General features: G+C 56.6%; 46 protein-coding genes and 1 tRNA gene (2 of these 47 cut by a window edge). 28 read left to right on the forward strand and 19 right to left on the reverse strand.

Annotated features, from left to right (window positions below; all coding sequences use genetic code 11):
- On the forward strand, window positions 1-2,304 hold the 3' portion of the coding sequence (locus tag P4G45_RS10025; RefSeq protein ID WP_348266342.1) for an ATP-dependent Clp protease ATP-binding subunit. Its footprint begins 168 nt before the window's first position; only the last 2,304 of its 2,472 coding nucleotides appear in the window; its start codon lies beyond the left edge, outside the window; it ends in the stop codon at window positions 2,302-2,304.
- A 134-nt stretch (window positions 2,305-2,438) separates the two neighbouring features.
- Here the strand turns inward: P4G45_RS10025 and hpnE are convergent, their stop codons facing one another.
- From hpnE to P4G45_RS10045, 4 genes are read right to left on the reverse strand one after another with little or no spacing between them, the layout of a single operon-like run.
- Window positions 2,439-3,839, reverse strand: a complete 1,401-nt coding sequence (hpnE, locus tag P4G45_RS10030; RefSeq protein ID WP_348266343.1) for a hydroxysqualene dehydroxylase HpnE — start codon at window positions 3,837-3,839, stop codon at window positions 2,439-2,441.
- On the reverse strand, window positions 3,836-4,741 hold the full coding sequence (locus tag P4G45_RS10035; protein ID WP_348266344.1) for a phytoene/squalene synthase family protein: 906 nt from the start codon (window positions 4,739-4,741) through the stop codon (window positions 3,836-3,838). Before P4G45_RS10035 ends, hpnE begins: the two co-directional genes overlap by 4 nt.
- The gene (gene hpnC / locus P4G45_RS10040) at window positions 4,738-5,670 is read right to left on the reverse strand and encodes a squalene synthase HpnC (RefSeq protein ID WP_348266345.1); all 933 of its coding nucleotides are present in this window, start codon (window positions 5,668-5,670) and stop codon (window positions 4,738-4,740) included. Before hpnC ends, P4G45_RS10035 begins: the two co-directional genes overlap by 4 nt.
- A gap of 5 nt (window positions 5,671-5,675) precedes the next feature.
- The gene (locus P4G45_RS10045) at window positions 5,676-6,731 is read right to left on the reverse strand and encodes an alcohol dehydrogenase catalytic domain-containing protein (RefSeq protein ID WP_348269245.1); all 1,056 of its coding nucleotides are present in this window, start codon (window positions 6,729-6,731) and stop codon (window positions 5,676-5,678) included.
- A 135-nt stretch (window positions 6,732-6,866) separates the two neighbouring features.
- On the opposite strand from P4G45_RS10045, the gene P4G45_RS10050 reads away from it, so the two are divergent.
- Together P4G45_RS10050 and P4G45_RS10055 are read left to right on the forward strand one after the other, a co-directional pair.
- The gene (locus tag P4G45_RS10050) at window positions 6,867-7,646 is read left to right on the forward strand and encodes an ABC transporter permease (RefSeq protein WP_348266346.1); all 780 of its coding nucleotides are present in this window, start codon (window positions 6,867-6,869) and stop codon (window positions 7,644-7,646) included.
- Between the two features lie 9 nt (window positions 7,647-7,655).
- Window positions 7,656-8,501: an ATP-binding cassette domain-containing protein gene (locus P4G45_RS10055; RefSeq protein WP_348266347.1), complete on the forward strand. Its 846-nt coding sequence runs from the start codon at window positions 7,656-7,658 to the stop codon at window positions 8,499-8,501.
- A 5-nt stretch (window positions 8,502-8,506) separates the two neighbouring features.
- Here the strand turns inward: P4G45_RS10055 and P4G45_RS10060 are convergent, their stop codons facing one another.
- Window positions 8,507-9,199, reverse strand: a complete 693-nt coding sequence (locus P4G45_RS10060) for a flavin reductase family protein (protein WP_348266348.1) — start codon at window positions 9,197-9,199, stop codon at window positions 8,507-8,509.
- Between the two features lie 46 nt (window positions 9,200-9,245).
- On the reverse strand, window positions 9,246-9,650 hold the full coding sequence (locus tag P4G45_RS10065; RefSeq protein ID WP_348266349.1) for a septum formation initiator family protein: 405 nt from the start codon (window positions 9,648-9,650) through the stop codon (window positions 9,246-9,248).
- Between the two features lie 490 nt (window positions 9,651-10,140).
- On the opposite strand from P4G45_RS10065, the gene P4G45_RS10070 reads away from it, so the two are divergent.
- The 6 genes from P4G45_RS10070 (at window position 10,141) to P4G45_RS10095 (ending at window position 17,986) form a co-directional block, all read left to right on the forward strand.
- The gene (locus tag P4G45_RS10070; protein ID WP_348266350.1) at window positions 10,141-10,737 is read left to right on the forward strand and encodes a biotin transporter BioY; all 597 of its coding nucleotides are present in this window, start codon (window positions 10,141-10,143) and stop codon (window positions 10,735-10,737) included.
- Window positions 10,738-10,826: 89 nt separating this feature from the next.
- Window positions 10,827-11,681, forward strand: a complete 855-nt coding sequence (locus tag P4G45_RS10075) for an MqnA/MqnD/SBP family protein (protein WP_348266351.1) — start codon at window positions 10,827-10,829, stop codon at window positions 11,679-11,681.
- A 126-nt stretch (window positions 11,682-11,807) separates the two neighbouring features.
- A tRNA-Lys gene (locus P4G45_RS10080) sits at window positions 11,808-11,883 on the forward strand.
- Between the two features lie 489 nt (window positions 11,884-12,372).
- Window positions 12,373-13,701, forward strand: coding sequence for a TolC family protein (locus P4G45_RS10085; RefSeq protein WP_348266352.1), 1,329 nt, complete (start codon window positions 12,373-12,375; stop codon window positions 13,699-13,701).
- Window positions 13,698-14,882: an efflux RND transporter periplasmic adaptor subunit gene (locus tag P4G45_RS10090; protein WP_348266353.1), complete on the forward strand. Its 1,185-nt coding sequence runs from the start codon at window positions 13,698-13,700 to the stop codon at window positions 14,880-14,882. Before P4G45_RS10085 ends, P4G45_RS10090 begins: the two co-directional genes overlap by 4 nt.
- Window positions 14,883-14,896: 14 nt before the next feature.
- Window positions 14,897-17,986 carry a CusA/CzcA family heavy metal efflux RND transporter gene (locus P4G45_RS10095; protein ID WP_348266354.1) on the forward strand — a complete coding sequence of 1,030 codons (3,090 nt, stop codon included), beginning with the start codon at window positions 14,897-14,899 and terminating at the stop codon, window positions 17,984-17,986.
- A gap of 143 nt (window positions 17,987-18,129) precedes the next feature.
- Here the strand turns inward: P4G45_RS10095 and P4G45_RS10100 are convergent, their stop codons facing one another.
- From P4G45_RS10100 to P4G45_RS10120, 5 genes are all read right to left on the reverse strand, one after another.
- Window positions 18,130-18,612, reverse strand: coding sequence for a hypothetical protein (locus P4G45_RS10100; protein ID WP_348266355.1), 483 nt, complete (start codon window positions 18,610-18,612; stop codon window positions 18,130-18,132).
- Window positions 18,613-18,885: 273 nt separating this feature from the next.
- Entirely contained in the window at window positions 18,886-20,475 is a 1,590-nt protein-coding gene (locus P4G45_RS10105) for a UbiD family decarboxylase (protein ID WP_348266356.1), read from the reverse strand.
- Window positions 20,476-20,769: 294 nt separating this feature from the next.
- Window positions 20,770-21,798, reverse strand: a complete 1,029-nt coding sequence (locus P4G45_RS10110) for a VTT domain-containing protein (RefSeq protein WP_348266357.1) — start codon at window positions 21,796-21,798, stop codon at window positions 20,770-20,772.
- Between the two features lie 120 nt (window positions 21,799-21,918).
- A complete protein-coding gene (locus P4G45_RS10115) occupies window positions 21,919-23,235 on the reverse strand; it encodes an HlyD family secretion protein (RefSeq protein ID WP_348266358.1) in 1,317 nt (438 codons plus the stop codon).
- Window position 23,236: 1 nt separating this feature from the next.
- Entirely contained in the window at window positions 23,237-24,766 is a 1,530-nt protein-coding gene (locus tag P4G45_RS10120; protein WP_348266359.1) for a TolC family protein, read from the reverse strand.
- A 246-nt stretch (window positions 24,767-25,012) separates the two neighbouring features.
- Here P4G45_RS10120 and xylB point away from each other — a divergent pair, with 246 nt between their 5' ends.
- The gene (gene xylB / locus P4G45_RS10125; RefSeq protein WP_348266360.1) at window positions 25,013-26,482 is read left to right on the forward strand and encodes a xylulokinase; all 1,470 of its coding nucleotides are present in this window, start codon (window positions 25,013-25,015) and stop codon (window positions 26,480-26,482) included.
- On the opposite strand, the gene P4G45_RS10130 is transcribed toward xylB, so the two are convergent.
- Window positions 26,479-28,203 (reverse strand): tetratricopeptide repeat protein, encoded by a 1,725-nt coding sequence (locus tag P4G45_RS10130; RefSeq protein ID WP_348266361.1) that lies wholly within the window; start codon window positions 28,201-28,203, stop codon window positions 26,479-26,481. The two genes, xylB and P4G45_RS10130, sit on opposite strands and share 4 nt — an antisense overlap.
- A 271-nt stretch (window positions 28,204-28,474) precedes the next feature.
- On the opposite strand from P4G45_RS10130, the gene P4G45_RS10135 reads away from it, so the two are divergent.
- On the forward strand, window positions 28,475-29,548 hold the full coding sequence (locus P4G45_RS10135; RefSeq protein WP_348266362.1) for an oxidoreductase: 1,074 nt from the start codon (window positions 28,475-28,477) through the stop codon (window positions 29,546-29,548).
- 67 nt (window positions 29,549-29,615) lie between these two features.
- Here P4G45_RS10135 and P4G45_RS10140 read toward each other — a convergent pair whose 3' ends face one another.
- Window positions 29,616-30,311, reverse strand: coding sequence for an L-ribulose-5-phosphate 4-epimerase (locus P4G45_RS10140; RefSeq protein WP_348266363.1), 696 nt, complete (start codon window positions 30,309-30,311; stop codon window positions 29,616-29,618).
- A 98-nt stretch (window positions 30,312-30,409) separates the two neighbouring features.
- On the opposite strand from P4G45_RS10140, the gene argJ reads away from it, so the two are divergent.
- The 4 genes from argJ (at window position 30,410) to P4G45_RS10160 (ending at window position 37,405) form a co-directional block, all read left to right on the forward strand.
- Window positions 30,410-31,648, forward strand: coding sequence for a bifunctional glutamate N-acetyltransferase/amino-acid acetyltransferase ArgJ (argJ, locus tag P4G45_RS10145; protein WP_348266364.1), 1,239 nt, complete (start codon window positions 30,410-30,412; stop codon window positions 31,646-31,648).
- A gap of 171 nt (window positions 31,649-31,819) precedes the next feature.
- Window positions 31,820-34,486 carry a pyruvate dehydrogenase (acetyl-transferring), homodimeric type gene (gene aceE / locus P4G45_RS10150; protein WP_348266365.1) on the forward strand — a complete coding sequence of 889 codons (2,667 nt, stop codon included), beginning with the start codon at window positions 31,820-31,822 and terminating at the stop codon, window positions 34,484-34,486.
- Between the two features lie 90 nt (window positions 34,487-34,576).
- Window positions 34,577-35,449: a thiamine pyrophosphate-dependent enzyme gene (locus P4G45_RS10155; protein ID WP_348266366.1), complete on the forward strand. Its 873-nt coding sequence runs from the start codon at window positions 34,577-34,579 to the stop codon at window positions 35,447-35,449.
- A gap of 189 nt (window positions 35,450-35,638) precedes the next feature.
- Window positions 35,639-37,405: a capsule assembly Wzi family protein gene (locus P4G45_RS10160; RefSeq protein WP_348266367.1), complete on the forward strand. Its 1,767-nt coding sequence runs from the start codon at window positions 35,639-35,641 to the stop codon at window positions 37,403-37,405.
- Window positions 37,406-37,463: 58 nt separating this feature from the next.
- On the opposite strand, the gene P4G45_RS10165 is transcribed toward P4G45_RS10160, so the two are convergent.
- On the reverse strand, window positions 37,464-38,411 hold the full coding sequence (locus P4G45_RS10165) for a UDP-glucuronic acid decarboxylase family protein (RefSeq protein WP_348266368.1): 948 nt from the start codon (window positions 38,409-38,411) through the stop codon (window positions 37,464-37,466).
- A 68-nt stretch (window positions 38,412-38,479) separates the two neighbouring features.
- Window positions 38,480-39,892: a UDP-glucose/GDP-mannose dehydrogenase family protein gene (locus tag P4G45_RS10170; protein ID WP_348269246.1), complete on the reverse strand. Its 1,413-nt coding sequence runs from the start codon at window positions 39,890-39,892 to the stop codon at window positions 38,480-38,482.
- Window positions 39,893-40,020: 128 nt separating this feature from the next.
- Between P4G45_RS10170 and P4G45_RS10175 the strand changes: the two genes are divergently transcribed.
- The 5 genes from P4G45_RS10175 (at window position 40,021) to P4G45_RS10195 (ending at window position 46,462) form a co-directional block, all read left to right on the forward strand.
- A complete protein-coding gene (locus tag P4G45_RS10175; RefSeq protein WP_348266369.1) occupies window positions 40,021-42,282 on the forward strand; it encodes a polysaccharide biosynthesis tyrosine autokinase in 2,262 nt (753 codons plus the stop codon).
- Window positions 42,279-43,313 (forward strand): polysaccharide biosynthesis/export family protein, encoded by a 1,035-nt coding sequence (locus tag P4G45_RS10180; protein ID WP_348266370.1) that lies wholly within the window; start codon window positions 42,279-42,281, stop codon window positions 43,311-43,313. Before P4G45_RS10175 ends, P4G45_RS10180 begins: the two co-directional genes overlap by 4 nt.
- A gap of 4 nt (window positions 43,314-43,317) precedes the next feature.
- Entirely contained in the window at window positions 43,318-44,622 is a 1,305-nt protein-coding gene (locus P4G45_RS10185) for a glycosyltransferase family 4 protein (protein WP_348266371.1), read from the forward strand.
- 70 nt (window positions 44,623-44,692) lie between these two features.
- Window positions 44,693-45,850, forward strand: coding sequence for a glycosyltransferase (locus P4G45_RS10190; RefSeq protein ID WP_348266372.1), 1,158 nt, complete (start codon window positions 44,693-44,695; stop codon window positions 45,848-45,850).
- A 15-nt stretch (window positions 45,851-45,865) separates the two neighbouring features.
- On the forward strand, window positions 45,866-46,462 hold the full coding sequence (locus P4G45_RS10195; RefSeq protein WP_348266373.1) for a putative colanic acid biosynthesis acetyltransferase: 597 nt from the start codon (window positions 45,866-45,868) through the stop codon (window positions 46,460-46,462).
- 108 nt (window positions 46,463-46,570) lie between these two features.
- On the opposite strand, the gene P4G45_RS10200 is transcribed toward P4G45_RS10195, so the two are convergent.
- Window positions 46,571-46,954: a response regulator gene (locus P4G45_RS10200; RefSeq protein ID WP_348266374.1), complete on the reverse strand. Its 384-nt coding sequence runs from the start codon at window positions 46,952-46,954 to the stop codon at window positions 46,571-46,573.
- 164 nt (window positions 46,955-47,118) lie between these two features.
- Here P4G45_RS10200 and P4G45_RS10205 point away from each other — a divergent pair, with 164 nt between their 5' ends.
- The 3 genes from P4G45_RS10205 to P4G45_RS10215 all read left to right on the forward strand — a co-directional run bounded on the left by P4G45_RS10205 (window position 47,119) and on the right by P4G45_RS10215 (window position 51,590).
- On the forward strand, window positions 47,119-48,465 hold the full coding sequence (locus P4G45_RS10205; protein WP_348266375.1) for a nitrate/sulfonate/bicarbonate ABC transporter ATP-binding protein: 1,347 nt from the start codon (window positions 47,119-47,121) through the stop codon (window positions 48,463-48,465).
- Window positions 48,462-50,252: an ABC transporter permease subunit gene (locus P4G45_RS10210; RefSeq protein WP_348266376.1), complete on the forward strand. Its 1,791-nt coding sequence runs from the start codon at window positions 48,462-48,464 to the stop codon at window positions 50,250-50,252. The genes P4G45_RS10205 and P4G45_RS10210 overlap by 4 nt, the downstream gene beginning before the upstream one ends.
- Before the next feature lie 276 nt (window positions 50,253-50,528).
- Entirely contained in the window at window positions 50,529-51,590 is a 1,062-nt protein-coding gene (locus P4G45_RS10215) for an acyltransferase (RefSeq protein WP_348269247.1), read from the forward strand.
- A 79-nt stretch (window positions 51,591-51,669) separates the two neighbouring features.
- Here P4G45_RS10215 and P4G45_RS10220 read toward each other — a convergent pair whose 3' ends face one another.
- Complete coding sequence (locus tag P4G45_RS10220; protein ID WP_348266377.1) at window positions 51,670-52,152, reverse strand: AI-2E family transporter; 483 nt, start codon at window positions 52,150-52,152, stop codon at window positions 51,670-51,672.
- Between the two features lie 65 nt (window positions 52,153-52,217).
- On the opposite strand from P4G45_RS10220, the gene P4G45_RS10225 reads away from it, so the two are divergent.
- The 3 genes from P4G45_RS10225 to P4G45_RS10235 are packed head-to-tail and all read left to right on the forward strand — an operon-like array spanning window position 52,218 to window position 55,193.
- Window positions 52,218-53,621, forward strand: coding sequence for an alpha-amylase domain-containing protein (locus tag P4G45_RS10225; RefSeq protein ID WP_348266378.1), 1,404 nt, complete (start codon window positions 52,218-52,220; stop codon window positions 53,619-53,621).
- A gap of 38 nt (window positions 53,622-53,659) precedes the next feature.
- Window positions 53,660-54,358 (forward strand): phosphoribosylformylglycinamidine synthase subunit PurQ, encoded by a 699-nt coding sequence (gene purQ / locus P4G45_RS10230; protein ID WP_348266379.1) that lies wholly within the window; start codon window positions 53,660-53,662, stop codon window positions 54,356-54,358.
- Window positions 54,359-54,395: 37 nt separating this feature from the next.
- Complete coding sequence (locus tag P4G45_RS10235) at window positions 54,396-55,193, forward strand: CpsB/CapC family capsule biosynthesis tyrosine phosphatase (RefSeq protein WP_348266380.1); 798 nt, start codon at window positions 54,396-54,398, stop codon at window positions 55,191-55,193.
- 35 nt (window positions 55,194-55,228) lie between these two features.
- Here the strand turns inward: P4G45_RS10235 and P4G45_RS10240 are convergent, their stop codons facing one another.
- Together P4G45_RS10240 and P4G45_RS10245 are read right to left on the reverse strand one after the other, a co-directional pair.
- Entirely contained in the window at window positions 55,229-55,966 is a 738-nt protein-coding gene (locus P4G45_RS10240) for an SDR family oxidoreductase (protein WP_348266381.1), read from the reverse strand.
- 3 nt (window positions 55,967-55,969) lie between these two features.
- A complete protein-coding gene (locus P4G45_RS10245; RefSeq protein WP_348266382.1) occupies window positions 55,970-56,491 on the reverse strand; it encodes a hypothetical protein in 522 nt (173 codons plus the stop codon).
- A gap of 301 nt (window positions 56,492-56,792) precedes the next feature.
- Between P4G45_RS10245 and groES the strand changes: the two genes are divergently transcribed.
- Both groES and groL read left to right on the forward strand, forming a co-directional pair.
- Window positions 56,793-57,092 carry a co-chaperone GroES gene (gene groES, locus P4G45_RS10250; RefSeq protein ID WP_348266383.1) on the forward strand — a complete coding sequence of 100 codons (300 nt, stop codon included), beginning with the start codon at window positions 56,793-56,795 and terminating at the stop codon, window positions 57,090-57,092.
- Between the two features lie 103 nt (window positions 57,093-57,195).
- On the forward strand, window positions 57,196-57,671 hold the beginning of the coding sequence (gene groL, locus P4G45_RS10255; RefSeq protein ID WP_348266384.1) for a chaperonin GroEL. Its footprint extends 1,195 nt past the window's final position; the window shows 476 of its 1,671 coding nt (coding positions 1-476); the start codon lies at window positions 57,196-57,198; the stop codon falls past the right edge of the window.

Consider the following 57,671-nt stretch of genomic DNA (forward strand, 5'->3'; position numbering starts at 1 on the left):
TCAATACGCAAGCAGATTGAAGGTCATACGACGATTCGGGAGAAGGTTTCGACCTCCGTCGATCTGCCCTTGTCGAACGAGTGCAAGCGAGTGCTTGCCTATGCGGCTGAAGAAGCCGAGCGGCTTTCGCACAAGCATATCGGGACCGAACATCTGCTGCTGGGGTTGCTGCGCGAGGAGAAGTGCTTTGCGGCCGAAATTCTTACGGAGCGCGGGTTAAGGTTGCCGGCCATCCGCGAGGAGTTGCAGCGGACGACGCAGGAGAAGGCGCCCGCCTCGCAAGGCACAGGCAAGACCCAGCGCGGTGAGCAGAGTATGCTGGCCGAGTTTTCGCGCGACCTGACGCAAAGCGCCATGGATCAACAACTCGATCCTCTGGTTGGGCGTGATGCAGAAGTGGATCGCGTCATCCAGATCCTTTGCCGCCGGACGAAGAACAATCCCGTTCTGATCGGAGAGCCCGGCGTTGGCAAGACCGCTATTGTGGAAGGGCTGGCACAGAAGATCGCCGATGGCGAAGTTCCCAGCTTTTTGGCGGACAAGCGTGTGTTGGCGCTTGATCTTTCCCTGATTGTTGCAGGCACAAAATATCGCGGTCAGTTTGAAGAGCGGCTGAAGACGATCATGAAGGAGTTGATGGAGAACCAGAACTCCATCGTGTTCATCGACGAGCTGCATACACTTGTTGGCGCGGGCTCGGCGGAGGGCTCGCTCGATGCGGCAAACATTCTGAAGCCTGCGTTGAGCCGCGGCGAGATTCAGTGCATCGGCGCGACGACTCCGGCTGAGTATCGCAAGTCGATTGAGAAGGACAGATCTCTGGAACGGCGTTTCCAGGCAGTGAAGGTTCCTCCTCCGAACGAGGAAGATGCCATCAAGATCATCATGGGCATCAAGGACAAGTATGAGAAGTTTCATGCTGTCAGCTATACCGATGACGCGATCACCTTCTCCGTTTCGCACTCAAGCCGCTATATTCCGGATCGCTTCCTGCCGGACAAAGCGATCGACCTGATCGACGAGGCCGGTGCGCGGGTGAAGCTGCGACAGACTTCCCTTCCCGAAGAGTTGACCGAGGTTCAAAAGCGGATCAAGTTCATCGTGCATCGCATGGAAAACGCGATTGCAAATCATGAGTTCGAGAAGGCTCGGTTCTATTCGGACGAAGAGCGCAAAGAGCGGGAGAACCTTCGGGCACTGCGTGACAAATACCATCTGGATGATTCCTCGGCGGGCATTGTGACGCGTGAAGATATCGAGGATGTTGTCAGCCGCTGGACCGGCGTTCCCATTACTTCGCTCAAAGAAGAGGAGACGCAACGGCTGTTGCGTGTCGAAGAAGAGCTGCATAAGCGCGTGATCTCGCAGGACAAGGCGATCTCTGCGCTGGCTCGCGCGATTCGGCGGTCTCGAGCTGGCCTCAAAAATCCGGCGCGTCCGATTGGAAGCTTCCTTTTCCTTGGGCCCACGGGCGTCGGCAAGACCGAGATGGCGCGTACGCTCGCTCAGTTCCTGTTCGGCAGTGAGAAGGCGCTCATCCGGTTCGATATGTCGGAGTTCATGGAGAAGCATTCCGTAAGCAAGCTGATCGGTTCGCCTCCGGGATACGTTGGTTACGAAGAGGGCGGCCAGCTTACAGAGCGCGTCAAGCGTAATCCGTACTGTGTTGTGCTGCTCGATGAGATCGAGAAGGCGCACCCGGATGTCTTCAATCTGCTGTTGCAGGTTTTTGAAGATGGGCAGTTGACGGATGGACTCGGCAATACGGTCGACTACAAAAATACGATCATCATCATGACTTCGAACATTGGAGCGAAGCACCTGCAGAAACGGCAGGGGCTTGGCTTCCAGAGCGAGAAAGAAGACATGGTGCTGGACAAGATGGAAGAGTTGGTACGTGGTGAAGTAAAGCGCACGTTCAATCCTGAATTCTTGAACCGATTGGACGAGATCATCATCTTTACGTCGCTCTCGGACGCCGACCTGATGCAGATTCTCGAACTGCTGGTGCAGCAGCTCAATGTGAATCTGGTGCACAAGGCGATCACTATCTCAGTGACGGACGGGGCGAAGAAGTGGATCATCGAAAAGACTGCATCCGACCGCACGTACGGCGCTCGTCCGCTACGCCGCGCGTTACAGAAGTACGTTGAGGATCCGTTGTCGGAAGCTCTTATCGGCGGCGGAATTGCACAGCGTCCTGCGTTCCTTGAGGTCTACATGGAAAATAATGCGCTGTTCTATCGGCCAATAGCGGCAGAGGGTGAAGAGAAGATGGCTGGACTTGCCCTGACTACCGTTTAGTTTCAGAAAGTATGAACGAGAACGCCTCGGCTTTTGCTGAGGCGTTCTCGCTTTAAGCGGAAGATTGTCACTGACACAAGCAGGCCCTTCCGCTTTGCGGAAGGATGACAAGAAAAAGGACTAAGGGTAGAAGGTTATTGGCGGCTCAGCCAACGCATGAGGCCTTGCGCGGGAGCTTCGGGGGACATGAAGCGATCAGGATTCCCCATCAAGGCACCGGCGGCGAGCCTTCCGCTGCGCACGGCACCTTCCATCGTCGAAGGCCACTCCGTTGCGGTCCAATCTCCTGCCAGATAAAGTCCGGGCCACTCAGTAGTTTGATTAGGCCGGAATCGGTCCAGACCGGGAATGACAGAGAAGGTGGCGCGGGCCTCTTTCAGCACTCCACTCTTTACAAGTTTTGCCGTCTTCGCCGCGGGGAAGAACAGCTCCAGCTCCTGAAGCGCAGAGGTGAGTATCTGTTCCCTTCCCATCTCCAACTCGGACCATGAGGCACTGATGACCAACTCCAGATAGCTGCCGCGCTCGGCGGCCCAGCGGCGGATGCGCGATTTGGCGAACATCCACTGAATGCGAGTGTCCAGAAGAACAGCGTGGTCGATGTCGACCACGTCACCGTCATACCAGAGGTGAACTGTAGTGATAGGCGCGGGAATAAATTTGTCGAAGTCTTCGTTCAGCGTCGTGTTGCGGCCGATCGAGGATTTAAGGCCGGCAAGCAGGTTCTTTGTCTGTCTGAAGTCAGTGGCGAGGATGACGGAGGAGGTCGTGTAGACCTCTCCGCCTGCCTTTACCAGCCAGTTCTTCTCCGAGGTTTGTTCGATGCCCTCGACGCCTGACTTGAGGTTGATGGCAACGCCTTTACGGCGGGCAAGCTCGGCGATAGGAGCGAAGAATTCACTGAGCGGGGCCGCGGGAATGCCGAGCCGACCGGCCGGCGCAGAGCGCAAAAAGGATTCATGGAAGACTTTGCCCGCGTACTTCACCGAGCAGCGCTCGAAACCATCATTGAGCGCGCCGACAACGACCGGCTCCCAGAAGTGGCGGATCGCCCGCTGGGTTTGGCCGGTACGACTGAGCCAGGAGGCGAAGCTTTCGGTATCGTTCGCTGGGTAGCCATGCAGGAAGCGGGCGAGACCGGAGGCGATCGCAACCTTGTCGCGCAGTGAGAGCATGGGAGCGCGAAGGAAGCTGATCGCCTGATGCGCCGGCGCAGGGAGGTTGCCGGGACGCAACAAGCTGCGGCGGCCACCGGGTTCGAGAAAGGTCAATTCGTCGTACCAGCGGATGGTGTCGGACATTCCGGCCTGACGGCACAGGTCGAGGATATTGGTGCAGCAGCCAAGAACGACATGCTGCGAGTCGATGGTCTCGGAGAGGGCAGGATGCTCATAGGAATAGGCACGGCCACCGATGTACGGGCGCCGTTCCAGCACCGTTACCGTCGCCCCCGCGTCCGCGAGCGCTACGGCAGCGGCGAGGCCGGCTACGCCTGCGCCTATAACGATCGCGTCCTGGTTGCCAGGGTCGCTCATGACGTCATCCGATTGAGCAATGCCATCGACATGCCTTGCGTGAGAGTCAGCAGCTTCGAGGATGTCGGCACGCTGACACGCTGAGAGAAGACATCGTTGTCGAGCTTTCCTATCCTGACAAGGAGATTGCGGTAGATGGTGACGAGCACCCACAGGGCGGCGCGGCTGTCTTTATCGATCAGAGGAAGGAGTTGGTCTGCGGACTTGTAATAGGCCTCGGCCTTCGCTGCCAGCTGGCGGAGCATGGCTCTGTCTGGTGATTCCACTCCAGCGCCCTGGGCCAGGGCCAGGACTCGTTCAGTGCTGCTGCCGAATTCATGCAGCATATCCTGCGGCAGGTAAACTCGTCCGCGCTCTGCATCTTCCTTCACGTCACGAAGGATGTTCGTCAACTGAAATGCGATGCCTGTCTCTTCGGCCAATTTTTCTGCGCGGGGATCGGTGTAGCCGAAGATACGAATGCAGACGAGTCCAACGACCGAGGCGACGAGATAGCAATAGCGGTAGAGATCGTCGAAGGTGGCGAATGTCTGCACTTCTACGGCGGCTCCAAGATGGGGTTCGAGGTCCATGGTGGTTCCCTGCACCAGCTCTTCAAGCAGCGCATCGGGAATTGCAAATTGCTTTTGCGTGTCGTTGAGGGCAAGGAAGACGGGATCGCCGGACACTCCGCTACGGCGCGCGGCTCGCCATGATTCGACCCAGGCGCTCATCGCCTGACGGCGCTCGGGGAGAGTGAGCGATTCGTCATCGGCGATATCGTCGGCGCGACGCATGAAGGCATAGACCGCACACATGGCGTCGCTCTTGTGCCGCGGCAAAACGCGGAAGGCGTAGTAAAAGTTCTTGGCCTCGCGCTGCGCTATCGTGCGGCAGGCAGCATAGGCTTCGGCAATGGTCACGTCGTAAGCCCCGCCCGCATCTTCGCTATCAACGCTCCAGCCAGCAGGCTCAACTTCTTCACCTTCGAGACGACGGGCCTGCCGCGCAGCACATCAAAGTTTTCCGCAGTGATGCCGTCGAGAATGGCGTCGCCGCCCTTGCGAAAGAGGTCCAGCGTGACTGCCAGTTCCTTATCGACGTGGGAGCTGATGACGCCACCGTCGCGCAGCATGGCGCGGGTACCCACTACAAGGCTTTCGATCATCGCGGCAAACTCGGGCGTAAAGACGCGGCCCTCAATCTGGCCGTCCTCGACGCCAAAGTGCGCCATAGCTTCCGCCGGAATATACCGTCTGCCACGATCGGCGTCCTCGGTCACATCCTGCCAGAAGTTCGCCAATTGCAAAGCGGTGCAGACCTTGTCCGAGAGCAACGCCAGCGACTCTTCCTGGTATCCGCACACCCATAAGACCAGCCGACCGACGGGATTGGCCGAGTAGCGCGAGTATTCGAGCAATTCGTGCCAGGTTTCATACTCGGTCTTGACCTGGTCCATACGGAAGGCGTGGAGCAGGTCGGCAAAGAGTTCGCGAGGGACGCCGCACTCGCGCACGGTCTCGTGCAGCGCCACAAAAACAGGATGCATGGAACGCTGCGGCGTGTCGTAGCACTCGTCGAGCATCGAGCCCCAGGCGTCGAGGAGGCGCGTGGCAATTGCCGGGTCTTCGACCTCATCGCCGAGATCGTCTGCAACGCGGCAATAGGCGTAGATGCTCTCAAAGTGTGGCCTGACCTTGCGGGGGAGAAACCAGGTGGCAACGTGGAAGTTCTCGTAGTGCGATGTGGCTAGCTTGCGACACCAGGCCTGCGCCTCTTCGAGCGTTGGCCGCTCCATCGGAGTGAGGTATTCGTGCGGCGCACCAAGCAGGGCGTGTTCGGATAGAGACATTTCGCTCACTCTGGCACCCCGGCAGGAAAGACGGCGGTCTTGATCTCGCGCGAGCTTCCGCTGCGATTCATCATGCGCGCGAAGACGGCGGGAACTTCTTCCAGACCGACGCGCCCGGTAATGTAATCTGCGCACTTGAAGCGGCGGCTGGTCACCAACTCAAACGCGGTGCGGCAGGTTGCGGGCGTGTGGTGGAAGCTGGCCTTCAACGTGATGTCGCCGTAGTGCAAGCGGTTGGTGTCAAGCTGTACCTTGGTGCCGCTGGGCGGCCCTCCGAAGAAGTTGACGACACCGCCCTTGCGGACCATATCAACTGCCCACTCCCAAGTAGCGGGGATGGCTACCGCCTCGATGACGATATCAGCGCCGCGTCCCTGCGGTGTTAAGGCACGTGCAGCTGCGACTACGTCATCGACCGACGAGATCTGCAGAACGCTGCTCGCGCCGAATAACTTTGCGGCGTCGATCTGGTCCTCCCGCTTGACGACTGCAATGACGTGGACGCCTGCGATCTCGGCGACGTGCATGAACATCAGCCCGATAGGACCGGCACCGATGACGATCATCGTATCGCCTGCCTTAGCTCCACTCTCTTCCAGTCCACGAACGACGCAGGCCAATGGTTCCGTCAAAGCAGCGTGCTCAAACGGGACATCATCGGGGACCAGCAACGTATTCTTTTCCACAATGCGTGCCGGGACACGGATGAATTCGGCATATGCACCGTTGTTGAAGAGGAGGTCTTCACAAAGATTTTGCTGGCCGTGGGTGCAGAAGAAACAAACATCGCAGGGTGCGGAGTTCAACGCGACTACCCGGTCTCCCTTGTGGAACGCGGTAACGCCGGAGCCTACCTCCTCGACGATTCCAGCAAGCTCGTGGCCAAAGCGCATCGGGGGCTTCAGCATTCTGGCGTGATAACCGCGGCGATAGACCTTCAGATCGGTGCCGCAGGTCAGTGCCGCTTTTACGCGAACCAGCAACTCGCCATCGCGCGGACGCGGAACCGCTACCTGCTCCAATCGCAGGTCCTGTTTGCCATACAGCACCGCCGCTGTCATTTCAGCCATGATCCATTCTATTTTCTCATTTTTGGCCGCCGTTCAGGAGTACCGAAAAGAACTTCTCCAATCCGGGCAATAAGATGCAATCTTCATGGAGTCCCTTGCATCTGATACATTGAGCCTGATAACCAGATGCCCTTCGTCTCTCCAGAGGTATTCGCAAAAGAAAAGGTCGCCGCCGTTCAGGACTACGCGCTGCTCTCGTGGCACGCCATCACGAACATATTTTCGCGTCCCCGTTACTGGCCCGACATATTCACCCAGATGGATTCGATTGGCTTTGGATCCCTGCCCATTGTCGTGCTGACAGGCTTCTTTACGGGCTGCGTGCTGGCGTTGCAATCGGCAACGTCGTTGCAGCAGTTTGGCGCGGTAAGTATGACCGGCAATCTGGTCGCACTCTCGATGGTGAAAGAGCTCGGCCCCGTACTGACCGGACTGATGATCTCCGGACGCAACGCTTCGGGAATGGCGTCGGAGCTTGGCTCAATGAAGGTGACTGAGCAGATCGACGCGATGCGGGCTCTGGGAACCGATCCCATCCGCAAACTTGTCACACCGCGGCTTTATGCGACGGTCTTCATGCTGTTTTTTCTCACCATTCTGTCCGATGCGGTGGGTATCGCGGGGGGCGCCCTGGTCAGCGTGGGGCTGCTCGGGCTCAATGGATCGGCCTACTTCCACAACTCCTATCGCGCACTGGTCTTCGCCGATGTCGTCCAGGGGCTCACGAAGCCTTTGTTTTCTGGTTTCATCATCGCTACCGTCGGCTGCTACTTCGGATTGAAGACCAAAGGCGGAACCCAGGGCGTCGGCCGCTCGACGACGCAGGCAGTTGTCGTCTCCTCTGTCTTCATCATTGTCGTCGACTTCCTTGTCAGCCGAGTGATGATCGGCATCTTTGGCCGTTGAGAGCAGACCATGACTGAAGAACTCGCCAGCACTAGCCTTTCATTGAATGAAAGCAGCGCCGATTCGACAGAACCCGTGGTCGTCTACGAGGATGTCTCCATCGGCTTCGACCGAAAGCCCGTTCTAGACAACATCTCTTTCAAGGTGCAGCCCGGCGAAACCCGCATCATTCTTGGACCGGCGGGCTGCGGCAAGTCTGTCCTGATGAAGCTCGCCAATGGGCTCTTGTGTCCCGACTCGGGATCGATACGAGTATTCGGCCAGGAAATTACAACGATGCACGAGAATGACCTGTTCAAACTGCGGTCACGCATCGGTATGGTTTTTCAAGAGTCGGCGCTATTCGACTCTCTCTCGGTTGAAGACAACGTAGCCTACCGACTTCACGAAGATCGAGTTCCTGAAGACGAAGCCCACAAACGGGTGGTCGAAGCGTTGCAGTTCGTCGAGTTGGAGCATGCCATCGCTAAGTTTCCATCGGAGCTTTCGGGCGGAATGCGCCGTCGCGTCTCCATTGCCCGCGCAATTATCTCCAGCCCAGACCTTATTCTTTACGACTCCCCTACGGGCGGCCTCGACCCCATCACGTCGACCACGATCATCGAGCTTGTAGTGAAGCAGCGTGACGTCTCCCACACGACCTCACTTCTGATTACCCATCGCCTGCAAGATGCAATCGTGCTCGCACGAAATCGCTTCAACCTAAAGGCCGGGAAGATGGAGTTGATTTCTGATAACGGAATCGATGACAGCACCAAATTTCTGGTCCTGAATGAAGGAAAAGTAGTCTTCGATGGCGCGACCAAGGCATTGGTCCACACGACCGATCCCTGGCTCAAGGAATACATCTCATGACGGGGTTACCGTTTTCCCTGTTTCCATTCTTCGTATGAGATTCTCGGCACGGTTAGAAAAGATTCCCTGGTCTTTACGTAAGAGCCCAGCCCATTCATCCGGCCGATCGCATGTAATTCCTCGGCTAGCACGTACGGACCGGCGGGATCGACGAATTTATCTTCGACGTAGATGGCAACCACCCTGCCCAAGATAATGCGAGATCTGCCAATTTCCATCGTGGTGTATTCCCTGCACTCCAGCGCGGCGTGGACCTGTTCGATGCGCGGCACCTTCACCACCTGAGAGGGTGCGGTGCTCAATCCCGCCATCTCCAGTTCGTTGAACTCTGCGGGAAAGTCGGTTGCACAGATATTCATCTGGCGAATAAGATCTTCGGTCACGACATTGACGACGAACTCTCCGGTGCGCCGAATGTTTCTTGCGGTATCTTTAGGGACGAAGCCGCCAGTCGGACGGTCAGTGACGCCGATCCCTATAATTGGCGGGTCAGTGCAAAGGTAGTTGTAAGCGCTGAAGGGAGCGGCATTCAGGCCGCCTTCCTCGTTCATGCTGGTCACCCAGGCAATGGGCCGCGGCGCTACCAGTCCGATCAGCAGGTTGTATGTCTGCCGTGCCGTAGCCTCTTCCATATTGATCTTCATTGGCGACTCCCAGTGTTCTTCGACGCCTACCGTATGGGCAATGAGGGGATACATGTCGCCGCCAGCGTCAAGCGCGATCCAAAGTTGTTAAAGGGATCAACTATCTAAGGCTTGCAGCGCTGCCCTGGCCAGCCGCATTTTTTGCGGCCGGATCCGGCGGGAGTGTATAGATCACCTCACCCGGGCGGGTGTAGTGCAGCTCCTCGCGGGCCTGATGCTCGATCGCATTCGGATCGTTCTGGAGTCGGTCGACGTGGCCCTTCATCAGATCATTTTCATGCTGCAGGGTCTGCAATTGCTTCGCCAGTACCTGCGTCTCCTGCCGCTTCTGTTGATAGACCGTCAGGCCATTCTGGCCAAAGATCACATGGTAGGCCATGGCCAACGCGAGCACCGCGGCCGCTCCTGTAGCGACCTTACGCCAGCCGCCTTGAACCCATTCGTACAGGCGCACTACGCCGCTCGACTTTTTTACCGCTGTGACTCTTGTGCCGGAACGAATCATATCTCTTCTATTGTCCAGTACAAATTTCGCACATCGCTCCGTCAAGTGGAAAACTATCTTCGCGTGCGAGTGTACCAAGTTCGTACTGACAGATTGGTCACGGGGCGGGTAGCCCTTTGTAAATTTAAACTGGGAATAGGCGAAGAGATCACATCAGCTGCACGAACCGGATGCAATCTTGGTATTCTTCTTCTGGGTCTTCTGTTTGATGCGAATCCTCTTTGCCATCTCGATTCTCTCTTTTCTCGCTCTCCTATGGGCGGCGATGGCGATCACCCGACGCATCCGCGCCAGCCACAAGCGCGAGAGTTCCTCGACCCCGACTCAGCCGGAGTTCGGGCAATACCTATTCTCCGCGGCGAAAGACGCAAATAGTCCGTCATCTCAGGATCCCTCGGCAAACAGAAGATGGCACGCCAGCCAAAGCCATACCGATTCTTACAACAAGGCAATTTCAGCCAACCGCGGCTAACGCGAAAGGACCTGCCCTATGCAACCTGTTACCTCTTCCCACTCCGGCCTGCTCGAAGGCGCCAAGCCGCTCCACGAGACGCTGCCCGGCCGCATCGCACTGTCCGTGGCCGCTACCCTCTTCGTCGCCGCATGTGCGCATGTATCGATCCCCCTCTTCTTCACCCCGGTACCAATCACTCTCCAGACATTCGCCGTTATCTTGATCGGCATGGTTCTCGGACCGGTTGCAGGATTTTCGACCATGGTTCTCTATCTCGCGGAAGGTGCCATGGGGCTGCCTGTATTCAGTCCCGCTGGCCCCGGCGGTATGGCGCACCTGCTCGGACCCGACGCCGGCTTTCTCTTTGCCTACCCGCTGGCTGCAGCGGCCGCTGGCTGGATCGTCCGTGCCATGCCTCGCGTTGTGTCCCGCTTCAGCAGCGCGATCCTTGCCGGAATTGGTTCCAGCATCATCACCTTCGCTCTTGGCGCTGGCTGGCTGGCGCACCTTCTGCACCTTGGCAGTACCGCAGTGTGGAGCCTTGCGGTGGCGCCGTTCCTCGCGGGCGAAGCCATCAAAATCACTGCTGCCGCCGGAATCTTCAGTTCGATGCAGAAGTGGCGGCGCTCCTGATCCAGTAACAATGATCCTCTTGACGTCCTGAACCGACACTGACGGGCCGCGTCTCTTATCCCTCTTACTCTCCCAAGGATTACCGAATTATGCCTACCGCCAACACTGCAATTCAAGAGATCAACATCGCACACAGCCCCGACTCTGACGACGCCTTCATGTTCTACGGTCTGGCCACCAACAAGATCCGCGTCCCCGGCTTCAAGTTCAACCACACTCTCACCGACATCGAAACCCTGAACCACCGCGCCATCAACGAAGCCTTCTATGATGTCACCGCGATCTCCTTCCACGCCTATCCTTATCTGCAGGACAAGTACACGCTGATGGCGTGTGGCGGCAGCGTCGGCGAGGGCTATGGCCCGATGATCGTCGCCCCCCGCAAGCTCACGCTCGACGAGGTAAAGAAGACGCGCATCGCTATCCCGGGCACGCTCACTACGGCTTATCTCGCTCTGAGGCTCTTCGCGCCGGACATCGAGACTACCGTAGTTCCGTTCGACAAGATCATTCCCGCTGTGGTCTCTGGCGAGTTCGATGCCGGACTGATCATCCACGAGGGCCAGTTGACCTACGCCAATGACGGGCTTGTAAAGCTCCTTGACCTTGGTCAGTGGTGGCGCGAGGAGACCGGCCTTCCCCTCCCTCTTGGGGGTAATGCTATCCGCCGCTCGTTCAGCCCGCAGACCCTGCTTACCACCACCAACGCCCTGCGTGACAGCATCCAGCACGCTCTCGACCACCGCGAAGAGGCACTGGCCTACGCCATGCAGTTTGCCCGCGATCTCGACCCGAGTCTCGCCAACCGCTTCGTCGGAATGTACGTCAACGAACGCACCTTGAATTATGGCGAGGATGGTAAAGAAGCCATTCGCAAGCTGCTCGACATGGGCTTCGACCGCGGCATTATTCCCATTCGCGCCAACGTAGATTTTGTCGGCTAGCCAGCAGCTTGCAGGATGATTCCATCCTGCAAGCTGTGTTATCTTAACTAAGTCGATTGATCGCGGCAGACTGGCTTCAAGGTGTGCCTCTCAATCACTTCCCCCTCATGCAATTGAGGTCAAAATGGACGCGTAGCTCAGTTGGTAGAGCATTCGACTCTTAATCGACTGGTCGTAGGTTCGATCCCTACCGCGTCCACCACTTCTTCCAGAAAATCTAATATTTAGATTTATCCTTCAAGTGATGAATCTAGTGACATTAAATTCCAGCTTCATCCCCAAAATAATAATTCTGGACTAAACTAGGCCACAAGGTACGCAGGTTCTTTACCCTGCCTCAATCATGGCTGAGCGAAAGCGGATCTGGCGAATGGTGATCCCAATAGCGCTTCTTGCGTTGTTGATGTGCACTACGCTCGGGATGGTCTGGCATCACCATGCCACCACTTCTCCGGACACCTGCCCGATCTGCCATCTCGGCCATCTTGCTATCGAGCCCTCCGTAGCTAGCGTCCAGGTATACGTTCTGGTCCCCACAGGAATAGAACTTCAGTCTCAAAATGTTAGCTTCACGCCGGATTCCTCTCCCCGCCATATTCCCGCCCGCGCACCTCCCGCATAGCTTTCGCATTTCTTCCGTGCTGCTCCAGCACGCCAATCGGTGTATCGACCTGTTGAAGAAGGCTGATTTATGCGTCTACGGCGTCTGTATTACCTAATTTTTCTAGTTCCCTTGTGTTTTTTTGGAGTAGCAGGTGCGCAGTCTCCGACCGCACAAAATCCGTCACCACCCGCACCGCAAGCGCATACGCTTGCCCAGAAGCCCGGCGCGGTCATCATCTCACTCGACGATGCAATTCAGATGGCGCTACAGCATAACCATAATCTGCTGGCTGCCCGCACTGGCATCGAGCAGAATCAAGCTGCGGAGATCACGGCGAATCTGCGCCCCAACCCCGTGATCTCAGGCGACTCGCAGTTTTTGCCGATCTTGCAGCCAAGCCAGTTCAGTGCGGATTACCTCGACACCACGGCACAGTTCGATCTCGGCCTCAGCTATCTGTTCGAACGCGGCAAGAAGCGGCAGCACCGTCTTCAGGCAGCCAAAGACCAGACCGCCGTGACGCGGGCGCAGGTGGCCGACACTGAGCGCAGCCTTACTTTCAACGTAGCCTCGCAGTTCATTAATGTCGAGCTTGCCGAATCGACGCTTGCCCTCGCGACCGAAGACCTCAAAAGCTTTCAGAACACCGTCGATATCGGCGAAGCGCGTTACAAGGCAGGAGACATCGGCGAGGGCGATCTTCTGAAGATCAAGCTTCAGATGCTTCAGTTCCAGCAGGATGTGTCCACGGCGAAGCTCGCAAGGGTCCAGGGACTCTCCGATCTGCGGCAACTACTCGGATATGAATCGATTGTTGCCGACTATGACGTCGCCGGATCGTTCGATTACCAACCCGTCAAGGGCAATCTGGAAGATTTTCAAGCAAAGGCCTTACAGAGCAGGCCGGACCTGCAGGCAGCGCGGCTAGGAGTGGCCGCCGCGAACAGTCAGCATGATCTGCAAAAGGCGATAGGCAAACGGGATGTAACCGGCCAAGTGAGCTACTCGCACCTGAGCGACATCAATAACCTTTCCTTCTTCGGACAGATGGAGCTACCCATCTTCGACCGCAATCAGGGCGAGATAGCGCGCACCGGCTTTGCCATTTCACAGGCACAGGAACAGGAGAAGTTCGCGAACGGGCAGGTGCTGACGGACGTGAGAGACGCCTTTGAGAACCTGCGCACCAACGATCAAGTCGTCGGACTCTATCGTTCCGGATATCTCGACGAAGCGCAGCAATCTCGGGACATCAGCGAGTACGCCTACAAGCGCGGTGCGGCGAGCCTGCTCGATTTTCTTGACGCAGAGCGCAGCTATCGATCTACACAACTCGCGTATCGCCAGGCGCTTGCATCGTACTTGCTCGCGCTCGAACAGCTTCGTGAAGCGGTAGGAACCAGGAGCTTACCATGACAACTGCACCGATCACGCGCCGCAATTTCAGAATTTCAGGTGCAATGGCGCTTATGTTCGCGTTGATGCTCACGGCCTGCAACTCAAAGGACCGCGAACATGCAAGCCAGATGACGTCTTTTTCTGCAACTCCCTCGAAGTCTGCTACGCCGCAGCTCTTCACCATTCCGCAAGACCAAATGTCTCATGTACAGGTCATCACGATTGAGCCAACCACTCTGACGAACACGCTTCGGCTTACGGGTACTGTCGCGTACAACGCGTTCAACACAACGCCGGTCATCACTCAGGTGGGCGGTCCAGTCAGCAGGATTCTGGCTGTGCCCGGGCAACACGTCAAAGCAGGCCAGCCAATGCTCGATGTGAGCAGTCCCGATTACTCACAGCTGCTGGGCTCTTATTTGAAAGCGTCTGATTCGTTCCGCCTGGCAGATAAAAACTACGCCCGCGCACAAGATCTCTATCAGCATCACGCCATCGCGGAACGCGATTTTGAGCAGGCTGAATCGGACCGCAACCAGGCTAGAGCGGACCTGAACTCGGCTGAGCAAGGCATGAAAATTCTCGGCATCAAGAATCCTGCCGATCTGGCGAAAGCCCCTTCTTCAGCGGAGATTCCGGTGCTTGCGCCCATCAGCGGAGAAGTAGTTGAGCGCCTCGTGTCACCCGGTCAGGTCGTACAGGCCGGCCAAACACAGGCCTTTACGATCTCGAATCTTAGCACCGTATGGGTGCTCGCGAATGTCTACCAGACCAACCTTGCCTTCATCCGAAGCGGCGACAGCGTCGTTGTCCAGACCGACGCGTATCCCGGAAGCTTTCACGGACGAATCTCCTACGTTTCACCCGCGCTAGATCCGAATACAAGAACGCTGCAGGCGCGCATCGTCGTGGACAACCCAGGCGAGAAGTTAAAAAAGGATATGTACTGCAACGTCATTGTCACGGCAGGCAAGCTCTCAAATGTGATCGCAGTGCCTAATTCAGCCATTCTGCGCGATGACAATAATCAACCATTCGTCTATGTCGCGGGTGGCGCAAATCAATTTGGCAGGCACGATGTGGAATTAGGTGAAAGCCAGAATGGCCAGACCCAAATTCTGAACGGCATTTCCGTTGGAGAAAGGGTTGTGGGCGATGGCAGCTTGTTTCTTCAGTTTGCTAATTCGCTGCAACACTGAGGAGGCGGCTTCGAATGATTCATCATGTCGTCCAGTTCGCGTTGCGGCAACGCCTGTTAATCCTGCTGTTGGTAGCCTTCATTGCTATCGGCGGAGTGATCTCCTTCCACCACATGCCAGTAGACGCTTACCCGGATCTCGCTCCTCCAATGGTAGAAATCATCACCCAATGGCCCGGTCATGCAGCCGAAGAGATCGAACGGCTGGTGACCGTTCCGACTGAAGTTGAGATGAACGGCGTCCCAAAGATGTCGATCATGCGCTCGATTTCCCTCTATGGGCTCTCGGATGTCATTCTGACGTTCGACGAAGGGACGGATAACTATTTTGCTCGCCAGGAAGTCTTTATGCGACTTAGCGAAGTAACTTATCCGACGGGAGTGACACCTACACTTGCACCTCTGGCAAGCCCATCCGGTCTCGTCTATCGATACGCTCTGGAGAGCCCTGACCGCACACCGCAAGAGTTGAAGACATTTGAAGACTGGGTGATTGAGCGCGAATATAAACAGGTCCCCGGAGTCGCGGACGATTCCGGATTCGGCGGCACCGTCATGCAGTACCAGGTGCTTCTCGACCCGGCGAAACTTTACGCGTATCACCTCACCGTACCGACGGTAATACAGCAACTCTCCGTCAATAATTCCAATGCTGGCGGCGGTTTTTACTCCCAAGGCAGTCAGATCTATTACGTTCGCGGCCTCGGGCTCATTCGTGACACCTCCGACATCGGAAACGTCATCGTGGGAACGCAGAATGGCGTGCCGGTGCGTATCCGCGATATAGGAGAAGTTGTCATAGGACACGCTCCGCGGCTGGGCGAATTCGGCTTCAATAAAGAGGATGATGCGGTCGAAGGCGTCATCATGATGCGGCGCGGCGAACAAACGCAGAACGTCCTGACGGGCGTCGAAGCCAAGACCCAGCAACTCAACGACGGCATCCTTCCGCCCGATGTAAAAGTTCATCCCTTTTACGACCGCAGCGATCTCGTTCAACTGACCATCGACACCGTCGAACACAACATGATGCTGGGGATGGCCCTTGTCCTCCTTGTCCTCATGGCCTTTCTGGTCAGCATTCGCGCCGCTGTTATCGTAGCGCTCGCCATTCCACTCGCATTACTTTTTTCTTTTATCTTTCTGCATTTGCAAGGCATCGCTGCGAACTTGCTCTCCATCGGAGCCATTGATTTTGGAATTCTCATCGATGGAACCCTGGTGATGGTAGAAAATATCTTCCGCGAACTGGGTGATCTGGAGGGACAGAGCTACGACCTCCATGAAGTAATACTCGCCGCAGCAAAGGACGTTGATCGTCCCATCTTCTATTCCGTGGCTGTCATCATCGCCGGCTATCTCCCCATCTACGCGCTCAGCGGCCCTTCAGGCAAGCTATTCAAGCCTATGGCGGACACGGTCTCGATCGCACTTGTAGGGGCGTTGATCTTAACGCTCACCTTCGTGCCGGTCATGTGCGCCTATTGGTTCAAAGGCGGCGTGCGCGAGCGGGCGAACAAGCCGTTTGAGTGGCTGCGCAAAAAGTATGCCGTCCAGCTCGACTGGTGCCTCGACCACCCAAAGGTCACAATGATCGTTTCCACACTGATCTTCGCCGCCACTCTCCTGCTCATCCCTTTCATCGGTGGAGAGTTCATGCCGCATCTCGACGAGGGCGCGCTATGGGTGCGCGCAACCATGCCTTATACGGTGTCGTTTGAGGAGGCAAGCAAGTTTTCGCCCCAAGTCCGCCATCTCCTGATGAGCTATCCAATGGTCACCGATGTTGGTTCCGAGCTTGGCCGCCCGGACGACGGCACGGACCCCACCGGCTTCTTCAACGATGAGTTTTACGTAGGCCTCAAGCCTTACACCGACGCCTCCTGGAAGACGGGCGCGATCCACAACAAAGCCGAACTGACTGCGGACATTGAGAAACAGCTCCAGGCCTTTCCCGGCGTTATCTTCAATTACACTCAGCCCGCCGAAGATGCTGTGGATGAAGCGCTGACAGGCCTCAAGAGCGCGCTCGCCGTAAAGATTTATGGACCAGATCTGAATGTCCTGCAAAGCAAGGCGCTGGAGATCAAACGCAGACTCTCACAGGTACCCGGCTTCTCGGAGTTGACCGTCGTTCGGGAGTTAGGCCAACCCAGCCTGCTGATTGATGTCGATCGCGACAAAATCGCCCGTTACGGCATCAACGTTGCGGACGTCGAGGCAATTGTTCAAGCGGCTGTAGGCGGACAGGCGGCCACACAGGTCATTCAGGGCGAGAAGCTCTTCGATCTGGTGGTACGCATGAAACCCCAGTTCCGCGAAAATGCGCAGCAGATTGGTAATCTTCTTGTCGGCACGCCTACCGGTCAGCAGATTCCTTTGAGCGAACTCTCGAATATTCATGAGGCCGGCGGCGCATCGTTCATCTATCGCGAAAACAACTCCCGCTACATTGGAGTGCAGTACAGCATCGACGGGCGCGATCTTGAGAGCGCCGTGCTCGCCGGCCAACGGTCCATCGCGGATATTGCAAAATCTCTCCCCCCGGGTTACCGACTCGCGTGGGGTGGCGAGTATGGCGAATTTCTTGAAGCAAAACATCAGATGGAATTCATCGGACCGCTCGCCTTGCTGATCATTTTTATGATCTTGTTTGCGCTCTACGGCAATTTTAAATTCCCGTTGACCATCGCGCTTGGCGTTCTTCTGACCGAACCTGTGGGCGCCCTCATCGCTCTCAAGTTGACGCATACGCCCTTCAGCGTTTCGTCAGGGCTCGGTCTCCTCGCTCTAATGGGCGTTTCAGTCGAGACCGCAGTTATCCTGGTCTCATACATTAATAAATTGCGCCTCGAAGATAAAGACATCCGCACCGCAACTCGCGAGGCGTCGCTCCTGCGGCTGCGCCCGATCATGATGACCGCCCTCGTCGCCTGTCTCGGACTCTTGCCCGCGGCGCTTTCCACCGGCATTGGCTCGGACACGCAGAAGCCATTTGCGATCGTAATCGTCGCTGGCCTTGTCTCGCGGCTCTTCCTTGGGTTTTTCGTTAATCCTGTACTGTACGAGATGGTCGCTCGGGATGGAGACGTCTTACAGGTATGAGCGTTGCGGCGGTTTCTTCAGACTGTACCAGCCGACAGTCTCTAACGCGCTGCCAATCTCATCTGCTCAAAAATCGTGCTCCTTCAAAATGAAGGAGCACGATGCTCTTCTCGAAATAATGCCTACCTTACTCCGGTAGAAAACTAGAAGGCATACGCGACGCCGAACGTTGTAACGAACGGACTCAACCCATGCGCCGGAAATCCAGGCGTTCCATAACTGGGCCACTTCTGCGCTTCGATGTCGATGGCACGGATATTGATATGCTGCGATGCGCGAAAATCTATACCGCCCCCCACTGAAAAGACGCCGAAAGTATCGGTGTGGGGATGACGATAATAGCCGGTTTGGTACTCGAAACGCCCCAGCCCCCCGAGTGCCTTCACATAAGCGGTGAAGCGGTCCTGCCGTATCACAGAAAACCTCGGCCCAATAAGGTAGGTGTCCTCACCAATATCGGTCGGCGTCAGTACGTTGACCTGATGCACATCAGCCTCGAAACCAAACCTGCGCCATAGATCGGCATCGGCATAGATCGTATAACCCTTGATATAAGTCGGACCATAGTCGGGAATCGCGAAGGTGAAACCTGCACCAACCTGTGCTCCCCCTACACGTGTGGCCATTGGAACGGCTTGCGCATGAGAGGCTATGGACAAGCCAAACACAAAAATAAATAAGCCAATCAATTGATGTCGTTTCAAAGTAATACCTCCAGGAGAATTTCTGGAAATCCCGCTGAAGAAGTTAGAAGCGCCGCAGAGCTAACACGTTGCCCAACAATAATTTGCTATCTCCCACCAACATTAATAGTGCAAGAATGCGACCAGTACCCAAGAAGCGAGACAACAGTAGCGATCTCAAGAGCGACAGTCATTTAGCAAAAAACAGACATGTACTTATTCGATCCCCAGCTTCTTCCATAGTGCATCAATATGCAACTTCACCTCGGGCGGCATCGTGAGCATCGCAGGCCATTGGCGCGCGAATCCCTCCGCGGGCCACTTTCGTGTGGCATCGATGCCCATCTTGCTTCCATAATTTGGCAAACGACTTGCATGGTCGAGAGAATCCACGGGTCCGAGTGTGAATTGAATGTCGCGCTCAGGATCAATGTTGTTGGTGGTGCGAAGGACCACTTCCGCAATGTCCTGCACATCGCAATCTTCATCGACGACGATGATGCATTTCGTAAACATCGCCTGTCCCATCGCCCAGATGCCATTCATCACCTTGCGCGCATGGCCGGCATAAGACTTTCTTATCGAGATGATCATGAGATTGTGAAATACCCCCTCAGGCGGAAGGTTCACATCCACTATTTCGGGCAGCGTCATCTGCATCAGCGGCAGAAAGATGCGCTCAACCGCCTTGCCCATCCATGCATCTTCCATCGGCGGCTTACCAACGATCGTGGCCGCATAGACAGGCTGCTTGCGATGCGTAATCGCGGTAACGTGAAAGACCGGATAGTCGTCCTGCATCGTATAGAAACCAGTATGGTCGCCGAATGGCCCCTCGGTGCGGAGCTCGCCGAGTTGAACATAACCCTCAAGGATGTACTCCGCATGAGCAGGCACCTCCAGGTCAACAGTCTCCGCCTTCACCAGTTCAACCGGCTTTTGTCGCAGGAAACCGGCGATCAAATACTCCTCGACCTCGGGAGGCGCCGGGACAATCGCCGAAAACGTAGTTGCGGGATCTGTGCCAATCGCCACCGCGACCTCCATGCGGTCGTTGCGAATCTTCGTCAGCGTAGTCGCATTCAGCGTCTCCAGCGAAGCAGCCGCAGCCGTTCCTCCTGCGGTCAGCGCCATCAGATCGACACCGCTCGCAGCATCAGGCGTCGTGGCCCGCAACCGGTCACGCATATGTTCAGCAGCAACCTTCTGTCGCTGCCAGTGCATCCCTGTTGTCTTACCGTCGTACACCTGCATACGGTACATCCCGACGTTGCGTTTGCCTGACTTCGGGTCACGCGTAATCACGCACGGCAGCGTGATGAACCGGCCGCCATCCTGAGGCCACGTCTTCAAAATCGGAATATCAAGAAGATTGACGTCCTCTCCACGATGAATCACTTCTTTGCAAGGCGCGTCTTTTGCAGAAATAAGCTTCGGGAAAAAGCTGCCAACCTCAGCCAGCTTCGGCAACATCTTCAGTTTGTCGATAAAGCTCGTCGGCGAAACCGGATGCAGCAACTCACGAATGCGACCTGCGATGTCATCGAGCGAGTCGGTCTCGAGCGCCATCTTCATCCGGCGTTCACTGCCGAACTGGTTCATCAACACTCGCGCCTTCGGATAGCCTTTGACATTCTCAAACAGCAAAGCCGGTCCGCCGGCCTTCGCCGTGCCACGCCCCAGTTTTGCGGCACGGTCGGCAATCTCTGCCATCTCAAGAATCGGATCGACCTCAGCCGTGATGCGCTTCAGTTCTCCAGCCTTTTCGAGCTGCTTTATCCAGTCGCGAAGATCGCTATAGGCCAATTACATCTCCTGCCACGGCGCACCGCGGTCGAAAATCTATGGTAACGGTTTCGGAAGAAACAAAGAGCACTCTTGCCACCCTTGGACTTCAGGATGCTAGAGGTACCCCCTCCCCCCCCCACAAAGCATGCAAAGTATTCAAAACATGTAACTTAATGCCGGACTTATGATGCAAAGTACTGATTTTACGGAAGTTTTTGACGCAAAGTATTGCATTCATACGACTTAGCCTCGCTTGCGAAAGAGCGCAGCGAAGAAAAACATATTGAATATGATCTTGCCCCCGTCTTTCAATTATAGAGGGTGCGTCAAGCCTTTCCGGGGCGTGGAAGCGGCGATCTGCGTAAGCACCGGAAGCGAATGTGGAGTGTCCTGGACGTAGTCGATCAACGGATACCCGGCATCCTTCCATCCTTCGAAGCCTCCGCGCAGCGGTCGCACACGATAGATCCCCAGCTTGTGGAGTTGCATGGCCAGTTTGGCGCTGGTCTCTTCGCTCGGGCAGGTGCAGTACAGAATTACATCGCGGTCTCGTGGAATGATCTCGCTATGCTGCCTGACCTCATTCGGACCGATGCGTAACGCGCCCGGCAGCACACGCGGATCGGGCAGATAATCGAGCGGATGGCGGAGATCGACGATAAATGGAGGAGTATTTCCCTGCGCCTCGGCGCTATCGATCATGGCCTTCAATTCAGCAGGGTCAAGCCGCATACTCCGCACCTGCTGCAAAAATCTGCGCTGTTTAAGAATGCGATAAGCAAAGAAGCCAAACACCATCAGGATGAAGATGGCGAATGCGAAGTGGCCGAGAAGCTGAAAGAACCGCGCGCTGCGTTTTGCCAGGTCTCCGAAGAAACGCCCGGCGAGCAGAAAAGTCTCGGCCCATAGAATCGATCCCGCCAAGTCCCAGATAAAGAACCGGCCATACGACATCCCCGTCTGCCCCGCAATGGGCGCGGCGACCGTACTCAGCCCCGGAACGAACTTCGAAATCAGCAGGGTGGCCGGACCACGCCGCGAAAAGTACCCTTCGGTTTTGCTGACGCAGGTCGAGGCCTCGAACGATAGCCGGCACAGGAGCTGCAACACGTTCTTTCCGTAGCGACGCCCCAGCGCAAACCAAAGCGTGTCAGCCAATATGCAGGCTACAAGCACAACCGCGAGCGCATACGAGTGGTGAATCCGGTGAGTCGCGCTGAGGGTCCCCGCCGTCAGCAGCACGGGAACGCTGGGAACCGGTATGCCGAGTTGCTCCGCCAGAACCCAGAGAAACAGGATCAGGTAGGCATAATGAACGAAAAATACAAGCGCGATCGGCATAGGAGTATGTCTTGTAGATGAATTAAACCAGAGTTTGGATGCGAAACGTCTTGCCCTTAAAAAATAAGCAGCCCGGCCGGTCTGCGGGCTGGGCTGCTTATTAGTTTTTGAATTGCCGAGCTACTTGACCGTCACATACGGAGTGACCGAGAATCCTGGCCGAAGCGCGTAGTCCCCGTTCTCCTTTTGCAGATTGGTGAAGTCGATGCGCACGGGAATCCGCTGCACCACCTTCACATAGTTGCCGGTAGCATTCTCAGGTGGAAACAGCGACAGCCGTGAGCCGGTGGCGCCGCCAATCTGCGTCAGTTTGCCATGGAACTTGCGACCGCCCAAAGCATCGACCTCAATCGTAACGTCCTGGCCCGGATGCATATGCTGAATCTGCGTCTCTTTGAAGTTCGCAGTAACCCATAGATCAGTCAGCGGAATGATTGTCAGCAGGTCTTGCCCGATCGAAAGATTGGCACCCACCTGCACATTCTTCTTGTTGACGATTCCAGTTGTAGGGGCAGTAATGTGCGTATAGCTCAGGTTCAGCCGCGCCTCATCAACCTTGGCCTGCGCCTGCTGCACCTCTGCGAGAGCCGCATTGGCCTTGGCCTGCTCCACCTTGATTTGCTGGGGACCATTTTTTACCGATTCGGTTGCAGAAAAACGCGCCTGCGCCAACCGCTGCTGCGCTTCACGTATGGCTTCCTGCTGCCCGATCAGCTGCGACTGCGCCTCGATGACGGCTGCCGATGTCCCAGCAGCCTGGGCCACTGCCGCATCGTACTGCTGCTTCGAAATGACGTCCTTCTGCACCAACGGCGTATAGCGCTCAACATCCAGACTCGCCTTCACCGCGTTAGCCTTCGCCTGGTCGACCCTTGCCGCTGCCGCCTGTTCCAGCTTCTGTGCCTGGGCAACGGCAGCCATCGCAGCCTGAACATCGGAATTCGTCGTGCTCACGCTCGTATGCACGCTTGTACTGGTTATCGGAACATTCACATTTGCCTGGATGGCTGCAGCCTGTGCGCTGGCAAGGTTCGCCTGGGCCTGTTCCAGTGCGACCTGGTAGTCCTTCGGGTCGATCTCCGCGAGCAATTGCCCCGCCTGCACCTTCTGATTGTCATCCACGTAGACCTTGATGACCTGCCCGGTAACTCGCGAGCTTACCTGGTAAAGGTTGCCATCCACCTGCGCGTCGTCCGTATCTTCCGTGAAGGTGGAATGCCAGTAAAACAGGGCCGCGCCCACAGCGAGGAAGATCAGCACCGCAATAATGATGAACTTCCGTCGCGACGACTTCTCCGGCTGGGCAGCTTCCTCTTCGTCGATACGGCCGCCCCTGCCTGAATCAACATGATCTGTGTCCCCGTGCCGTTTGATCTGAACCGTGCCGCTGATCTCCGCGGTCTGTTCGTCGCGATTGTGATTCCCTTGGTCTGGCAAGCTACTTTCCTCCGAGATAATCTTTGTAATTCGTCTGCGCTACACCCAGCGCTCGCGCCAGTGAAAGTTTGGCGACATTGTGCTGGTACAGCGCGCTGATGTACTGATCGTTCGCTAGTTCTGTCTGGGCCTGCGCCTGCGAAACCGGCAAGTTGTCGGAAACTCCTGCATGAAACCGCTGCTGCGCATCGCTGAGAGCCTCATTGGCCAGCTCGACATTCGAGTGCGTCGCCTCCACCAGCTTCTCTGCCGCCTGGATATCCAACAGGCTGTCGCGAACCTCGGCATTTACCTGCTGAACCTGATCAGCGAGTTTAGCCTTCGCCTCTTCATACTGCGCATCGGCAACCTGCTCCTGGCCGCGCGTCTTGGCGATCTGCAGAATAGGTGCGCTCACCTTGCCCGTCGCTGTGTACGTTCCATGCGAGTGCCCCGGCGTCGTCCCCAGGTCGCCGTAGTCTCCGGAAAAGCTCGCCACCGGGAGTTGGCTCGCCCATGCCGACGTCTTCTCCGCATGCGCAGCCTTCACTTGCTCCGACTGCGCCGCAAGATCTTTGCGAGCACTGAGCGCCTGCGCGAATGCCGTGTCCGGATTGACCTTATCCAACGCAGCATAAGGGATCGAGTCCGTCAGCCGAAACTCCTGGTCCAGTGGCAGTCCAATCGCGCGCGCCAAGGCCAGCTTGTCTTTCGCCAATTCGTTCTGTGTCGAGATCAGCCGCTGCTCTTCGTTCTGGTAGTCCACCTGCGCCCGCAGCACATCGAGCTTGGGGCTGGTCCCGGCATCATGCGCCGCCGTGGCCTGATCGAGCGAAACCTTCGACGTAGCCATCTCTGCGTTGACCGCCTCGATGCGGGCTCCATCCGCGATGCAAAGCAGGTAGGCATTGCCCACCGTCAGCACCACCAGATTGCGCGCGTCTTCTGCGGTCAATGTCGCGCTCTCAAAATTATGCTTCGCGGCAATATAATTCTGCAGCGCCGAAACATTCACCAGGTTCTGCGTGAGATAAGCCCTGAAATCAACCACCTGAAACGGCCCGATAATCGGGTGCAGTCCCGGAAACTTCAGCCCTTCCGCCGCAAGATTGATCTGTTGCACCTCGATGCTGCCTGAGCCAGTCACCGTAGGCAACAACGCCTGCAACTCCTCCAACCGCTGGCCACCCGCATTCTTCTGCGCCGACGACTGCAGGATAATCCCCAGATTGTTTCGAAGTCCCCGCTGGATGGCTTCATCCAGCGAGAGATCCATCATCGATCCCGTCGATTTTCCTTCCACAACGCTGCCCTGAAACGAATCCTGCGTTGGCTGCGCTCCATTCGTGCCCGACGCACTATAAAGCTGCTGCTGGGCGGTGGCGATAGGGGAGCTGGTTGGTCCTGTACTGGGACCGCTGGCCGAACTTTGGCTCTGGCTCGAGCCTTGCTGCGCCACGGCAGGCAGTGCCGCGCCCGACAGGCACAGCAACCCGATTCCCATCGCCGCAACCACGCCCTGGGAGTAACGCGCTCTCTTGCTTTGGCTCATACCTTTGAATGTTACCTGCATCTTTTCAGTAATCCTAAGGTTTGGATGGCGCAGTAACATCTTGTTCAGCCTCATCCCCTGATTATGTGTCTCTTCGTAATATTGAGATGCTGTAAGTCGCCCGGAATGTTCAAAAAAAGTATCGTGCTCTTCAAAACTGTCGAATTTATTCCGGCGTGGCTGCCTCTCCAGCGTTACCAGATACACTGCTACTAAAAGCATTTACTAACCGAAAAGGAAACCACCATGTTTCTCGGAGTAGACGTCGGAACCGGCGGTACCAGGGCAATCCTCATCGACCGCGATGGCAAAATCATCGCCTCATGCAGCGCCGAACACTCACCCATTCACTCCGAGCACATCGGCTGGGCCGAGCAGGACCCGCAGGACTGGTGGCGAGCCACCCGTGAGGCGATCGCCGGAGCCATGGCGCAGAGCGAACTCGCCGGGGCTGAAATCGAAGCCGTCGGCCTCACCGGACAGATGCACGGTTGCGTCATGCTCGATGCTGCAGGCGAAGTCCTCCGCCCCGCCCTCATCTGGTGCGATCAACGCACCCAGCCCCAATGCGACTGGCTGACGGAAAAGATCGGCTTCGAGCGTCTCATCGAACTCACCGCCAACCCCGCGCTGCCTAACTTCACCCTCACCAAACTCCTTTGGGTCCGCGATCACCAGCCCGAGATCTTTGCTCGCATCGCGCACGTCCTCTGCCCCAAGGACTACGTTCGCTACCGCCTCACCGGCGAGTTCGCCATGGACATGCAGGAGGCCAGCGGCACACTCCTGCTCGATGTAGCCCATCGCCGCTGGTCCACCGAAGTTGCCGAAGCCGCCGGAATCCCCCTCCCGTGGCTTCCCCGCCTCTTCGAAGGCCCTGAGATCTGCGCCCGCATCTCCGACGCCGGAGCCGGTGCTACCGGACTCGCCGCAGGCACACCTGTAGCCGCCGGAGCCGGAGATCAGGGTGCCGGAGCGGTCGGCATGGGCATCCTCACTCCCGGCTCCGTCTCCGCCACCATCGGCACCAGCGGAGTCGTCTTCGCCGCTACCGACGCCCCCACGAAGGACCGCCTCGGTCGCCTGCATACCTTCTGCCACGCCGCCCCTGGCCGCTGGCACGTCATGGGAGTCACCAACGGCGCGGGCCTCAGCCTCCGCTACTTCCGCGATACCTTCGCCACTGCCAGCAGCTATGACGCCCTCAGCGCTCTTGCCGCCCAAGCCCCGGCAGGCAGCGACGGCCTGCTCTGGGCTCCTTACCTCTTCGGCGAGCGCACCCCGCACCTCGACCCCGAGGCACGGGCCGCCTTCATCGGCATCACCGCCAGTCACACGCAGGCGCACTTCGTCCGCGCTGTCCTCGAAGGTGTAGCAATGAGCCTCCGCGACACCTTCACTCTCTTCCACGAGCTGCACATCCCCGTCGACAGCATCCGACTCGGCGGTGGAGGAGCCCGCGGTCCCCTCTGGCGGCAAATTCAGGCCGACGTCTATGGCCAGCCCGTCGAATTGCTGGAAGCCGAAGAAGGCGGAGCCTTCGGAGCTGCTCTTCTCGCCGGAACCGGAGTCAACGCATGGCCCAGCGTCGAAGCCGCCTGCGCCGCCACCATCCGCGTCGCTCAAACCATCGCCCCACAAAGCGCAGCCGCGATGAACGAAGCCTACCGGCGATATCGAAAGATCTATCCGGCCCTGAAATCAATCGCGAGTTAACGCCCGAGGTGCAGCTTGCTGACATTTCGGATCGTATCCGGGTCCCCCGGCTTCAACTCCAGCACCTTCCGATAGAACGGCAGCGCGACCTCATCCTGGCCGCGCTGCTGAAACAAAACTGCCAGATCGAAATACGGCGTGGCGTCTGAAGGATCGTTTTTTATCGCAGACTGGAAGCACTGAATCGCCTCATCGACCCGTCCCACGTCGCCGAGCAACACACCCAAGTCGGTATAAGCCTCGCTCTGCCCAGGATCGAGGGCTATCGCCCTGCGAAGCTGCACCTCGGCCCCCTGCTTATCGCCCATCCGCTGCAACGCCTCGCCAAGGTCGATCACCGTCTCCTTGTCCGCAGGATTTACCGCCAACGCTCTCTCAAAATACTTCACCGCATCCCGCGTCTCGCCCAGTTGCAGGAACACATCTCCCAGCCCGGTCAATGCGCGCGCATAGCGAGGCTGTAACTTCACGGCTTCGCCATACAGCTTCGCCGCACTCAGGACATCGCCGCCTCTCCTGTACTCCAGCCCCAGGTTATAAAGCAGCACCGGACTCCGCGGCGTAGCCTCCAGCGAACTCGCATATAGAGCCGCCGGACTCTGCCAGTCCAGCACCCGCTCCCACAACCGCCACGCTCCCCACAGCACCCAAACGACGAGACAGCCCACAGCAACGCGCTTCCACGGTCCGGCATACTCCAGTGCCAGCGAAGCTACCGCCAACGTCAGCCCGGCGGCAGCCAAATACTCAAACCGCTCCGCCATGCCCTGATAGATATAGATGAAGCCGCAAAATGGCAGCAGAGCAATCAGAATCCAAACCAACCCAGCCGAAACCTTTGGCACCCTCTTCCGCAACAGTACGGTCGCCGCAACCAGCCCCGCCAACCCCAACCATCCGGCAATCGTTGCCGCAGAAGCAGCATTGGGCGGCATCGAGGTCGATCGCTCCACGCTCATGTGGACCGGCAACACCATCCACAGTAAATATTTCCAGAATGCCAGCCCTACCGCCCACAGCGCAGCGGTCGTATGCCCTGACCCTGTCTTAACGGATTCTCTCAGGGCAATGTAGATCAGCCCGGACAGAACCGAAGCTGCCACCAGTCCACCCGCCAGCCTGCGCGACAACCGGTCTGTCGCAAAAGCCATCAGCAGCGCCAGCGGAAGAATCAGCACACCCTCCTCGTGGCTGAGCAGCGCCGCTAACGAAGCAACAAAATAGGCTGCCAGCAAGAGTCGTGACTTGCCCTCGCGCAGAAAGCCATCCGCGGCCACCAGCGCCAGCAACAAAAAGAAGGTGCAGAGAACATAACCTCGTCCGCTTACCCACGCCACGGCTTCAGTATTGATTGGAAGTCCCAGCCAAAGCATTGCAGCCACGGCAGCAGTCAACGGCGCAACCCGCAGCCGCCGCAACAATAAAAAACCGAGCATCCCATTCAGCCAGTGCAGGACAAGATTCGTGAAGTGAAAGCCACCCGCACTCATCCCCCAGATCCTGCGATCGAGCGCAAGGCTCATCCAATAGAGCGGTCGATAGGTTGCGGTACCCACACCGCCAATCTCACTATTGAATGAGACTGGCGCCAGCCAAAATCGATGAAACGTCAGCCGCAATGAAGCAAGCGCCGGATTATTGACGATCTGGTCTACGTCGTCATAAATAAATGGTGTGCTCAGCGCCTTCCAATAAAGCGCCAACACCCACAGCGCACTCACAACGGAGAAGACGAGCCCCGGATGCGCAAGACACCAGCCGGAGAAAACGCTCCAACGTGAAGCGCGACTCGGTTGTATCTGTCGTTTTGTCCTGGTGGAAGACTTCAAAAAATAAGCCGCCGTGATCCTGAGAATCCTGCGTCATCGCTGACGAAACGGACGCATACGTCCACCTTCATCCTATCAATCGCTTTCCTCTTGAAGATCCGCCAAGTCTTTCGCCTGCTGTCTATGAAACACTGTTGGCACAACGAACCAAGGAGAGCAGCAAATGTCAGACATCGGAGTTGCAGTCATCGGATTCGGCCTCGCCGGACGCGTCTTCCACGCCCCCTTCGTCCATGCCGTCCCCGGCCTCAAGCTCGAAGCCATCGTCCAGCGCCACGGCGACGAAGCCGCAAAGGCCTATCCCAGCGCCCGCATCCTGCGTTCCGTCGAAGAGGCCCTCACCGACCCTGCCATTCAGCTCATCGTTGTAGGTACCCCCAACGAGACCCATTTTCCTCTCGCCAAACAGGCCCTCCAAGCAGGCAAGCACGTCGTCATTGACAAGCCATTTGCCACCACCAGCGCCCAGGCGCGCGAACTGATCGACCTCGCCAAAGCCAACAATCTCGTCCTTGCCCCGTACCACAACCGCCGCTGGGACGGCGATTTTCTCACCGTCCGCAAGCTCATCGACCGGAAGGCCGTAGGCAGACTTGTAACCTTTGAAAGCCACTTTGACCGGTTTCGCCCATTGCCCCGTGAGGCTACATGGAAGGAGTCCGGCAACCCAGCCAACGGAATGCTCTTCGACCTCGGCCCCCATCTCGTCGATCAGGCGCTTGTCCTCTTCGGTTCGCCCCAGGCCATCACCGCCAGCGTCCGTAAAGATCGTGACGCCACCGATATCGAAGATGCCTTCGACATTACCTTGCACTATCCCAGGCTGCTCGCCCACTGCCGAGCCACCATGCTGGCCTGCGACAATGCTCCCCGCTTCCTCCTCCACGGAACCCACGGCAGCTTCAAGAAGTACGGCCTCGACCCGCAGGAACCGGCACTGGTAGCCGGAGCCAAGGTCCCACGCATCGGTGACCCCAAGCAATGGCTCGCAGAGCCTGAATCCGAGTGGGGAACCCTGACCGTAGCCCCTAACCCAGCCGATCCAGGAACACTGACCCGCACCCCCATTAAGACTGAGCTGGGCGACTACCGCAACTACTACGCCAACGTGCGCGACGCCATCAACGGCACGGCCCCGCTGGAGGTCAAACCCGAAGATGCGTATCGCGTTATCCGTCTGCTCGAAATGGCCCGTGAAAGCTCCACCGAAGGTTGCACCTTGCCTGTAACCTTTTAGTGGTATTAGCGCTGGTTACATCAGGGGCACGGCTTCGGCTGTGCCCCTTTTTATTGCCTATGACCAATCAGCAGGATTGCCCATAGGTAGCTGAAGCCCCATGCTTCCTGAAATAGTGGCGATCCAGCAGCGCCTGCGACACACCCTTGCACTGTGCCTCCAAAGTCAATGTGCGATAAGCCATCCGCGCCACTGCCTCCAGCACCACTGCATTATGCGCGGCATCATGCGGAGTCCTTCCCCAAACGAAGGGAGCGTGACCCGCCACTAAACAGGCTGGCACGGCCAGAGGATCGATTCCCTTGAAGCGATTGACGATCGCCAGCCCCGTTTCATGTACATACCGCCCGCCGATGGCCTCGTCGGTAAGCTCTTCCGTCACCGGAACCGGGCCGTAAAAGTAGTCAGCATGCGTTGTTCCCAGTGCGGGAATCGCCATTCCCGCCTGCGCAAAGCTCGTCGCATACTCCGAGTGCGTATGCACGACTGCGCCGATATCGGCGAATTCCCTGTAAAGCAGCGTATGCGTATCGAGATCGGAGGATGGCCGCAGCTTGCCCTCGACGATCTTGCCCTCCAGATCGGTCACCACCATATGCTCTGGCCGAAGCTCATCATAATCAACGCCGGAGGGCTTGATAACCACCAGTCCCTGCTCCCGGTCGACGCCGCTGGCGTTACCAAACGTATAAAGGACAAGCCCCCGCCGAACCAGTTCAAGATTGGCCTCAAGCACCGACTTCCGCAATTCTTCAAGCAACATAGACAGCTTCTCCCTTGGCAAATCCGCACGATCTTATAGAAGACCTTCAGAATATCTGAAACGCCTATGCAGATGCGTTCCCTTGATAGAGTAAGGAAATGAGCAACGAGCAGAAAACAAACGCCCAATCTCTCCCCCGCGGATTTCAATGGGGTGCAGTCAAAGCTGGTATCAAGGCCAGCGGAAAGCTGGATGTCGCGGTCGCCATCGCGCCCAAGACCGCAAACGCAGCGGTCATGTTCACAAAAAATCAGGTAGTTGCAGCACCCATCACCGTAGGGCGCCGCCATCTTCGGGCCACTGGCGGACGAGTAGCAGCGGTACTGGTAAATGCCGGCAACGCAAACTGTGCCACTGGCCAGGCGGGAATCGAAGGCTGCGTCCAAACCTGCGTCGCTGCAGCAGAGACATTTCACTGCATCTTCGATGAGGTCTTCCCTTCCTCGACCGGCATCATTGGTGTCCCCTTTCCGGCTGAAAAGGTCGTTGCCGCTCTGCCAGCCGTCCAGGCTACGCTGGGCGATACTCCCGACCACGCGGAGTTGTTTGCTCAGGCCATTATGACGACCGACACGCGCATGAAGACAGCCCGCGCCGTCGTCGACGTAGACGGAACCGAGGTCAATATCTGGGGCGCAGGCAAAGGAGCCGGAATGATCCACCCACAACTCGGAGCTCCGGTTGGCCCTCCACACGCCACCATGCTGGTCTATCTCTTCACCGATCTGGCAGCCGGAAGCGAAGAATTGAATAAGCTGCTCGCGCCTGCTGTAGAGCGAAGCTTCAACTGCATCTCGATCGACGGCGACACCTCGACCAATGACACCGTACTGCTTTTGGCCAGCGGGGCCAGCGGCGTCCAGCTCACCGAACGAATAACCGAGCCTTTCGCTAATGCGCTGAATCTCGTCTGCGGCTCTCTTGCACATCAGATTGTCGACGACGGTGAAGGCGTAAGCCACGTCGTTACACTCCACATCACCGGGGCACGCACTGAAGCAGAGGCAAAGCAGGTAGCCAAAGCGATTGCCCACTCCCCGCTCTGTAAAACCGCCTGGTCAAGCGCTGACCCTAACTGGGGCCGTCTCCTTGCCGCTGCCGGATATAGTGGAGTCGAGTTCGATCCTGCAAAAGTAAATATCAGGATCGGCGTCCAACCAGTCTTTGAACTTGGAATGCGGTCGCCGCTCTTCGATGAAGCTGCCGCTCACGCAGTGATGCTGGAACGGGAATACACCATCACGTTGGACCTGGGTCAAGGCAGCGCGGAGTGCCAATTCATCACCTGCGATCTCACCGCGGAATATGTGCGGATCAACGCAGATTACTCCACATAGAATTTATTTCTAAAATCATCTCGGGGGAGCGATTATCAGCTATCCATTCGCAGATTTCCCTTGAAAACCCGGTAGCAAGTGACGTTTATGCCCCAAGACGACTATCCTAGACACAGTGCATTTTCGAGCGCTGATCTACGACCCCGGCGATCGGGGATATAAGGACTGCTTATGACCATGAAACTTGAAACTCCGGCCCAGATCGACTTTTCAGAAGAAGTGTCCGAGTGGATTGAGGCGTTCGACGACGTCATTGCGAGCGACTGGGAGCACGGTGCGGAACTGCTGGGAGCCCTGCGACAGAGAGCGCAGCAAGCCGGAGTGCCAACGCCAAGTGAGCTGACCACTCATTACCTGAATACGATTCCCAAGCACGATGAGGTTCCCTATCCCGGCGACAGAACGCTTGAGCGCCGTGTCGAAGCCCTCATTCGCTGGAACGCAATGGCGATGGTGCATGGGCAAAATAAAAAAGATGCCGGTATCGGCGGCCACATCTCGACATATTCCTCTCTTGCAACCCTGCTTGAGGTTGGCTTCAATCACTTCTTCCGCGCAAAGTACGGAGAGGAGCCTGGCGACTTTATCTACTTCCAGGGCCACGCATCCCCGGGCGTATACGCCCGCGCCTATCTCGAGGGACGGTTCGACGATGAACACCTCAAAAATTTCCGCCATGAGCTACGTGATACGCCGGGCCTAAGCTCCTATCCCCACCCATGGCTGATGCCGAACTTCTGGAACTTCCCCACGGTGTCCATGGGCATCGGTCCTCTGAACGCCATCTACCAGGCGCGCTTCATGCGTTACCTGGAACATCGCAGCCTCATTAAGCCAACCGACCGCAAGGTATGGGCATTCGTCGGCGACGGCGAAACGGACGAAGTCGATACACTGGGCGCGATCTCTGTCGCCGCGCGCGAGAATCTCGACAACTTGATTTTTGTGGTGAACTGCAACCTGCAGCGCCTTGACGGGCCGGTGCGCGGCAATAAACGCATTATCGACGAACTCGAAGGACACTTCCGCGGAGTCGGATGGAATGTTATCAAGGTGATCTGGGGCTCCGATTGGGATGCGCTCTTTGAGCGTGACCACACCGGCCTGCTGCTACGCCGCATGGAAGAGTGCGTCGATGGCGATTTCCAGACGTTCAAGGCAAAGGACGGTGCCTACCTTCGCGAGAACTTCTTCGGTAAATATCCGGAACTGCTGGAATTGGTGCGCGATATGACCGACGAGCAGCTTGAACGCCTGCATCGTGGTGGTCATGATCCTGCGAAGATCTACAACGCTTACAAGCGGGCAATGGAGCATAAGGGCGGCCCGACAGTCATCCTGGCGAAGACCGTCAAGGGTTACGGCATGGGCTCGTCGCAGGCACGTAACGCCACGCACAACGAGAAGAAGATGGTCGACTCCGAGTTGGCGGCATTCGTAAAGCGGTTCGACATTCCCATTCCCGAAGAGGCGGCAGCACACGGCACGCCCTATCGCCCCGCGCAGGACGCGCCCGAGATCGCCTATATGCAGGAGCGGCGCCGGGAACTAGGCGGCCACATGCCGAAGCGCGAGGTGCCGAAGTTGGACTTCACCGCACCCTCATTGGATTATTTTGCTGAATGGACGGGCGGATCAAACAAGCGCGCCGTTTCGACGACGATGGGCTTCGTAAGCATTCTTCGCCATCTGCTGAAAGACCCCAAGATCGGCAAACTGATTGTGCCGATTCTCCCCGATGAAGGCCGCACCTTTGGTATGGAATCGGCGATTCGCCAGGTAGGCATCTATGCGCCCGAGGGCCAGAAGTATAGCCCCCACGATGCCGATATGCTGCTCTACTACCGTGAGGCGCAGGACGGCCAGATTCTGGAAGAAGGCATAACCGAGGCGGGATCGATGGCGTCCTTCACGGCGGCAGGTACGGCGTACGCTAACTACAAAATCCCGACGATTCCCTTCTACATGTACTACTCGATGTTTGGATTTCAACGCATCGGAGACATGGTATGGGCGTTTGCGGACGCACGCGGCAAGGGCTTCCTGATGGGCGGCACCGCCGGCCGCACGACCATGCTTGGCGAAGGCCTGCAGCATCAGGATGGACACAGCATCGTGCTGGCCAGCACAGTCCCGACCTGCCTCACCTACGATCCAGCGTTCGTCTATGAGCTCGCTGTCGTGGTGCAGGACGGCATTCGCCGGATGTATGAGAAGGGCGAAGACGTCTTCTACTACATCACCATGTACAACGAAGACTATGCCATGCCCGCAATACCGGAAGGCGCAGCCGAGGGCATTCTCCGTGGAATGTACAAACTGAAACCGGCTGCCGAAGGGGAAGCGGTAGCGCAACTCTTCGGAAGCGGAACCATCCTGAACGAAGTGCTCCGGGCGCAGGAAATTCTGGCAGCGAAATACGGCGTCCAAACCAACGTCTGGAGCGTAACCAGCTATACCGAACTGCGGCGCGATGCCTTGGCCGTGGAGCGGTGGAACCGCCTGCACCCTGCAGAGAAGGAACGTCAGAGCTATTTGCAGACGACGCTTGACGGGACGCAGGGCCCCATCATTGCAGCGAGCGATTATATGAAGGTGGTGCCCGATCAATTGTCGCCGTGGCTCACCAGCAGGCTGGTATCGCTGGGAACTGACGGCTTTGGACGCAGCGACAACCGCGAGCATCTGCGCCGGCATTTTGAAGTAAACGCAGAGTCCATCGTTGGAGCAACGCTGTCGAAGCTCTCTCGCGAGGGCAAGTTCAAGCCGAAGCAGGCACAGAAAGCATTGGCAGAGCTCGGTCTTGACGTTGAGTCTGCTGATCCTGCTAAAGCCTAGCTTCAACGATTGAAAGAATATTTTGAGATCGAGGGTTCCTCACGGAGCCCTCGATTTTTGCAGAGCGATGCATCGACGGGGAGATCTCATTTGAGCGAAACAGCGCCGCACGAAAATCCATTAGTGCCCAACAAGAAGCTTCGGCAGATCTACACAGCAATGGTCGAGGCAAGGTTGCTGGACGAACATATCGCAAAGCTACAGCGCAAAGCGAAATCGAGGCACCGGCTGTATTCCACATCTGGACAGGAGGCGTGCCGGGTAGCTACAGCGCTCGAACTGAACCCTGGTGACCTGGTCAGCGATCTTCAAGTCAGCGCAACGATGGACCTTCTCTTTGGGACTTCGCTCGCTCCTCTCCTCCGTCATGTCGCAGCCGTTGTCTCTGGCACCCAATCCCGCACTACGCTCTTATCAGAAGAATTGACGGCGAAACGTCAATTGCCCTGGACCGACGACGCAAGCGACCGCCTGAAGATGGCACTCGGCGCGGCCCTTGCTTTCAAGACCCTCAAACAGGACAACATTGTGGTGGCTTACACCCATCATGCAGACTTGCCGAAACGATCGTGGAATCAGGTTCTTGCGCTGGCGGCGGAGCTGAGTCTGCCAATCATTTTTGTAGTTCTTCCTGAACCTGACATCAAAAAATCCCCGGCTACAAACATCTGCGCGAAGGCGAGGTCGGCCGGCCTCCCGGGAATTCCCGTGGATGTAAACGACGCTGTGGCGCTGTATCGCGTTGCACAGGAATCGATTGGACGAGCCCGCGGAGGTGATGGTGCAGTCTTGATCGAGTGCATTTCTTACCGGCCAGCGGGGCAACGAAGTAACAAAATCGACGATCCTATCCTTCACATGAAAAACTTTATGACGGGACGCCAGGTTTGTAGTGAAGATTGGGCGGATCACGCTGGTGATACTTTTCGTAAAAATTTGGCAGCATCAATCGTTAAGTCTTAAACCTGCCATCAACTACTGCACATCTAAGTCAAATGACAGAAACGATACACTGTCATAGCGATCTAAAAAGAAAAGTTTGAGGTGCGAGTGCGGAAAAGAGTCTATCTTCCTTTTGCGGTTATGGTTGCGTGTGCTGGGTCAGTTGTATTTGCGCAGACATCAACGGCCCCATCGCAACCACAGCCGGCCATGCCCGCCTATGCGCCACAAAATCAGACCGAGACGCCGGCAATAGCGCAGCCCCAGAAGGCCCCTCAGCCCGTCGTGCCGCCGGCAACCGCTTCGCCGCAAAATCCCTTCACCGCCTATGTACCTTACGGACCACTCGATGAAGACAAATTGCCGGACCACTACGGCTCAACGTACATTCCTGTAGATAGCTGGGTCTATCCAGCCATGACCCGCCTCTACTCCATGGGATTTCTAGACACTATGTTTCTGGGAATGCGTCCTTGGACGCGCCGTAGCGCTCTGCACATGATCCAGGAATCGAAGTACGACATCATCAACAGCAACAACGAAGAGGCGCAGGATATCCTGGCGAAACTTTTGACCGAGTTCGATGCGGAGGTCCCTTCAGGATTTACGAAACGCGGCGCGGTCTATGGATTGGAGTCCACCTACACGAGGTTTATGGGAGTCGGTGGCACCACTCTGCGGGACAGCTATCACATCGGTCAGACAATCAATAATGATTACGGGCGCCCGTATCAATCCGGGTTCAACAACATCACTGGTTTTTCGACGGTAAATGAGCTAGGACCGTTTTCACTCTATGTGCGCGGTGAGTACCAGCACTCGCCATCTGGGGACGGGTACTCTCATGCTCTGGCAACTCAGCTTTCGAATATCGACGGAATCCCATATACCCCTCCCAATGAACCTCAGGCCACAATTCCTGCCGGCCCTATCTCCGCACAGAACCCTTTTCGCCTGGTCGAAGCTTCTCTTTCCTTTCATCTGCTTGGCCACGAGATTTCAGGAGGCAAGACAGACGCTTGGCTTGGGCCAGCGGCTGGCGGAGCAATGGCGTGGTCCAACAATGCGGAAAATATCTATTCCTTACGCGTGAACCGCGTTGAGCCTCTGAACGTCTTTTTGCTGTCTAAGCTGCTCGGACCGCTACGGTACGACTTCTTCATCGGAAGCCTCAAAGGACATACCTCTCCCAACAGCCCATGGGTTCACTCTGAGATGTTTTCTTTTCGCCCGACGGTAAACTTTGAATTTGGTTTCCAGAGGACAATCATCTTCGGCGGCGAAGGCCACGAACCTGTCACGCTGCACACCTTTCTCCACGGCTTCTTCAATCTAAGTGATACAACCGAAGCTGTTAAATACTCCCGCAATGACCCCGGAGCCCGCTATAGCGATTTCAATTTTTCTTATCGCCTGCCCTTTGTGAGACGTTATGCCACCTTCTATGTAGATTCGATCGCACATGATGACGTGACCCCCATTAGCGCTCCCAGGCGTGCTGCCTTCCGTACCGGTCTCTACATCTCTCAGCTTCCGAAGCTGCACAAGCTGGATTTCAGGGTTGAGGCCGTTACGACCGATCCAAAGGTGACCAGAAGTTATGGAGGCCAGTTTAATTATTTTGAAATAGTTCAGTTGCAGGGATATACCAACAAGGGATATATCATGGGCGACTGGATTGGCCGCGAAGCAAAGGGCGGACAGGCATGGTTGACGTACCACCTCTCCGGCGACGAGTGGATTCAGTTGGAATATCTCAACAAGAAAACGCCCAAGGACTTCATCCCGGGCGGTACAACGCAGAATCAATTCAAGGCCAGCGTGGTGAAAAGGCTGAAGCCAGATCTGGAGATGAATGCATGGGTTCAGTACGAAGGATGGAAGGCTCCCATTTACAAATCCGGACTGCAGAAAGATACCACCGCCGCAATCCAATTAACGTGGTTCCCTAAGTTACATTCTTATCCTCAGCGATAGCGAGGTTGAGAAATCATCAGCAGCGCCAGGTTTCGATATTCCCTGTTCTTGCTCGGCGTTATCGAGACCCGGCGCTGACGCAGTCTTTGAAATACTGCAAAGAGCTCTGCAGGCCTTGGCGGAGGCTAACCTTTGGTTCCCAGCCGAGGAGAGTCTTCGCTTTTGTAATATCGGGGCAGCGGCGGGTCGGGTCATCCTGCGGGAGGGGTTTCGCTATGATCTCGCCCTTCGTACCAGTAACATCTAGCACCTGCCGCGCACACTCCAGAATGGTCCATTCATCGGGATTACCAATGTTCACCGGGAGATGCTCATCCGAATCAGCGAGCAGAACGATTCCCGCGATCAGGTCGGACACATAGCAGAAGCTGCGTGTCTGTGACCCGTCACCATAGATCGTCAGAGGTTCACCACGAAGCGCCTGGGACATAAAGTTGGAGATCACGCGCCCATCATTAATCTGGAGGCGTGGCCCATAGGTATTAAAGATGCGGACAAGATGCGTATTCACCCCGTAATAGCGGTGATAAGCCATCACAACAGCCTCAGAGAAGCGTTTGGCTTCATCGTAGACAGACCGTGGCCCAATGGGATTGACGTTCCCCCAATAGGTCTCAACCTGCGGATGCACTTCGGGATCGCCATAGCACTCCGACGTGGAAGCATGAAGGTACCCGGCGTTGTATTTTCGTGCCAGATCCAACGTATTGACCGTTCCCGTCGAACCGACAGAAAGTGTCTCGACCCCAAGCCGACTGTAGTCGACAGGGCTGGCGGGCGAGGCAAAATTGAAGATGAAGTCAACTTTTCCGGGATCGAAGGACTTGCAGATATCCTGTTCCTCAAAGCTGAAACGAGATTCTCCAGTGAGCTGCCTTAGATTATCCGTGCTTCCCGTGCAGAGATTGTCCACTCCTACGACCGTATGTCCGTTGGCCAGCAAAGCATCACAGAGGTGAGAGCCCAGAAAACCTGCGGCTCCGGTGACAAGAATCCTTTGAGGCATTAATCTTTGTTACCTTTCTTTATCTTGTAAATCGACCCCGTCCCATCGGAGAAGCGCCATAAAGTCGATTACACCGTGCTCGAAACGGAGGCCTGCTTTACAGGATACGAAGCAGGACGTCCGATGCTGAGATAAGTGAATCCATGCTGCGCAGCGACATTAGGATCGTAGAGATTGCGGCCATCAATGATGATGGGATAACGCATGATCTTGTTCAATTGCTCGAGATCGAGTGAAGCAAACTCCGGCCAGTCCGTCAGAATCAGCAAAGCGTCGGCATCCTCGGCCGCTTCATAGGCGCTGCCCGCGTAACGCAGCCGGTCACTGGCCGGAAGCGCTTCCTGCGCGCGCTTCATCGCGGCAGGGTCAAAAGCTGTGACGGAGCAGCCTTCAGCGAGCAGCATCTCGACCAGATCGATGGCCGGCGATTCCCGAATGTCATCCGTCTCCCCCTTAAAGGCCAGACCAAGTACACCGATTCGTTTCGTGCGCAGTGTCCATAAAGCAGATCGAACCTTCGCCAGAAAGCGCTTCTTTTGCTGAACATTGATCTTTTCCACCTCGCTCAAAAGGTTGAAATCGATGCCCATCTGCTCAGCCACGGAGCGAAATGCGGCTACATCCTTGGGAAAGCACGATCCCCCATAACCAATGCCAGGACGAAGGAACTTTGGCCCAATGCGGCTGTCTAATCCCATTCCGAGAGCAACCTGTTCGACATTCGCGTCGGCAGCCTCGCACAGATTCGAAACAGCATTGATGAAGGAAATTTTCAATGCGAGAAATGCGTTCGAAGCATGCTTGATGATCTCGGCACTCTTCGTCGAAGTAAGCAGCAGAAGCGGTGGCTCCGTTGAACTGCAGTGCCCTTCGATGGCGTCCGGGCGCTTGTAGTATTCGCCGTCCGTCAATGGGGCATAGATGTCCTTCAGCAACGCTGAAGCTCGCTCGCTATCAGACCCCACCACAATGCGGTCGGGATGGAGAAAATCGGCAACCGCAGTTCCTTCACGCAGAAACTCCGGATTCGAAACTACGTCAAACAGAGTGCGGTCAACTCCATTGCGTTCAATCGCCCGCCGGACCCATTCATTGGTGTACACAGGAACAGTGCTCTTCTCAACGATCACCTTGTAGCTGGTGATGGAGCGTGCGATTTCACAGGCGACCGCCTCGACATAGGAAAGGTCCGCGTCGCCAGCCTCGCTTTGAGGTGTTCCCACGGCGATAAAAATCGCGTCGCACTCACGAGTCGCCTCACCAAGGTCCGTCATAAAGCGGATCTTCGTATTACGGTACCGTTCGAGAAGCTCTGGAAGGTGATTTTCATGAATAAGCGTGTCACCTCCTTGCAGGGCTGCGACCTTGCGATCGTCATTGTCCACACAAATAACCGTGTGACCCATTTCTGCAAAGCAAACCGCGGCGACCAACCCCACATAGCCCGATCCAACAACCGCAATTTTAGAGTTTTGATCCATCATTCGCCGAAAAATACCTCATTTCTAACAATATCTGATTTGATGAGTTTTGGCTTCATTCGCCCACACAGAAGTCGGGAAGCAATCAATTTCCCGCATGATACGCGCACTCTAGTAGACTACAGGTAATGTCTTTCCAAAATACGCAGCCTTTGCCCGGCGGGGACATCGCGGGGAACGCCCCCCCCGGATTCAGTACAGCTGGCGCTGACAACACATTGTCTGAGGCGATTCTCACGCTCAAAAAGCGGCGCTGGATCGTGATCGTAGCTGTGCTGCTCGGTTTTGTGTATGGAATTTATAAGGCCAAAACGCAGCCAAAGCTGTACAACGCCTTCGGACAGATCCAGGTCAGGTCAGGTTCCTCCAATGAATACCGTATCGACGCAGCGGCGGCGATGGGCGGGAGCACCGACACGGCCTCGAAGATGCTGACCGAGATCCAGATACTCAAGAGCGACACGTTAATGTTGACCGTCGCTCGCGAAATGGATCTGGCGAACAATCCCAATTTTCTCGAAGCAAAAGGGCCGATCGGGCATAGCAATCTGGATGATCCCGCAGTACGTCAGGCGACAATAGGCAGACTACAACACAACCTGCGCATTACTCTGGTTCCGAAGACAGAGATCATCAACATCAGCTACAGCAGTCTGAACGCCAAGCTCGCTGCGGATATCGTGAATAAGGTCATCGCGGCTTATATCCAACGCAGTTATGAAACAAGATTCGCATCGACCCAGCGGGTCTCGCAATGGCTCTCAAGCCAGTTGGATGACCTGAAACAGCAGGTCGAAACGTCTCAGGAACAAATGATGGAGCTGCAGAGGCGTCTGGGCATTCTGGGATTCGATCCTAATCACAACCAGATAAGCACCTCATTGGAAGATCTCTCCAAGGCGGCCGGCGACGCTAAACTCGCCCGCATCATCGCGGAGTCGCGATACCGCGTCCTTAGCGGCATGGACCCGGATTCAATGGAAAGTTCCATCGACACCATGCCCGGCGGAGCTCCTGCGGAGTTGAACCAGCTTCGTATCCAGCTTTCGACAGCTAAAGCAAATTATGCCCAGATGGAAGCAAATCTCGGGCCGAATCACCCGCAGTCGAAGTCGTTGAAGGCCCAAATCGCCGAACTCACCAGCGCAGTAGACAAGGAGCAGACTCGCCTGCTGCTGCAGGCAAAAGAGAACTACGTTGTCGCTCGCGCGAACGAAAATCAGACCAATGCCGCTCTCGAAGCCCAGAAGGCTGACGCCTATAAGCTGCGCGACGATCTCATCGAATACACACTTCGTCAGCGCGAATTCGAATCGAACCGGACCCTCTATGAGGGTCTCCTGCAAAAACTCCGCACCGCTGGGGTCGAGGCTGGCCTGGAATCGATGGAGATTGACATCGTCGATCCGGCCATGCCTCCAGCCCATCCCACTCTCAAATCATCATCAAAGATGGTCCTCGTAGGTGTGATCTTCGGCCTGATCGGCGGAATCATCGTCGCCTTCCTGATGGACAGTCTGGATACCGGTTTGCGCACCATCGCGGAGGTCGAAAGTGTCACGGAGCTGCCGTCCCTCGCAGTAATTCCGCGCGCACGAAGGACATCGCCCGAACAAGGTGCTTCGATGACGACGGCGCAGAAAAACCTCATCGTCCTCTCACAGTCGAAATCGCAATTTGCAGAGGCCTTCCGGTCCCTCCGAACTTCGCTGCTTCTATCCACCACCGGCCACCCGCCAAAATTTATTCTGCTCACCAGCGCCACGCCTTCTGAAGGCAAAACCACGCTCTCGACTAACCTCGCCTGCATTCTGGCGCAGGGAGATGCGCGCGTCCTTCTGATCGATGCGGACCTTCGCAGGCCCAGCGTTCATCATCGTTTTGGAATGAGCGGCAAGGTAGGATTGACGACCATCCTCACCGGGGCGACCTCGCTTGAGAACGCCGTCCAGAATATCGCCGAGGTTCCAAATCTCGACATTCTAGCCGCCGGGCCAATGCCGCCTTTCCCATCCGAAATGCTAAGTTCGCATGCGATGGATTCGTTGCTGCAACACTGTGGCGATCTCTACACGCATGTGCTTCTCGATACGCCACCGATCCTTTCCGTCACCGATGGCGTCGTCCTCGCGCGTCACGCCGATGCCGTGGTGCTTGTCGTTCGTCACGGAAGCTCGAGCAAGAATGTAGTGCGTCGTGCACGAGATCTTCTGGTACGCTCGGCCGCCCCGCTTACTGGCATCGTACTCAATGCCGTCGATCTAAATTCTCCTGATTATTATGGATACTACGGGTATTCAGGCTATTCCTATTCCAGCGCCGATTCGGGAAGCTGGGAGCCCCAAGGTACGTCAGAAGTACACAATCGCAGGTCCGGGGAGACTGAATGATGAGAAAACAGGATCATCTCAGCCTCGTTAGCGGTAATCCGCTATCGCGGTCACACGTCATCCGAAGTCTGCCATTTTTAGCGGCAGCGATGCTTGCTTTATGTCTTTATCCCTCCCAGGCATCCGCTCAGTTCAGTGGTCCCGCTATCGGAATCTCTCAACCGGTTAATCCGAAGGTCACACCAACCACCGATCCCGCAATCCTCTATCCCGCAAGCCGCGATGTCATTCTCCAGCAGGGAGACCTCCTGACTGTCCAGATCTACGGGATGACCGACTACACGCCCGCTGTGCGAGTCAGCGTCGACGGCACCGTCCAACTTCCTTTGATTGGCAGCCTGCATGTCGAAGGGCTTACTCTACATCAGGCAGAACACTTGATCGCGGAACGGTTAACGAGTGCCGGGATGTATCGCGATCCGCAAGTGACAATTCAACTTCCCGAAGCACCCAACCAGGTCGTCACGCTCACTGGCGAAATGCATGGCAACATCCCCGTGGCAGGTCAGAAGCGGCTACTTGATGTCTTGTCGGCGGCAGGTGGGTTGCCCTCCACTGCAAGTCACACCATCACCATCGACCGGCCCGGTATTGCGCAGCCGATTGTTGTGGATCTCGGGACCGATCCTGCCAAAAGCGCGAGTGCGAACGTACCTGTTTTTCCAAGGGATACCATCGTCGTTTCCCGCGTCGGAGTCGTCTACCTGCTTGGAGCATTCAAAGTTCAGGGCGCTATTCCAATGCAGCAAAATTCACCGCTGACTCTTATGCAGGCGACGGCTCTCGGGGGAGGCGATGGATATCAGGGCAAGATGGAGGATCTGCGAATTATCCGGACAGAGGGGTTCGATCGTAAGGTCGTCCGCGTCAATCTCAGGAAAATCTACGATGGCAAGGAGCCGGACCCAGTGCTACAGGCGGATGATATCGTTCTCCTTCCCACCAACGCGATGAAGGCAGCAATCAAGAATGGGGGCGTTGCCACTTTGATAGGCATTGGCTCTCTTCTGCTCTACGCGACTCGCCCATAGGCGTTTGGTTAAACCACTTTTTACCGATGTTCGACTAACTAAGAAAAGTTCGCCCTGTGGCTTCCTAACGGTCAAGGCCAAAAGAATGACAAAAAAAGTAAAGCTTGCCTATCTTGTAAGTCATCCGATTCAATATCAGGCACCCCTGCTGCGACGAATTGCGCAGGAGCCAGACATCGAACTGACTGTCTTTTTTAGTTCCGACTTCTCGGTTCGAAGCTACAAAGACGAGGGTTTTGGGGGCGTAGGTGTCAAATGGGATGTGCCGCTCCTGGATGGTTACCATCATGAATTTCTCCCTGGAATTCGCGAGAACGCCACAGTTGGCGTTACCCGTCCACTCAGCTACGGGATTCTCAAGCGTTTACGCGGAGGCAAAGACGAGTCCCCCTTTGACGTAGTGTGGGTTCATGGATACTCGACCGTCAATGCGATGCATGGAATCCTGGCGGCGAAAGCGTTGGGAATACCAGTCCTGCTTCGCGCCGAATCATGGTTGAGGGATCGAGAACGCACAGGTCTCAAGCTGGCAGCAAAGCACCTTTTTTTCAAATTCCTCAAGCAGTGTATTGATGGAGTCCTCCCCATTGGAACGCTAAACTCTGCTTATTGGCGCCATTATTTAGGTGATGATTTCCCGCAATATCTGATGCCCTACGCTGTCGACAATCACTACTTTCAAAGACGTAGTCAAGAGGCGATCCCGCATCGCGAACAGCTGCAAAAGGAATTGAATCTTGATCCATCCAGACCCGTCATTCTTTTCGCCTCAAAGCTGCAAAGTCGTAAACGTTGCGAAGACCTGCTTACCGCATACCTCAACCTATCCCCCGGCCCCGGACAGGATCCACGTCCGTACCTCGTGATCGTCGGAGATGGCGAAGAGCGCGCCGCTCTTGAAAAGAGGGCTGCGGATAGCGGATGCAGCAGCATTCGCTTCTGCGGGTTCCGAAACCAGTCAGAATTACCAGGATTTTTCGATATCGCGACGATATTTGTTTTGCCCTCCCGCCACGAGCCGTGGGGATTGATTGTGAATGAAGTAATGAACGCAGGTCGCGCCGTCATCATCTCTGACGATGTCGGATGCCAGCCGGACTTAGTTACCGATGGGGTTGAAGGTTGCATATTCCCCGCCGGGAACGTCGCTGCGCTTACAGATGCGCTGCAAAGAGCTTTGGCCACCCCGGAGACAGCCCAACTCATGGGAAGACGCGGATTGGAACGAATCCAGACGTGGAGTTATGAAGAGGACATCGTAGGTTTGCGAAAGGCAATTGCACAGACCACTGGCAAGATAATCGCCTGAGCGATGTCTGATTTTCTCCGTTGTTTTCTACAAAAGATCGCCTGCGATGCTTTCAGAAGGTGAATGACTGATGCGTATTCTTCACATCATGGGGACCCTGGACCCGGCCGCCGGCGGCCCCTCCCAGTCCGTGCGGGTACTGATGAGCTATGCATCCATCGGCTACGTCGGCGAAGTAGTGACACTCGACGATCCTGAAGCCCCGTGGCTCAAGACCCTCGCATTTCCGGTTCATCCGCTTGGCCCCGTTGGCTCAACCTACGGTTTCAATCCCAAACTAGTGCCATGGATCAAGGCCAACCGCCATCGCTTCGACGGCGTCGTCGTGAATGGTTTGTGGCAGTATTGCGGTCTTGCCGCACGGCGCGCCCTCTCCGGAACCAACACTCCCTACCTTGTCTTCACGCACGGAATGTTGGACCCCTACTTCAAACATGCCTTCCCGCTGAAGCACGCCAAGAAGTGGCCTTATTGGCTATTGGCAGAATATTGGAACCTGCGCGGCGCATATCGGGTCCTATTCACATCGGAGGCGGAGAAGCAGCTCGCCGAAGAGAGCTTCTGGTTGCATCGCTGGAATCCTTATGTCGTTCCTTACGGTGCAAAGGGACCGGCCGGCGACCTCGAGGCGATGAAGCAGATCTTCCTGGATCAATGTCCGCAGGTGAAGGACAAGCGCTACCTCCTTTTTCTCGGACGAATCCACCGGAAAAAGGGCTGCGACCTGCTGGTCGATGCCTTTGCAAAGGTCGCCGCCGCCGATCCTGAACTCCATCTCGTGATGGCCGGTCCCGATCCCCAACAGTGGAGCGCCGAATTGCAGCAGACGGCGTTCAAGGCAGGTATCGCTGACCGTATCCACTGGCCCGGCATGATTACCGGCGATGCGAAGTGGGGTGCCTTTTACGGGGCCGAGGCCTTCATCCTTCCGTCCCATCAGGAGAACTTTGGCATCGCAGTCGCCGAAGCGATGGCCTGCGGCACTCCCGTCCTTCTTTCCGACAAGGTGAACATCGCCGACGAAATCGCCAACGACGGCGCAGGATTCATGGAACCGGACACGCTTGACGGAACGCTCCATCTACTGCAACGCTGGATCGCAACTTCGCCGCAGCAACGCGAGCAGATGGCACAGCAGGCACAGCGCAGCTTCAAAGAGCGTTACGATATGCAGCAGACCGCAAAGACAATCATTCAGCTGTTCGAAGCAGCAAACCATCATTCTTAAAGATCGCTGACCACCATGCCCAGGCAGATTCACTACAACGCAAATGAGCACATCTCGCCCGAGACCGCTGCCGATCCTTATCTCCGCCCAGCCTTTTCTACCAGCAACCGGATGCGTCGTGTCATCTGGAATCTCTGCCGGCTTCTGCTTTATCGAACTTCCCCACGGCCCCTCCATTCCTGGCGATCCTTCCTGCTCCGTTCCTTCGGAGCCACGATGGGACCAAACTGCCATTTCTATCCGGGGTCAAAAGTATGGGCGCCTTGGAACCTCACCTGCGCAGATCAGGTAACCGCCGCCGACGGCGCAGAGATCTATAACCCTGCGCCCATCATCTTTGGCTCTCACGCGATCCTCTCGCAGGACGCCTACATTTGCGGTGCCACTCACGACTACGACGACGCAGCATTTCCCCTGCTCGCATACGCCATGAGCTTCGGCGCATACGCCTGGATCTGCGCCCGAGCCTCGGTCGCACCTGGAGTCAATGTAGGCGAAGGCGCCGTACTCGGGCTGGGCTCCGTCGCGACCAGAGACCTCGCACCCTGGACGGTCTATGCGGGAGCGCCTGCCGCCAAAGTCAAAGACAGGCAGCGATCCCACGAAGTCTGATAAACGCCCGAAAATCATATTTTGAAAAGCGAGACTTCAGTCCAGGCGCAATTCCGTGCAACGACTGAAGAACTTTTCTCGAACCCAATGTGCCTTTTCGCCGCCAGTTTAGCTGCGTAATTTTGCCAGCAGGTCCGTCGGATGAACGGGCTTGGCCAGAATCTCAAACTCATGGCCCTGGGTGCGCGCCTTCTCCAGAAGATCCGCCGTCGCAGCCTGTCCGGAGAACAATAAAATCTTGCACTTCGGCAGCTTGGTGCGCGTAATGATTGCTGCTTCAATTCCCGTCATGCCAGTCATAATGACGTCGCTGATGAGCATGTCCGGCTGAAAGCTGTCGAGCGTTTCAACCGCCGTTTCCCCGCTGAACACCGCACGCGCCTCAAAGCCCGCCTGATTCAGGATAATCGCGAGAGTATTGGCAATCACCTGTTCGTCATCGGCGACAAGTACTCTGGGCTTAGGCGTAGTGGTGGATGTCGGATCTGCCATGCTTGTATGTCCTCAAGTCAAAGATTCATCGTTCAGTTGTAAATGCAACTGCGCCAGCTTGCTTTTACTTTTTGTCTATAAGCTAATGATACGCTGACCGCAGTGTTGATAGACGGTTGACGCGCCCGAATTCAGCGATCAAATTCATAATATTAGAAAAAAATATGCAGCCAGTGATCATACGTGCCGAACAGGTCGAGAAATACTATCCGCAGCCGAGCGAGAACCGCATCCAGGTTATCTCTCCCACTGACCTCTCCATCTCTGCGGGCGAAATCGTCGCGCTTCTCGGCCCCTCAGGCTCCGGTAAATCCACGCTGCTGCGAATGTTGACCGGTCTGTCGGCCCCCTCTGCCGGCGTCGTTTACTGGCACGAAAAGCCAATTTCCACCGCCGACGTAAATGTTTCTATCGTCTTTCAAAGTTTCGCGCTCTTTCCCTGGCTCACCGTCCTTGAAAATGTCGAGGCGCCTCTCAAGGCCCGCGGCATGGAAGCCACCGAAAGGCGCAAGCGCAGCCTCAAAATTCTCGACACCGTAGGCCTCGACGGTTTCCAGGCAGCCTACCCGAAGGAACTCTCCGGAGGGATGCGGCAGCGAGTTGGCTTCGCCCGCGCCCTGGTAGTCGAACCGGAGGTCCTCTTCATGGACGAGCCCTTCTCCGCCCTCGACGTCCTCACCGCCGAAAACCTCCGCAGCGAATTGCTCGAACTCTGGCAGAAGAAGACCATCCCGACCAAGGCCATCTTTCTCGTCACTCACAACATCGAAGAGGCCGTTCTGCTGGCCGACCGCATCATAGTGCTCGGCCGCAATCCCGGCCATGTGCGAACAGACTTCAAGGTCTCGCTGTCTCACCCCCGCGACCGCAAAACAGCGGCTTTCACGCAGTTGGTCGACTACATCTACAAGGTCCTCACCCAGCCCGAAACCAAGCCGCCCGCTCTGCCGCGACTCGGCGGAAAACCATCTCGAAACCAGCGTCAGATGCACTACCAGATGCTTCCCCATGCCCGCCCCGGCGGCATCGCCGGCCTGCTCGAACTTGTGCTCGACCACGAAGGCAAAGACGACATCTACCGTCTCGCCGACGACCTCGCCTTCGAGATTGACGACCTGCTCCCCATCGTCGACGCCGCGCAACTACTCGGCTTCCTCACCGTCACCGAAGGTGACGCCGCCATCACGCCAACCGGCGCAGAGTACGCCAACTCCGAGATCCTCCGCCAGAAAGAACTCTTCCGCACTGCGGCACTAGAGAACGTACTTCTGCTGCGCCAGATCGTCCGCGCCCTCGAGGCCAAGAGCGACCGCTCCGTCCCTGAAGAGTTCTTCCACGACATGCTTGACGAGCAGTTCAGCGAAGACGAGACAATCCTGCAACTCGAAACCGCCATCAACTGGGGTCGTTACGCTGAACTCTTCGACTTCGATGTCTCCCGCAGAAGATTCATCCTTCACGAAAAGCTCAATGAGTCCGAGCCCGAAAGTTCCGCGGAGATCGATGCATGATCAATCTGCCGGACAGCTTCAGCAGTGACCGCAGCCGGGAGATCTTCGCCCGCTCGCAGGTGCTCAAACGCAGTTGGCCCTTCGTCCTCGATCTCGGGGTGGCAGGCCTCGGCCTCGCCTGTTTCTACGGCGTTATGCAGATTGCGAAGTACTGGTTCGGTCATCCTGAACCCGAGATCGTCATCTCGCTCAGCCCCCACGCCCTGCCGCGTTACGCCTTTTACTCCGTAGTCCGCATCGGCCTCGCCTACGTGCTCAGCCTCTTCTTCGCCGTTGGCTATGGCTACGTCGCCGCCTACAGCAAGCGCATGGAGGCCTTCATGATCGCTGGCCTCGACATCCTGCAATCGATCCCCGTGCTAAGTTTCCTGCCCGGAGTGATGCTCGCCATGGTCGCGCTCTTCCCCACGCGGCAGATCGGCCTGGAGATGGGTGCAATCGTCCTCATCTTCACCGGTCAGGTCTGGAACATGGCCTTCAGCTTCTACGCCTCCATCAAGAGCATTCCCCGCGAACTCAGCGAGGCGTCGAAGATCTACAAATTCTCTCGCTGGCAGCGCTTCATCCAGCTTGAACTTCCCTACTCCGCCATCGGCCTCGTCTGGAACTCGATGGTCTCCGTAGCCGGCGGGTGGTTCTTCCTCATGGCCTGCGAGATGTTCAAGCTGGGCAAACACGACTTCCGTCTCCCCGGTCTCGGCTCCTATCTGCAAACCGCCGCCGGCGCTGGAAATTACAGGGCGATCACCTGGGGCCTGCTCACTATGATCGCCATCATCGTCGCCACCGACCAGCTCATCTGGAGACCGGTCATCGCATGGAGCGACAAGTTCAAGTTCGAGCAGGTTGAAACGACGGCGCGTGTTCGCTCCCCCCTGCTGCACCTGTTCCAGCACTCCCGCGCCCTTCGCAGCCTGAAACGGCACACCATCGAACCATTGACCGAAGGCGTCTACCGCCATCTGGCAGACTCTCGAAAGGAGCGTCTGATTCGGCAGATAGCCAGTGATTCCGACGCACCCCTGGGACGAAATAAACTGGCATCCTGGCTGCGCGTATTGATTGTGGCTATCGCAGTTGCCGCCGTACTGTATGCGGCATGGCAAGCGGTTGGCCTGCTGCGTCAGGTGAATCACGGCCAGTTCGGCGAAATCCTGAAAGGTGCGATGGCCACCTTCCTCCGCGTTAATGTGTCCCTTGTTCTGGCCGCCTTATGGACGATCCCTGTTGGAGTGGCCATCGGCTTCAATCCCAAACTCGCCCGCATCGCCCAGCCTCTGGTTCAGGTAGTCGCCTCCATCCCAGCGCCCGCGCTCTTTCCAGTAATACTGCTCGCACTCATCAAAATCGGCGGCGGCCTCGGCATCGGCTCCATCGTACTAATGATGCTCGGAACCCAGTGGTACGTATTGTTCAACGTCATCGCCGGTGCGATGGCCATCCCCTCCGACCTGCGCGAAGTATCGACCCTCTTTCGCTTCACCACCATTCAGCGATGGCGCACCGTGATCCTCCCCGGAATCTTCCCTTTTCTGATTACCGGCATGGTCACTGCATCCGGTGGAGCATGGAACGCCAGCATCATCGCGGAGTACTTCAGCCTCAACAACCACACCTATCAAACAGTAGGCCTGGGAGCAATCATCAGTGCCGCGACCGACAGCGGAGAATTCCACATCCTCCTCCTGGCAACCATCGTCATGGCCCTGATGGTAGTTACCATCAACCGCCTGGTCTGGCGGCCTCTCTACCGCCTCGCTGAAACCCGCTACAAACTCGACGGCTAAGTTGCAATAGCTGATCTGCGTCGCTACCTCTTCTGCTTAATCGTTTGTTCTAGGAAGTCCTTCTCCTTTACCGATTAAATTTTAGATAGCCACTCTATCGATAAATGCCCATAATCAATTTATGCCGTCTATGACTGAGGAATCCAGCCAACCGCCCAAAAACTCTCCCCTCACGGTGGGCCCAAGCATTGACAATCCTGGCGGTTTTACTCATATTCCAGCACTCGATGGCGTCCGCGGCCTTGCGATTCTCTTAGTTCTCTTCCATCACCTCTTCTGGTCGAATTCCAATACAGGCAGCCGAATCTTCGATTTCCTCACGCGGTTCGTGCGTCTTCTTACGTTGGCGTCAACCTCTTCTTCGCACTCTCTGGATTCCTGATTACAGGCATCCTGCTCGACACGCTCCATATCTCCCATTTCTTCAAGACCTTCTATGCTCGCCGTGTGCTTCGTATTTTCCCCCTTTATTACGGCGTCCTCTTGCTAATGCTGTTATTCACGAGACCGCTCCATCTTCTTTGGAACGGCTGGCAGTACTTCTTCCTGACCTACACATCGAACCTTGTGCTTTGGTCCAGGCCGCCTCTTATCCTGCCGCACTTCAACATCAATCACTTCTGGTCACTTCAAGTTGAGGAACAGTTCTATCTCATCTGGCCTTTAATCATCTATCGCGTTCGCAAGCTTCAAAGCCTCATTCGCATCTCCGTGATCACGTGTGTCATTGTTCTCTTGATCCGAGTCGGCTTGGTGGCTGCGCGACCCTACTTTCATAACATCTACCTGACATCTACGCCGACTTTCTCATGCGTAGATAACCTGCTCTTCGGTTGCTGTCTTTGCTTCCTCTTACGTACTTCAATGCGTCATAAAGTGTTCGCGTTGGCCCCTCGCGTTCTAGCGGGTTGCGCCGTTGTTCTCTTGTGCGCCGCTATTCTGAATCACGGCCTCATATGGGAGACGAGCATATTCATCCCAACACTGGGCTTCAGTCTAATCGGCATTGCCAGCGCTTCCATCATTGCCATGACCCTTCGCGCTGGCTCCCATACCGAACATTTTTTCAACAATGGAGTTCTTCGTTTCTTTGGCAAATACAGTTATGGACTCTACGTCTTCCACTACACGCTTGATCTAATTCTGACTGGGCCGATACGGGACTTTATCGATGCGAGGTTTCACAGCAAAGCCTTGGGCGTCCTTGTGGGTGCGATCGTCGTGACACTCGCGAGTATAGCCGTCGCGCTCCTCAGCTATCGCTTTTACGAATCGCGTTTCCTTCATCTGAAAAAGTACTTTAGCTACAGCAAACCCGATGTCCTAGCGAATCGCTAGAAAAGCTCCAGCATATGGGACTTTCCCTGCTCCCCGACTCTCTCCTCAGTGGGTGAAGTGACAGCTTGCTACCCCTCACTCAACGAGCCCTCACCCCCGGCTTCCAGAATGCAAACACAATCGCCAGCAGCGGCGGAGCCAGCAACACCCCCCAGAACGGGATAATGATTCCCAGCACAATTGGCCCCAGGAAAGCGGCCCACCACGGCACCTTCGTCGTCCGATGCAAAATATATGGCCCAATCACCAGCCCTTCGAGAATCACAATCACGCCATAAAGCCCCAGCACCAGCCCCAGCCGCCATTCATCATGTCCGCTGAACGCCACCGCCAGCACCGGCCCAATCAAAGCAATCATGCCGCCGAATGTTGGAATGATCTGTAATAGCCCACCCAAAATGGCCCACAACGGCGCAAAGGGCACACGAATCAGCTCCAGCCCAATCAGCCAAAGGACACCGACGATCAGCGCATCCAACGTCGCTGCCCGCCACCAGTTCACCAGCGCGTTACCCGCGGTTTTTATATGATGTGAAACTCGGTTGCCATTCCCAGGCTCCATTCCAACCTCATCCCTATCAAATGCATCTGAACTGTTGAAACAGAACTATAACGCAAGGCTTGCGTATGGACACAGTCTTCGCGGGGTGGGCCTGCCTTTTCAATCGCAATACAACGGAGATCAACACCATGGCCGTAATGATGCAGGCTTTCTATTGGGATGCCCCGAAAAATGAAAAGAAGGAAGGCGAATGGTGGAACTTCGTCGCTGAAAAAGTAGAGGATCTGAGCAAAGCAGGCATAAACGCTTTATGGCTTCCTCCTGTCTCCAAAGGTTCCAGTAATCAATCCATGGGCTACGACCCATATGACTACTTCGATCTCGGCGACTTCGATCAGAAGGGCGGCGTGAAGACCTTCTTCGGTAACCGCGCCGAACTCCAAGCGCTCATCGCAAAGGCCCACGAACATAATATCGGCCTCTACGCCGACATGGTCATCAACCATAACTCCGGCGCCGACGAAGAAGAGGTCAATCCCCTCGACGGGCAGAAGCGCTGGACGAAGTTCGCCCCCAAAAGCGGCCGCTTCCCGCGCGATTGGAACTGCTTTCATCCCAGCCGCTACGAGCGCGTCATGATGCCGGACGAAGAGAACTATGCCGGCTTCCCACACCTCTGCCACCGCAATCCCGTCGTCTACACCGCAATGTTCGACTATGCGCGAATGCTGATCGAAGAACTCGGCTTCGATGGCTTCCGCTTCGACTTCGTCAAAGGCTTCGGTGCATGGATGATCGGTATTCTCTCCAAATATCGCTACGTCAAGGATGGCGCGGAGTTCATGCCTTACGTTGTCGGCGAATACTGGTCAGGCGCTGAAGACATCAACGCCTGGATCGACAAGGTCAATGCCCTCACCGACAATCAGATCTCCGCCTTCGACTTCGCTCTCCGCTACAAGCTCAAGGATGTCTGCGACACGCCAAACTACGATTTACGCAATCTGACCGACGACGGCGCCGTCGTCATGAAGCGCCCCATGCACGCAGCCACCTTCGTCGACAATCACGACATGGGCGACAACGTCATTGTGAACGACAAGATGATGGCGTACTCGTTCATCATGGTGCATGAAGGCTATCCCTGCATCTTCTGGTACGACTACTACAACAATGGCCTCGCACGCCCGGGAACGCCAAATGGCATCGACGCGCTCATCCAGGCACATGTCAAGTACGCCGGCGGCGACTCCCAGATCCTCCACGCCGATCCCGACCTGTACATCATGCAGCGTGTGGGATGGAAGGACGACAAGACGGAGCAGCCCGGTCTGATCTACGTGCTCAATAATCTTGGCAATCAGTGGTCCGGCACGTCGGTCAAAACCCAGTGGAAGAACCAGAAGTTCGCGCCCATAGCCTGGGACGGCCACGACACCGCCCATCCTGACGAGCGCACCACCGACGGCGACGGCAACTCCGAGTTCCCTGCCCCCCCCAGAGGGTTCGCCATCTACGCTCCCGTCTAAATCAGTTGGAAGCATCTTGGCGATGCTATCCTTAAGCCATGAAGTTTGGCGTTCTGGTCTTCCCCGGCTCCAACTGTGACCACGACACTTACCATGTCGTGGAGACGATAGCCCAACAACCCGTTACCTACCTGTGGCATGCGTCCGAAGACCTTCAGGGATGCGATGCGATCCTCGTCCCCGGCGGCTTCGCCTACGGCGACTATCTCCGCACCGGAGCCATCGCACGCTTTGCTCCGGTGATGCAGGCCGTCAGCCGCTTCGCCAAAAATGGCGGCCTTGTCATGGGCATCTGCAACGGTTTCCAGATCCTCTGCGAAGCGGGCCTGTTGCCCGGCGCGCTCATGCGCAACGCCAGCCAGAACTATATCTGCAAGCAGACTTGGCTGCGGACAGAGACAACCGATTCCCCCTTTACCCACGGCCTCCGCAAGGGCCAGGTGCTGCAGATGCCTATCGGTCACATGGAAGGCAACTACTTCTGCGACGCTGACACTCTGGCAGCGCTGAAGCAGCAGGATCGCATCGCCTTCCGCTACGCCACAGCTGACGGAGAGGTTACCGCCGCTGCGAATCCTAATGGCTCGCTCGAAAACATCGCAGGCGTGCTCAGCGAAGGCCGCAACATCCTCGGCATGATGCCGCACCCGGACAGGTCCAGCGAGACTTTGCTGGGCTCTGCAGATGGGTTACTGCTCTTTCAGTCCATGGCACAGTCTCTGGCGACCGCACAATAATTCTGTCCTACCGCCGCGGTGATAACCTAGCTGAGCCATGATTGACATTCACCATCATCTTCTCTGGGGCATCGACGATGGTGCATCAACTGTCGAAACCTCGCTTGCCATGGCGAGGATGGCAGTCGCGGATGGAATTACGCACGTCGTCTGCTCGCCTCACTCGAACGCTCAGTACGACTACGAGCCAGAGGCAGTCTCCGCGCAGATTGCAGAGTTACAGCGCCTGCTCGACAGCGAACGGATCGCGCTGAAGCTAGGACGCGGATGCGACTTCCACATGTCGTACGAAAATATCGAACAGGCCCAGTCTGATCCAGCGCGTTACAGCATCAATGGCCTCGGCTACCTGCTCGTCGAGCTTCCTGATTACGGCGTGCCGACTGGCCTGACTGAGGTCTTCTACCAGATGCAGATCGCTGGCCTGACGCCGATCCTGACGCACCCCGAGCGCAACCGGACCCTGCAAACCGACCAGTCCCGCCTTCTGGACTGGCTGCGCGGTGGCATGCTCATCCAGGTCACCGCCGGTTCAGTTACAGGCCGCATGGGTAAACGAGCCCAGAAGATGGCCCACGAGCTGCTGGCCAACCGTTGGGTGCACTTCCTTGCCACCGACGCTCACAATACAACCTCGCGCCCTCCACAGATGCGGGATGCATTTGAGGCAGTCGCCAAGAAGTACGGCCCCGACTACGCCCATCTCCTATGCATCTCGAATCCGCTCGCGGCGTTTATGGGAAAACCGATGCCACCGCAGTTGGAACCGCTCAATCTCTACGTCGAATACAAAGAGAAGAGCTGGTGGCAGAGGATGAGAGAGCGCCTCAGCTGACGTTGTTTGCGACTCTATCTGTCGTTTCCTGAGATTTAGAGACCCAAACCACCATCGACAGCCAGAAGCTGCCCGGTAATGAAATGGGGTGCCGTGGCGAAGAACCTCGCCGCAGCGGCGACGTCTCCGGCAGTTCCATTGCGTTGCATGGGAGTCTTGCGCGCGAAGTGCTCATACGCCTCCTCCACTTCCCCTTGAACGATCATGCCGGGTGCGATGCAATTGACGCTGATCTCCGGCGCCCAGGCCTTGGCCATCGTCTTCGAGAGCATGTGCAAAGCGGCCTTCGAGGTGCAGTAGTGGGCATGCGTGGCCCACGGATGCAACCCGCCCAGTGACCCGACATTGATGATGCGGCCCCTTGAAGCGCGCAGGTAAGGATGGGCCGCTTTGGCCATCAGAAAAGGAGCGCGGGTGTTGGTGGCAAACATCCCATCCCACTGTTCAACCGAGATCTTTTCCAGCGCCTCGGACTGGAACAGACCAGCATTGTTGACCAGGACATCGAGCGCTCCAAACTCTTCGACAACGACGGTTACGGTCTGCTCGATGCTCTCTGGATCGCGAAGATCGCAGCGAACAGCAAATGCATCGACGTCATGCTCCGCAAGCGAAGCCACTGTAGCCTCGGCCTCCAGTTGGGAGCCGAGATAAGTGATAGCAACGTTCGCGCCACTCTCTGCGAGCGTAAGCGCGATGGCGCGGCCGATACGTTTGGCCGCGCCGGTAACCAACACTGTCTTTCCCGCCAGCGACCTATCCACGTTTGTCATGGGTTAGAGTTGCGGCGCTGGAGCGGTCTGTGTAGGCGTAGTCGTCGGAGTGGGGGAGGTGGGACGTATTGGCTCCTGAACACCCGGCTTGCGTTCCGAAGGCTTGCCCAGATTGTCCTGATAGGCCGAGACCTGCGCCTGAGGACGCAGCATGGAGACGCCAATCTGCTTCGTAGGCTGGTCGATGAGAAAATCCTGCCCATAGGTGGAGAACCCATCGGCAATCACCTGCAAGCGGACCGTGCTGCCGATCGGAACCACATCAATGACGGCCTTGCCTTCGGGATCAGTCTTGACCTCGAGATTTCCCAGATCCTTGCCATCTTTCGAAGGATTAAAGACGACCGCCGCATTGGGAATCGGCTTGCCGTTGTACTTCTTGATCACCTGCACCTCGATGTGGGCAGTCGGAGGCGGAGCCTTGTACTTTCGGCCACGATACTGGCCGAACGCCGGGGTGAGGGCTAAAAGCGCGATGCAGAGGGCGAAGACGAAGGAAGAACCTACCGTGCGGCGTGACGACATAGCGCTATTCTACGACTGAACAGCGAACTCCGACCATACCCGCCGGGCTGTCGCGAACCTTGCGTGACTTTCACTCATATTTCACAGCGATGGGTTGACAGACGTGGACTAACTGGCCTATGTTAGCAATCGGAAGGCTTGAGTGCTAACGAGCTTCGCGCTCCCCTGCCAACGGGCCCATTCCACCTAATTTCCGCGATGCCCTTGGTGTAAGTTTCCGGCGGGCTTCGCGCAATGCAACCGCGGACGGTCCCACTGTTCGCCCAATCGCAACTAAATTTGCACCAAGGAGATGTAAGCAATGTCAACGACATCATTTACACCGCTGCACGACCGTATTCTGGTCCGCCGCGTCGAAGAGGGCGAAAGCATTCGTGGCGGCATCATCATTCCGGACTCCGCAAAAGAGAAGCCGCAGCAGGGTGAAGTAATCGCCGTCGGCAAGGGCAAGTCCAACGACGAAGGCAAGGTGTTCCCGCTCGACGTGAAGGCTGGCGACAGCATCCTGTTCGGCAAATACTCCGGCACGGAGATCAAGCTGGACGGTGAAGAGCTGCTCATCATGCGTGAAGAAGAAGTCCTCGGCATCCTCAAGAAGTAAGCACGCACTTCGTGCCGTATACCGCGGCTGGCCGCCTAATCGGCGCTTCGGGCGCCTCATTCAAACACTTTCACCGGCATGAGCCGGTAACAGGAGCAACACAATGGCAAAACAGATTCTGCATGGAGAAGATTCACGTCAGGCTATCCTGCGTGGCGTCAATATTCTCGCCGACGCAGTAAAGGTAACGCTCGGTCCCAAGGGACGGAACGTCGTAATCGAGAAGAAGTTCGGTTCGCCGACGATCACCAAGGACGGCGTCACCGTAGCCAAGGAGATCGAGCTGAAGGATTCGCTCGAGAACATGGGCGCGCAGATGGTCCGCGAAGTCGCTTCGAAGACCTCGGACGTCGCCGGCGACGGCACCACGACCGCCACGGTTCTGGCCCAGGCCATCTACCGCGAGGGCGTCAAGACGGTTGCCGCCGGTGCAAACCCGATGGCGCTGAAGCGCGGCATCGATAAGGCTGTCGAGGCCATCATCGGTAAGCGCGATGAGAACGGCGTTCCCCAGGGCGGCGCTCTGAGCAAGCTGTCGAAGCCGGTTTCGGGCGACATGATTGCCCAGGTCGGCACCAT

It is taken from the genome of Edaphobacter paludis (genome assembly GCF_039993895.1).
Taxonomy (GTDB): Bacteria; Acidobacteriota; Terriglobia; order Terriglobales; family Acidobacteriaceae; genus Edaphobacter; species Edaphobacter paludis.

Coding starts and splice junctions, on each gene's coding strand:
- P4G45_RS10140 (WP_348266363.1), bottom strand. CDS start 30,311: ATGTTGCTTGAAGAATTGCGGAAGTCGGTGCTTGAGGCCAATCTTGAA.
- groES (WP_348266383.1), top strand. CDS start 56,793: ATGTCAACGACATCATTTACACCGCTGCACGACCGTATTCTGGTCCGC.
- P4G45_RS10160 (WP_348266367.1), top strand. CDS start 35,639: ATGCCCGCCTATGCGCCACAAAATCAGACCGAGACGCCGGCAATAGCG.
- P4G45_RS10175 (WP_348266369.1), top strand. CDS start 40,021: ATGTCTTTCCAAAATACGCAGCCTTTGCCCGGCGGGGACATCGCGGGG.
- hpnE (WP_348266343.1), bottom strand. CDS start 3,839: ATGAGCGACCCTGGCAACCAGGACGCGATCGTTATAGGCGCAGGCGTA.
- P4G45_RS10090 (WP_348266353.1), top strand. CDS start 13,698: ATGACAACTGCACCGATCACGCGCCGCAATTTCAGAATTTCAGGTGCA.
- P4G45_RS10055 (WP_348266347.1), top strand. CDS start 7,656: ATGACTGAAGAACTCGCCAGCACTAGCCTTTCATTGAATGAAAGCAGC.
- P4G45_RS10060 (WP_348266348.1), bottom strand. CDS start 9,199: ATGTATCCCCTCATTGCCCATACGGTAGGCGTCGAAGAACACTGGGAG.
- P4G45_RS10100 (WP_348266355.1), bottom strand. CDS start 18,612: ATGGCCACACGTGTAGGGGGAGCACAGGTTGGTGCAGGTTTCACCTTC.
- P4G45_RS10220 (WP_348266377.1), bottom strand. CDS start 52,152: ATGGAGCCTGGGAATGGCAACCGAGTTTCACATCATATAAAAACCGCG.
- hpnC (WP_348266345.1), bottom strand. CDS start 5,670: ATGTCTCTATCCGAACACGCCCTGCTTGGTGCGCCGCACGAATACCTC.
- P4G45_RS10085 (WP_348266352.1), top strand. CDS start 12,373: ATGCGTCTACGGCGTCTGTATTACCTAATTTTTCTAGTTCCCTTGTGT.
- purQ (WP_348266379.1), top strand. CDS start 53,660: ATGAAGTTTGGCGTTCTGGTCTTCCCCGGCTCCAACTGTGACCACGAC.
- P4G45_RS10070 (WP_348266350.1), top strand. CDS start 10,141: ATGCAACCTGTTACCTCTTCCCACTCCGGCCTGCTCGAAGGCGCCAAG.
- P4G45_RS10200 (WP_348266374.1), bottom strand. CDS start 46,954: ATGGCAGATCCGACATCCACCACTACGCCTAAGCCCAGAGTACTTGTC.
- argJ (WP_348266364.1), top strand. CDS start 30,410: ATGAGCAACGAGCAGAAAACAAACGCCCAATCTCTCCCCCGCGGATTT.
- P4G45_RS10120 (WP_348266359.1), bottom strand. CDS start 24,766: ATGAGCCAAAGCAAGAGAGCGCGTTACTCCCAGGGCGTGGTTGCGGCG.
- P4G45_RS10210 (WP_348266376.1), top strand. CDS start 48,462: ATGATCAATCTGCCGGACAGCTTCAGCAGTGACCGCAGCCGGGAGATC.
- P4G45_RS10075 (WP_348266351.1), top strand. CDS start 10,827: ATGCCTACCGCCAACACTGCAATTCAAGAGATCAACATCGCACACAGC.
- P4G45_RS10245 (WP_348266382.1), bottom strand. CDS start 56,491: ATGTCGTCACGCCGCACGGTAGGTTCTTCCTTCGTCTTCGCCCTCTGC.
- P4G45_RS10195 (WP_348266373.1), top strand. CDS start 45,866: ATGCCCAGGCAGATTCACTACAACGCAAATGAGCACATCTCGCCCGAG.
- P4G45_RS10065 (WP_348266349.1), bottom strand. CDS start 9,650: ATGATTCGTTCCGGCACAAGAGTCACAGCGGTAAAAAAGTCGAGCGGC.
- P4G45_RS10050 (WP_348266346.1), top strand. CDS start 6,867: ATGCCCTTCGTCTCTCCAGAGGTATTCGCAAAAGAAAAGGTCGCCGCC.
- P4G45_RS10190 (WP_348266372.1), top strand. CDS start 44,693: ATGCGTATTCTTCACATCATGGGGACCCTGGACCCGGCCGCCGGCGGC.
- P4G45_RS10165 (WP_348266368.1), bottom strand. CDS start 38,411: ATGCCTCAAAGGATTCTTGTCACCGGAGCCGCAGGTTTTCTGGGCTCT.
- xylB (WP_348266360.1), top strand. CDS start 25,013: ATGTTTCTCGGAGTAGACGTCGGAACCGGCGGTACCAGGGCAATCCTC.
- aceE (WP_348266365.1), top strand. CDS start 31,820: ATGACCATGAAACTTGAAACTCCGGCCCAGATCGACTTTTCAGAAGAA.
- P4G45_RS10225 (WP_348266378.1), top strand. CDS start 52,218: ATGGACACAGTCTTCGCGGGGTGGGCCTGCCTTTTCAATCGCAATACA.
- P4G45_RS10135 (WP_348266362.1), top strand. CDS start 28,475: ATGTCAGACATCGGAGTTGCAGTCATCGGATTCGGCCTCGCCGGACGC.
- P4G45_RS10240 (WP_348266381.1), bottom strand. CDS start 55,966: ATGACAAACGTGGATAGGTCGCTGGCGGGAAAGACAGTGTTGGTTACC.
- P4G45_RS10170 (WP_348269246.1), bottom strand. CDS start 39,892: ATGGATCAAAACTCTAAAATTGCGGTTGTTGGATCGGGCTATGTGGGG.
- P4G45_RS10235 (WP_348266380.1), top strand. CDS start 54,396: ATGATTGACATTCACCATCATCTTCTCTGGGGCATCGACGATGGTGCA.
- P4G45_RS10110 (WP_348266357.1), bottom strand. CDS start 21,798: ATGCCGATCGCGCTTGTATTTTTCGTTCATTATGCCTACCTGATCCTG.
- P4G45_RS10180 (WP_348266370.1), top strand. CDS start 42,279: ATGATGAGAAAACAGGATCATCTCAGCCTCGTTAGCGGTAATCCGCTA.
- P4G45_RS10205 (WP_348266375.1), top strand. CDS start 47,119: ATGCAGCCAGTGATCATACGTGCCGAACAGGTCGAGAAATACTATCCG.
- P4G45_RS10045 (WP_348269245.1), bottom strand. CDS start 6,731: ATGACAGCGGCGGTGCTGTATGGCAAACAGGACCTGCGATTGGAGCAG.
- P4G45_RS10095 (WP_348266354.1), top strand. CDS start 14,897: ATGATTCATCATGTCGTCCAGTTCGCGTTGCGGCAACGCCTGTTAATC.